This is a genomic window from Massilia sp. YIM B02763 (genome assembly GCF_030412015.1).
GTDB lineage: Bacteria > Pseudomonadota > Gammaproteobacteria > Burkholderiales > Burkholderiaceae_D > Telluria.
In genome coordinates, this window is the sequence record NZ_JASNRD010000004.1 from 229000 (window position 1) to 286670 (window position 57671).

Consider the following 57671-nt stretch of genomic DNA (forward strand, 5'->3'; position numbering starts at 1 on the left):
GTAATGTTGCAATTTAACCTACGGAAACAGGGAATGTCAACAGAACTGCTGCCTCTTCGTATCAGGCCGATCCGCTGGCGCAACGGCGAGCGTTTCGCCATGCTGATCAACGCCAACACCGGCATGCCGTTGCTCGTCCCTACTGTCTTTGCGGTAGCTACCTTACGTCAAAAAGACCTTTCGTTTTCAGCAATTAGTCAAGCCATGTACGCGGTGCGTATCCTAATTCATTATACCTACGTAATGGGTATCGATTTGTGGATGAGAATCCACGTCGAAGGAAAACTATTGGATTTGAACGAAGTCGAAAAAATTGGTTCTTTGTGCAGACTCCATAACGGCGCATTAGAAAACGAACTTCGTTTGATGCTCACCACAGTGACTTCGGCTCCGAAGAAATCGAACGTTATTGACATGTACCAAGCTCGACCAAAAAAGAAAAAAGTCGCTCATGTCGATCGAGGAACAACAAACATCCGCTTGACCCACATCCACAATTATTTAAAGTGGATTTCCGATCGAGAAATCATAAAGATGGCTGATGGGAGAAGTAATTACCAAGATGTGCGAGACAATATTGGATTGTGTTTATCCGCTCTTAAGGCGAAGAAAACAAAAGATAGAGATCGCAATACAGTCAATGTTCGGAAAAAGGGATTAAGTGAGGACGTAATTTCGAGAATACATGAAGTCGTCGATCCCGAATCGGACGAAAATCCTTGGCGACCTGGTTTTAATAGGTATCGTAATCGCCTGTATATATATTGGCTGCTTGAGCTCTCTCTGAGAAGAGGGGAGGCGCTCGGCGTGCTTTTGGAGGACCTGGATGTAGCGGACGAAAAAGTTCAAGTGATGAGACGTCCGGATAATCCAAAAGACCCACGCGGAAAATATGCGCCGTTAACGAAAACGAGAGATCGGATATTGAAAGTTTCGGGGCCACTTCTTGAGTATACGGAAGAGTATTTAGCAATGCGGCGTAAATTTTCAAATGCTGACCGTCATGGCTATCTTTTTATTTCAAGTTGGCACGGCGACCCTATTAGTATCAGTGCCGCTCGTGACATTTTCAATGGGCTACGTGAGAAGGTTCCAGGGCTGCCGAATCTTTCGGCACAGATATTGCGGCATACTTGGAATACGTTGTTTACGAAGCATGCCTATAAAACAAAAATGTCGGACAAGAAACGACTGGAAAGCATGCGAAATCAAAACGGGTGGTCCGACGAAAGCATGATGCCAGATTACTATTCGATAGCGGCTATTGAGGAAGAGGCTCAAAATGTTTCTCTGGAAGTGCAAAATAAAATACATGGTTTGAAAAAAGAAGAAAAAAATGGAAAACCTATTTGATACATCGAAAAAGCTCGAGATTCCTGAGCTCCCGGAGTCTTTCACCACTTCCTCTGGCGCCACATTTAACCCAAGATTAAATCGTTGGACTTATCGCGATGGAATTGACAGTATTGACATTGATTTTTCTAAGTACGAGGCACTTCTTTCTCCTGAATTAGTTACGATATTAAAAGCGGTTCTCATGCATTCGACATTGGAACTGGCTCCGCAAACCATAGTTTCGACCGAATATGCGTTCCACAAGTTTTGTTTAAGTATTCGTGAAGATCGTAAGATATTTTTCTTTACAAAAGGCCATGTCGTCGATTTCTGGAAGAAGGAAAAAGTAAATCGCTATAAAGCCGCTGTGCGTCAGCTATTTGTATGGTGGTATAGGCACCAATACCCCGGAGTAAACCCTAACGCAGTGTCATATGTAACTAGTCAAAAGGGCGAAACTGGCTCCGGAATGGCGGTATTGACATGGTGTCCTGTTAAAGGACCGCTCACCAATCTGGAGTTCGGAGCCATGTACAAAGCTTTACTCGAGGCTTATGGCAGTGACGAAATGTCTCGCCAACTCTTTTTGATGGTGTGGTTGACAGCCAGTTTAGGACTGCGCCCGCGGCAGATTGCACTTCTGAAAGTTGGAGATTTTACAGAAACGAGCAATGATGGATTTGTCACTTATACGCTAGATGTGACACGCATCAAGCAAAAATCGCAGGCTCTTAGAGATGAGTTGTATACCTGGAAGATCATTCCTGAAATAGGTGAGATCTTTTCTGCTCAAGCTAAATTTTCGCGCGCATTTTTCAAAGATGTGCTTACTGATCCTGCGGATGCACCTTTGTTTTTTCGCGATGGTGATGACTTTGACTTTTCGGATTCAGAAAATCGAGGAACAATTGATATAGAAGAAGAGTTGGACGAGGATGGGGAGCCCGAAGCAGACGAATTTGGTGGAGGTTATGACTATCATCTTTCTGCTGGAATGACGTCCGCCTGGATAAGGATTGGTTTTGAAAAGCTCGATGTGCAATCCGAACGTGTCGGTGGAGATATCCGTCTTAATGCCGCACGAATGCGAAAGACTTATGGCACTCGCCTAGCTGCCGAAGGTCGGCCGCCATCGGTTATTGCATTGCTTATGACCCACCGTAGTGTTAGAAGCTCGCGACACTACATTGCAGCAACGTCGGGCTTACAGCACAGGTTGGATAAAGCGCTAGCTTTCGAGTTGGCTCCGCTTGCGCAGGCATTCAAAGGAGAATTACTGACTAGTTGGGATGACGAGGCTGACTCGCCTGTGGTGCGCGACTTGCGCCTGGTCAAGAGTGCTGACCCGCTTGGAAAGTGCGGAAAGCATGGGTATTGCGGTTTCGCGGCCCCAATTGCTTGCTACACCTGCAAAAAATTTCGTCCTTGGCTTGATGGCCCGCACGCGGCAGTCTTTGAATACCTTTGGGAAAAAAGAGAACAGCGAGCTGACAAGAAAATTAAAAACGATGCAAATATGATCATGTTGCATGATCAATCGATTATTGCAGTTGCGCAAGTGATAATGAAATGCGAACAGTTTCGGCGGGAGAATCAGTGAGCGATATCGTCGACCTCGTTCCTAAGCGGTTTTTGATTGCAGATCAAAAATTGGCGACATTCATTCAAGAATCAAAAGAGTTGGTTGTTTTTGACGATAATTTTGATTTTGATAAAAATATTTGGAATGCTACAAACCTTGTTGGGCAGAAAGGCAAACGGGGTGTTACTACTATTCCCTTTACTGCTTGGGGGAAACCTCGGCCTAGCGCCAATGTCACCTCAGAATTCATGCTCGAACCGTTTTTGACGTTTGCTAAGGCTTATATTTTAGATGAGTATGAAAGAACGAAGAAGGTTAGTCTAAACCGTGATTTGCAGGCGTTACGTGCAATATCTAAAGCGCTTGAAGTTAACGCGGAAAGATGTTGCGTAACACTATTGACAGCAAACATTCTTGATGCAGCTGTCGCGATTGTAAAGCGCAAATATAGCTTGGAAGCTGCACACGGTATTTCCGCTTGCATCGCTCATATTGCCCAAATCGTTGACAATAAATTTATCGGTCGCATTCCTTTACAATGGAAGAACCCCGTTAAATATATCAGTCCGAGAGCGCGCATCGGCGAAGAGTTCGAAGAGATAAGGAATAAACGTCTTCCGGATAGTAATATTTTGGTGGCACTTGGCCGCGCTTATCAAAAGGCCAGTCATCCTGAAGACGTGATTTACACGTCAATGTGTGCTGTGATGCTTGGGTCTCCCGATAGAGTCAATGAGGTAGCATCTCTTCCAGAAGATTGCGAATCCCCCACGCTCGGAGATGGAACTCCAGGATACGCCTTGAGATGGTGGCCTTCAAAAGGTGCGCTGCCGCAACTTAAGGCTATACCTGAAGTGATGCAGGATATCGTAAAGGAAGCGATTGGTCGTATTCGTAAATGTACGGAATACGGAAGGGCCTTGGCAAGATTTTACGAGGATCAAATTAAATCAGAAGGTAGCTTTCCTACCATAGTCTACCTTCCGGATCACTTGGAGTATTTACGTACCCAAGAATTCGTTAGTAAGGATGAGATTTCTAAAATTCTGTGGGGGGAAGGTGGTCATATCGTCGACGACTGGTGCAGAAAAAACAAAATCGAAGGGATTCCTGTTTCAGGCTCTAAGCGTCAAATCCATCGTTTCTCGGACGTTGAAAAAGCCATATTGAAAGAACTACCATCACACTTCCCTTACTCCGATAATACCAAAAGGTATAAGTGCAGCGAGTTGTTGTTCACAATGCAAAAATTTAGCAACACTAAAAGGAGGCCTTATGCTTGCATTTATGTTGCCATGGATAGGGTTGATCTCAACTATAGGCTAGACGGTAATAATAAGACTTCTATATTTTCGAATCTCGGTTTGAACGTAATCGTTGATGGGATCGAGCAGCCGTTTAAAATTACTTCACATCAATTTCGTCACTATTTGAATCACTTAGCTCATACAACTGGAGAATTAACCGAGATCGACATTGATCTATGGTCAGGGCGAACCTCGCGCGGTCAAACATACAATCATCTTAGTAGTGAGGAAATAAGCTCGCGAACAGCTGAGCTGATTGGCGGTTCTTTGTCTCAACTTCCAGCTTTAAAAGCTGACAAGCAAGTCAAACTTTATGTTAGAGCTGAGTTCAAGCGTTTAGGTATAGAAGCTGGACATACCACAGATTTTGGTTATTGTGCTCACGACTTTGCAGCCTCTCCTTGCCAAAAGCATCAGGAGTGTCTCGACTGCACGGAGCAGTTTTGCATTAAGGGGGATGTCGAAAGAGAAAGAAATTTGCGTTTCGAAAAAGAAGAGCTCGAGCATCTTGTAGAAATGGCTGAAAATGCGAACTCCCAAAAGAAATATGGCGCCGATCGCTGGTTGGACCGGCAAAAGGTAAACCTTGCGAGAGCTAAAGAGTTGCTGGGTATTATCGATAACCCAGATGTGCCTTATGGGGCGCCAATTAGATTAATCCGAAATAATAATTATTCGAAAATTTCACACGCGCGTAGTATTAAAGAGCAGGATAGTGGGATTGCCTTGAGTAAGAACATTAGCGACGAGGAAAAACAGCTTGGGGTTCTGGGCTTTTCCTTACTTGGAATTGGTAAAAATAATTAAATAAAGGTTTCAAGATGGAGAAGAAGATTGAAAAGAAAGAGCGCTCGCCGAACTTGACCGCAGAGCGCGTTAAAAAGATTGTGGATGTTATAGAATCTTGGGAAGAAGGTAAGCTAACCTGGGATGCGATTATCAACGCGATCGCAAAGAAGCTTAATGCGACGTACACCCGTCAAGCACTATCAAAGAAACCAAGCATTCAAATTGCTTATGAGGCAAAAAATAAATTTTTGTCTTTGGCATCAGCTGGGTCAACAAGCACTGGGATTCCAGAACTAGATGAAGCGCTTCGCACAATTGACAGGTTGAAGTTGGAAATCGAGCGACGCAAGCAGATTGAGAACGATTTGATGGAACAATTTGCTCGATGGGCTGCAAATGCGAATGAGAATGGAGTCGATTATCGGATTTTGGATCGCCCGCTCAGCGCAGTCGATCGAGATGCAAGTTTGCCTAAGCCTAAGTCTAAGTCTAAGGCTAAGAACAAGCCTAAGCTAAGAAAAGTAACACACATCGAGTAGCGACTATCGCTAGCCTCTCTACTTCGACTTAGCGACGAGCAGTGCGACGATCACACATCGCCATCCGTTGCTGCTGGTAAAACAAGTGGCGTTGGTAGATGAGCTCTCTGAAGGCCGCATGGGCCTCAGATATATTTAGGTCATCGTCTAAATGAGTCTCCTGCCGTTGACATGGAGTATGATTTCGTAAAACGTGGAAAGTACTTTAGGGTCGCTTTTGGCATACTTCGGGCCGGCGTGCAAAAGTCTTTCGCAGTCCACGGTTCCGACTACGTCAGAACATTCAAGGTAAGTTACTCCTGCGCTTAAATCGTGCATGGACGCGTTCGGCTAGTCCACTGGATGTCGACGTCAGGATTTGAAGTGGTTGCTGGGCATGCTGAATGTTGGCGGTACTAATTCATCCTTCTAAGAACCATGAGCCGATCGTGTCGGCGCAGCAAGAAGTTACGTAACTCCACACGCAGTCGGCATCTTCAAGCCTTTTGCTCAGAGCCTATTCTTCGACTCAGGGGGCGACTCCGAGTATCCCTAAACGCGCTTCCCTACGGCTCTGCAGTTCGGTTGTTACCGGGTGGTTCACTAGCTCGGCGCTTTAGAGCAGAGCGGTGTCGGCCAGTTTGCCTTCATTTAAAGCCGTCTCGCCGGCTGAGCATTGTAGTTCTACATGAACTGGATGAGTTTGCTAAGCCCTGTTGAATAACTGAGCTTGCCAGGCTTCAACGTAGATAGTAAGTCATGCCACATACGTCCCTTTTTGATTACGTGCGGCTTTGATAACGTCATAGGGCAGGTCCAATGCATCCTTCGGAGCCAAGGACAGCACCTTACTATCTACTACCTTGGCGATCCAGCCGTTAGGAAAGTGGAACCAAGTTGCAAGTGCCCAGGTATCCGCACATTCGCCATACGCCTTCAAAATTTGGCGGATCACTGGTAACGGTTGAAATATTGTGTCGAATTGGTAACGAGGATAATATTTTTTCCCAGCATAGGAGACACTGAAGATCCGTCCGCGGCGCTGCCAATCGCTCGCTGGAAGTGACTTTTTTGCAGGGGGTCTGATCTGTAGCTTATTGATATCTTCTGCTGTCAGCCAGTCGCCTTCCGCGAACACTCTTTTAAATGTGGCCATCTGAGCGATACGCTCTTCCAACAAGATGCCGCCTGGACGAATTTGAGAGCCGGCTAACCGCGCCAAGGTATCGGCAGATTCGCAGAGATCTTGGAAAGCAGTATTTCCAGTAAGTATCTGGACTGCTTTTGTCAAACTCTCTTCAAGTGATTCTGCGATGCCGATTGGAAGGTTTCGCGAAATTTTGACTGTTAAGGTCAGCACCTTCATATCCTTGTGTGCCTCCAACGGTGCGCTCATCGATTCTTCCTTAGGTATCAAGTTGTTAGGCTGCCGCACTCGAATAACTAGTTAAACTGTTAAATTTATATTTGGAGAAAATCCGGAGTCCAAAACTATCATTTGAATTGTCTCCTACATATAAACACAGTATTCTAACTTTATAAGATGGTCCCGTAGGGCTGCAATGTTGTCGGTGTTAAGTAAATCTATCGGCCGCGCCCCATTCAGTGCAGTTGCCGGCGTATTAAGCCAATCCCGTGCTATTGAGAGATCGTTCCCAAACACACGCGTTACGTTTAACTTGATTGCTTTCCAAAATTTGGTGGTATTAAACACCTTCTTGCCTCTGATTAATTTGCGTGGGAAGCATCGGTGTGACGCACCCCAGTAAATATCCTTTTTACGTGATCTCATTCTCATGATTAGATCCAGAACGCGTGGCAACTTTGCGTGAAAATCGGGAGACTATAATCCTTTTGCAGATAACGACGGAGCCGGCCATTCTAGGACCCTTGCTATACGTTCGATCACCCATCTCGCCTCGGCCACGCTCGTTAAATTTGCTCGAATTAACCGAGCAAAATATTGCTCTAGTATCGCGGACTCACTCATATGCGCACGCTTACCATCTTTGGACTCAAGCGACTTAACCGCTAATTGCTGCGAAATTTCTTCACATATTTGCCACCGCTCATATAGTTCCGGAGGTGTACACCCTGGTAAGTAAAACCTGCCGTGGTAGTTCGTTACTATAAACTTCGGCTGATTTCCGGGAACTATGCCTGTAGAAACGGGGCGAGGAAAATCTGAAGGCACGTTCAGATAGTCGAGCTCATCATCTTCATTCATATGCGCACTCACATAACGTCTGTGTGCCTTTTCGGCTGTTATGAACAGCCCATTGCGTCCTTGGTGTCGGTCGTGAAGGTCCAGGTCTTGTCGATCGCCAGACCATTTGCGGTGCCGGTCGCCTTGCCGGTGGCGGTGCCGACGAAGTGAACAGTGTACTTCGTGCCCGGCGTGAACGGTGCCTTGCCGACAATGAAGGCGACGTTGGCGTTCAGGTACAGCTTATTCTGATCGTTGCTGTCGTGGGTCATCAGGCGAACGTCCAGCGGGGTGCTCTGTCCTTCTGCTGTCACGGTGAACGAGGTCACTTTCAGGATCGTGCTGGCTTCGGTGGCGATGTTGATCGGGTAGCTGGTCTTGGCGCAGACGTTCGCCTGCGTCATGTCGAATTCCTGGTAGAACGGATTCGGCGACTCGGTGTGGTGCGTCATCGGCACGCCGGTCTGCTTGTCGTACGGGTACACGGCCACGTAGTCACCAGCGTTCTTCTGCTGCTTGATGTAGCCCGCATCGATGTAGGTCGGACCGCTGTCGTTGCCCGGTGCGATGCCGGCGTCCGTCAGGCCTTGGACCATCATGGCGTTGCGGTGGTACACGGTGCTCAGCAGGGTTTGCACGGACGTCATCTGGATACCCTCGAAGGCGATGACTTCGGTGGTGTAGATGCTGGCGTAACCGGCCGCGTTCACGCGATCGCCCGGCTCGGCGCCGGTGAAGCCCGGATTGCCCGCGATTTCGTGGTGCGCGTCGCCGCCGCTCTGGTTGGTCTGGACGTAGGCAGCGTGGTTCTTGGCCGCGATGTCGATGTTGGCGTTCTGGCGGACCGGGCCGAGGCCTTCGATGGCGCGGAAGGCGTTGAATTCGTTGAAGGCGACCGCTTGCACGCTGCCAGCCGGGTACGCTGCTGGCGAAGCGGTTTGCAGCTCAGCTGCCTGCACGGTGCTGACCGGGGGCACGGGGGTTGTCGGGGTCAAATCGTTCGGAGCGGTTGCGACTGGGGTGCTCGTGGTCGGTGCCGAGCTGCCACCGCCGCCGCACCCGGTCAATGCAGCCGCAACAGCACTTACGGCCAATAATCCGAACCTGCGACGTAACTCATAATTTTTATTCATTTGTCAATCAATCTAAGCCGGGAAATGTTCAGTTGTATTAAACGCACGCTCTAGTAGCCGTATAGAAGGGAGCTATCGTCGATCAGTAGATACTTTTTATTTAAGATCGTGGCGCGAAAACGTTTTCACAACGGTGGCAATAAAAACTGCGATTCCATTGCTCCTTCGCTTGCGGATACTCCAGCCTATTGTATTTTTCGTTGTTTTTTGCGCTGTTACGATAATGCTTGAGACAGTGAAAAAATATACAGGTGGCGGCAATTAACGCTGAAATGACACCTATAGTCGAATTAAAAATTAAGCCACCTAAAAATCCGATGATTGTCCCTCCGATCCATGCAAATACGCCCCCAAAAAACAAACCATAAAATATCCAACTCTCGGTACGCTTGGTCGGCATCGCTAATTTTTTAGCCAGTTCCGTTTCCATGGTCGTGTATGTCGAACCTTTCGTACCAGCGACCGCTAAGTTCCCGTCCACCATGCCCACAGTCGTCGCGCTGGACGTTGAGTGACCGTGGCTGGTGCCACCACTAACGATCGCTGATATTTTCTGCGTGTTAGAACTTCCGCACTTGTTACAGTTGTATTCCACTGCTCCTCCCCTCATTTTATATTTTCAACCACAAGTTTTGATGGTTTTTGTGACGTCATATGTCGGCCCGAGTCTCCGTCCACAAACTCGAAACTCTTACAATGTCACTCTGCCTTAAATCATTAAATCCCCCAACTTCGATCGAGCCATTTGCACAGGAAAATATATACGCCGACTCGCCGTTGATCGCGTATCCTTCGGATATTTCAACAATGCGCTTCAGTTGGTAATCTGAGTCAACCTGCCGCCTTGTTTGAACATAAATTCTGAATTTTCGTATCTTTTCTGCAGCAAGAAATTCGATAACATTGTCGAGCGTATCGAAAATGAAACGTTGCCACATGCTTTCGTCATCGATTGGAGCGACATCAAGATGAAAGAGATGAGTATTTAGAGGTATCTCGACGAAGGGATAGCTGCGCAGGCCAGGCTGACCGGATAGCGCGCTAAGTACTTCCATCCCTTCGATATCTTCTGATTTTTTATAAGCGTAAAACACGTCGGTCCTTGAGCGAATTTGAGAGGCGAGTCTATCGGCTGAGCCGGCGTCGAGTGTACGGAATCCGTGCGGCACGACGTCTCCTTCGTGTCCGGCGCGCCGCATATTGCAAACTATACACGACAAGTATTTGTCATGTATAGTAGGTCGTCAGAAGTCGGGCTGACGTGCATTATCGTGCGCATGACGACAACGCCTGCAAAAGCGACAGAGGCAAGAAATCTAGTGAGCTTAGCCGTCGGCGACAGGCTGAAGGAGTCTCGAATTCGTGCAAATGTAAGTCAGCTCACGCTGGCTGCAGAGGCACACATAGCCCGACAGTTCATATCAGAAATTGAACGTGGAGTTGCCAATCCATCAATTGGTGTTTTGGCAAACATATGTCACGTCCTAGGTATGACGCTGGCTGAGTTTTTCAGTGAACTCGACATATCTCTGCCGCCAAACGAGGATGAGCCGCGCAGGGCGAACGTAGCGCAGCCGAAAGTGAAGCCACCAGGAAGTCGTCTGCGCTAGCAGTTCGAGCGCAATCTTTTGGATGTAGCTCTGAAAGACTCTCGACAATGCCTTGCATAGGTTGGTGTGGCGGACGAGATGTTATCGACAAGCTAGCGGCTGGAAGCAGGCTACCCATGGTAGGCAGGAAATCCCTTTAACGTTCAGTGGTAACTTAGGACAGCCTGTCCAAGCTCATATGAGCGTCAGATCACTGCACTTTGGCAACCTGCTAGAAGGACCCCGACACGGCTGTTGCGTGACCAAGGACGTTGACAATATGCTGAATTAGATCGGCGCGCTTGTTTTCACTCTTCTTCCGTTGTGGCATAACATTGGCTCATGCACATATCTCCCTTCACTCTCGAGCGTGTTGCCAAAATGGTCAGTGGTGATACGAAACCTTGGCCGTATCGCTCAGGTCCGGTCTTGATTCGGTTCTTCAACAACTTCGGGTTCTCAGAAGAATACGGGCATGGCTTCCCGACACGCTTCATATATACGGAGAACAAGCTAAAGGAGCTCAACGGCACGCCCGCCATCGCCAACGTATTTACTAGTCTGCTCGATCAGCGCAACTGGCTCAAACGAGCGCACTGGTATGGTGGAGCATCAGGACCACGACGCATGTCTTGAAATGCTCAATGGACTGCTGAGCTTCGACAACTTGAAAGCTTTAAAGCAGGGTAGTAGCTATCGGCTCGTCCAGAAAAGTAACTTGGTTACAGTCGACGCGCCTGTACAGGTGGATGCTGAAAACGGGATTGAAGAGCAGATCGAGAAGTGCAGACAGAAAATTCAGGGGGAAGACTACGAAGGCGCGATCACCAACGCACGTTCCCTTGTAGAGACGCTTCTGACAAGCATTGAAAAGGAACTGGACCCGAAAGCATCAGATCCAGACGGCGACCTTGTGAAGACCTACAACCGGGTTCGCACGCTATTGAACCTTGACCCCAGCCGCAAGGACATCTCCGACGCACTAAAACAGGTTCTCACTGGCTTGAGTTCTATCATCCACGGCTTAGCCACCATGAGAAACAAGATGTCGGACGCACACGCCACTTCTTACAAGCCAGCACGGCACCATGCCAAACTAGCCGTCAACGCAGCTAAGACGGTGTGCGACTTCCTGTTTGAGACGATGGCCTATCAGCGGAAGAAGGGGACTTTAAAAGTACCGCGGCCGCAGGAATGATTCCCAACCTGGTCAGACTCATCAGCGCAAGCAATCTATCCAAAAATCACTTTGATCAAAGTAGATACGTGGATCTAATGTGTCGGATTTCCCCCAACTTTCATGACTTCTGCCTATCCGCGTTCATGAATAAATCGTAAGATACCGGGTTGCCCTACGGCACTAATCTTACTGGTTAAGGACACGAATTGAAACGCAGTTGGGCTTCTACGCCACTTGGGGAACTCTTCACGAAGAGCCGACCATGGACACTCACCCTTGATGGTGAATCGGTAACGTTTGAACTTGATGGAAAGTCTCACGTTTCAAGCATCGGTAGCGCCGTCAGCCTGGTCATCGAGAAGGGGCGGTTCTGGTCTTCCGTCTCATACAAACCTGATGGCATCGCTCCCATTTTTGTTGATGGCATTCCTAACGGTCAAGCAGCCGACATGTCGGTACATATCCGTAATGCTCGGATTGAGTTCTATGCGGACGAAGTGCGGCGCAAGGAAATTTTCAAGCAGGTTGATGAGTTCCTAGCGACGGTGGTTCGCTGGTCCAAATTCGTTGGCTCGTCAGTTGCACGGCACAAGCAGCAGCACAGATGGCTCTCGCGTGACACCTTAGGCGACTGGAGCACTGCACGTCCTAGTCTGCCACTCAATTTCAGCCTCGCACACGTTCTTCAAGAACCACGCGTTAAGCAGTACTACGATGGCAAGGGAACTGAGGAGCACGCTGCTGTAAAGCTATGGAACACCGACCTGAACCAGCTTGTAGTGCAGCTCAACGAACACCACCTTCAAACCGAACTGAGCGAGTGCGCTGAATTCCTAGATCAAGTCGAAAAATCTAAACTGACGCCTGACCAAGCCTTGGCTGTCCTATGCTTTGAAAATCGTGTTCTGACGATTGCTTCCGCAGGTTCTGGCAAGACTTCCACGATGGTAGCGAAAGCCGGTTACGCTGTTCACCGCGGCCATGTGCAGCCAGAGCGCATTCTTTTGCTTGCGTTCAACACCGAAGCAGCGAAGGAACTGCAGGAGCGCATCGTTGAAAGACTCGGCAAGTTCAATATTCCCGCTGACAAAATTCGTGCACAGACCTTCCATGCGTTCGGGTTGTCGGTCATTGGAACTGCGGCAGGTAAAAAGCCACGGCTTGCTCCCTGGTTAGATCAGGGCAAGGACCTTGAGCATATGTCTGAACTCATCGATTCGCTCAAAGATAATGACCCCCATTTTCGCACGTCATGGGACTTGTTCAGGGTCGTGTTCAGCCGAGATTTACCGAAGTTCGGCAGCGAAGAAGAAGCCCCCGAGGATTACGACCGCGATACCAAGAAGTCTGGTTTCCGCACGCTCGATGGCAGGGTAGTAAAGAGCCACGGTGAGCGCTTAATCGCAGACTGGCTGTACTACAATGGCGTCAATTTTTCATATGAACCACGCTACGTCGTTGACACGGCTGATGCAACGCACGGAGCCTATCAACCGGACTTTTTCTACTGCGACGTAAATCTCTACCACGAGCATTTCGCACTGAACGAGAAGGGGGAGGCGCCACCTGAATTCAAGGGCTACGCTGAAGGTGTGAAGTGGAAGCGCGAACTACACGCGAAGCACAAAACCCAGCTCGTTGAGACGACATCGGCAGACCTTCGTTCAGGTAAAGCTTTCCGCATTCTTGAAGATGCATTGACTCGGCGCGGCATCATTCTAGACCCGAACCCTGACCGCCCTGTTGTAGGTCGGAAGGTGATCGAGCATCACGAGCTGGTGAAGGTGTTCCGCACCTTCCTGACGCACGTGAAAGGCAATCTGTTGAGTGATGCAGACCTGCGCGTACGATTAAGAGCTACTCATGTTGGCGCGTTCATCTACCGCCATGAGATGTTCCTAGATCTGTTTAAAAAAATCAGAGCAGCATGGGAGGCGTCGCTAACGCAGGGGGACTGCATTGACTTTGACGACATGCTCAACATCGCGGCTGACCACATTGAAGGTGGGCGATACGATTCACCTTATGACCTGGTGATGGTTGATGAGTTCCAAGATGCTTCAAAAGCAAGGGCGCGTCTTGCCAGTGCGCTGGTGAAAAAGCCGCACAAATTCTTGTTCGCCGTAGGTGACGACTGGCAGGGCATCAATCGATTTGCTGGAGCTGACATCTCAGTCATGACCGACTTTGACCGCTGGTTCGGCAAAGGCAAGACTGTTCGACTTGAACGCACGTTCCGATGTCCGCAATCGCTCTGCGACATCTCCAGCAGGTTCGTGCAGAAGAACCCTGTTCAGATCCCGAAAAAGGTCACTTCCACCAACGCCGAGTTTCCTCCTGCCGTCAGAGGTTTGCAGGTTAAAGACGACAAAAAAATTCTCCCCGCAATTGACAAGTTTCTTGGTGAACTCTGCATATCCATAGCTACAGGTGACGTGCCAATTAATTCAAAGGGCAAGGTGTCTGTCTTCCTGCTCGGACGCTATCGCAAGGAAGCTGAATTTCTGCCCTACGAACTGGTCCAGAAGTATAAGCACTACCTTGATCTCACGTTCAAGACGGTGCATTCGTCTAAAGGGCTTGAAGCCGATTACATCATCCTTCCGCGCATGGTCCGTGGTGCATATTCCTTCCCCAGCACGATACAGGATGACCCGGTTTTACAGCTCGCTATGCCATCTGGCGATACGTTCCCATTCGCCGAGGAACGCCGCTTGTTTTACGTGGCACTGACACGAGCGCGTAGGCAGGTTGTCATGGTCACAGTAGAAGGACGGCTCTCGCCCTTCGTAACTGAGCTGGTCCTGGACAGTAACGTTAAACTCGCAGACGTCGATGGTAACCCCGCCGAGGACAACATATGTCCGAAGTGCCAAGTCGGTTCACTGATCAAAAAGCCCGGACAGTACGGCCCTTACTTCGACTGTAACAACTTCCCGGCTTGTAAGTATCGGATAAGCCAGAAGAAGAGGCTGATCGAACAAAGCCAGAAAAGGTAGTGGCAGGCAGCGGCTAATCGAGATCCAATGAGGCTTCTTAGCCGCGCGCCTCGCCGGCCAGCTTAATCACCGTTTTTTCCACCCATGGCAAAACCGGCACAAATCCTCACCATCCACGTCAGTATGAACGATGTTGCGCCTTCCCTGTGGCGCCGCATCCGCGTCGATGCCGACATCACGCTGCGCAACCTGCACCACATCCTCTAGGCGTCATTCGGCTGGACCTCGTCGCACCTGCATTAATTTGACATCAAGACGATAAGCGTTCTTGCCGTGCGCCGAGCGCTAAAATCCAGAACTAGGCTAATGCTAAGGGAGCGCAGCCGCGCAACGGGCGTGCGTACAAGTCGCCTTAATGAGCACGGAGAGAATGCCGACCGTGCGTTGATACCCGTAAAGATTTGGCAGATCTGGGCACCTTCAATTTGGACGACGCGCCAACAACCTTGCGCGCGCCAACGCTTTGCTCTCGTCGACTTAGGGTCTCTTCGTCTATCACAGCTACATATGTAGAACGATAATATAAATATATTAGTTGTTCTATGCTACATTGAGTAAGGCGACGGCCTGTGCTGGATTGTTCGGTCTTGGCATGACGACTTTTCTCACACTTCCCTCATCGCTCATACCTACGGCAACGTAGGATGCACGGTGCCGCCGGTGAACTTGAAGAACGAGAACGGCTGGCTCGCCGCCTCGACCGCCGCCAGCGCGCGAACAACCATTGACCGCCTCGTAACGCTCCCGTGCATCGCTCGGCAGCAGCACTGCGATCTTGTCCCATAGATGCAGTAGTATTGCGCCGCTTTCGAAGATCGACAGGTCGCCATTGGTCAGGCACGATACATGGCAAAAGGCTGGTTCGCAAAGTGCGCGGCATTGCGCTCGCCGAACGGGCGTCGATGCCAGGTTGACTCACACCAAACCACTGCCTCGAAAGTTAGATCTGCGCTATACTGGCCACACTATGGCCCGCCGTTTCGTTCTCATCTTGCTAGCAGTGATGACCTTCCAGTTTACTTGGAACGTCGTCAGCGCGTATTGCATGCACGAGGCGGGCCGAGCATCAAACCACTTTGGGCACCATCAGCACAACAGCAGTGCCGACGAGTTGTCGCTGGCTGCCAAGGACAAGTCTCCGTCGAGCAAGAAGCTCACTGCACACGACGCTCACTGCGCGTACGTGCACATTGCGCTCGCCGCTCCCGATCTTGCCGATTCTTGCCCTCTGATGGACAACACTAGCGACGCCGTCGTCACGGCGCTCGTTTCTCCCGACTCCGTCGTTCCCTCTCGTCCTTATCGTCCCAAGTGGACCGGCCGCGCCTGATCCTGCGGCTGACCTTTTTTGCGACCTTTCATCTGAAACGCATTGCCGCGCACCGTTGACGGTGTGTGGGGGCTGCCGCCGGCTATTTCCCCTTAATAGTCTTCGGAGTCATCATGCAATCCAAGCACATTGTGCTGGGAGCGACGGTCCTGCTGCTGCAGGCCGCGTTTCCGGCTGCCCATGCTATCGGGCAGCAAAGTAGTTCTACGCCTGTTGTAGCGGCGCCCCAGGCGGGCGTCCCGGCTTCACCGCTCACGCTGGAGCAAGCGATTCAACTGGCACTGTCCGCCAACCCGGCATTGCGGTCCGCTACACGTTCGATCGGCATTGCCGAGGGTGCGGTACAACAAGCGGGCGCCCGTCCGAACCCGGAGCTGTCTTTTCTCTCGGAGGGGACGGATCGCAACACGCGTACCGAAACGACCCAGATCAACCAGGTGATCGAACTGGGCGGCAAGCGCGGTGCACGCATTGCTGTGGCCGAACAGGAGCGCAACGTCGCCATCGACGACGTGAATGCCAGACGCGCGGAGTTGCGCGCCGATGTAATTACCGCCTATATGGAAGCGCTGACAGCGCAGGAGCGGCTCGCACTGGCCCAGGCCTCTCTTGAACTGGCCCATAAATCGACCGATGTCACCAGCCGGCGCGTCACCGCGGGCAAGATCTCGCCGGTCGAGCAGACACGTTCGAGCGTCGCAGAGGCTGCCGTGCGGCTGGAGCTGGCCCAGGCCGAGGCCGACCTGGCCTTGGCCAAGCGCCGGCTGACCGCGCTGTGGGCCAGCCCACGTCCACTCGATCAGTCCCTGCAGGTTCCCGACACCTTCGGCCGCTTGCCTGCTTGGCCCGAGCTGGCGGAACGGCTGGCAAGCTCGCCGCAATTGCGCCGCGCGCAGTCGGCGGTAGCCGGACGGGACGCTCAGGTCAAGCTCGAGCGGGCGCAGCGCATTCCGGACGTGACGGTCACGCTCGGCTCCCAGCGCGAGCGCGAGCTTGGCCGTACCCAGGGTGTGGTTGGCCTGTCGTTGCCGCTGCCGCTGTTCAATCGTAACCAAGGCAACATCCTCTCCGCGCTGCGCCGCGCCGACCAGGCACGGGACGACCTCGAGGCCGAGCAGCTTCGTCTCACGCAGGTGCTTGCCGATGCCTACCAGCGCGCCGAGGTGGCGTCGACGCAAACGGTCACCCTCCGCGACCAGGTGCTGCCAGCTGCCCAAAGCGCCTACGACGCCGCGGTCACCGGTTTCGAGATGGGGAAATTCGCGTTCACCGACGTGCTCGACGCCCAGCGTACGCTGTTTCAAACCAAGACCCAGTACCTCCGCGCGCTCTCCGACCGCTACCGCTCGATCGCAGATATCGAACGTTACGTCCCGATTACAGGCACCGGCGTGAATTCCACTGAAAGAACATCCAAATGAAGTACATCAATCAAAACAAATCGACCAAGTCCGTGCTGGCGATCGTTGCCGTCGGCGTGATCCTCGGCGCTGCCATCCTGTTCTGGAAGAAGGATCCCGGTGAAGCTGCTGACACCGAAAGCAAGAAGGAAGTGCCTCAGGCGGCAGCTGGTAAAGCCGCACCTAAAGAAGGCGGCGAGCACCATGCGGGCGAGGAGGGACTCGTTCGACTGACGGCTCAGCAAATCCAGCAGGCGGGGATCAAGCTGGCGACCGCCGCTCCGGAAACGATCGAAGCGTCCGTCCAATTGCCTGGGGAAGTCCGCTTCGACCAGGACCGAACTGCGCACATCGTCCCGCGCGTCCCAGGGATCGCGGATTCGGTGCAAGCGGAGCTGGGCCAGACGGTGAAGAAGGGGCAGGTACTGGCCGTGATCTCCAGTCCTGAGCTGGCCGAATTGCGCAGCACGCTGAACGCGGCAACGACGCGTCTGGACCTGGCGCGCACCACCTACCAGCGTGAAAAGAAGCTGTGGGAAGACAAGATCTCGGCCCAGCAGGATTACCTGCAGGCGCAGCAGGCCTATGAGGAAGCACGTATCGCCGCGAACAATGCGCAATCCAAGCTGAGCGCACTCGGCGTTGGATCCGGCAAGGGGGCATTGAACCGCTATGAATTGCGTGCGCCGTTCGATGGCGTCATCGTCGAAAAGCACATCAGCCTGGGCGAGGCGCTCAAGGAAGACGCCAATGTGTTCCTGCTGTCGGATCTTTCGCATGTATGGGTCGACGTCGTCGTCACGCCGAAGGACTTGAATGTGGTGCGGGTCGGCGAAACCGCGACGGTCAAGGCGGCCGCAGCCGACCTTAGTGCAACTGGCAAGGTGACCTACGTCGGTGCGCTGGTCGGAGAGCAGACCCGTTCTGCAACCGCCCGTATCGAACTGGTCAACCCATCACTGGCCTGGCGCCCGGGCCTGTTCGTCAACGTGTCGCTGGTGCAGAGCACCAAGCGCGCGGCCGTCACCGTGCAAAGCGATGCGTTGCAGACCGTCGAGGACAAGCCGGTCGTGTTTGTCCAGACATTGGAAGGCTTCAAGGCCCAGCCGGTCGTGGTTGGCGCGACTGACAAGGAGCACGCCGAAATCCTGCAAGGCCTGTCTGCCGGCACTGCCTATGCCGCAACTGGCAGCTTCGTCCTAAAGGCGGAGCAGGGCAAAGGCAGCGCCGAGCACGAGGATTGAGGAGCACAACCATGTTTGAACGTATCATCCGCTCCGCCATCGAGCATCGATGGATCGTCATGTTGGCCGTGTTTGCCATGGCTGCCATCGGCGTCTACAACTACCAGCGCCTCCCGATCGACGCGGTCCCGGACATTACCAACGTCCAGGTCCAGATCAACACGTCGGCCCAGGGCTACTCGCCGCTTGAGGTCGAGCAGCGCGTCACCTATCCGATCGAAACCGTCATGGCCGGCCTGCCTGGCCTCGAACAGACCCGTTCGCTGTCGCGTTATGGCCTGTCGCAGGTGACCGTCATCTTCAAGGACGGCACCGATGTCTTTTTCGCCCGCCAGCTGGTCAACCAGCGCATCCAGGAAGCGAAAGAGGGCTTGCCGGAAGGCGTGACGCCGAACATGGGGCCGATTTCGACCGGCCTGGGCGAGATCTACTTGTGGACGGTCGAGAGTACGCCGGGTGCGAAGAAGCCTGACGGCACGCCCTATACGCCGACGGACCTGCGCGAAATCCAGGACTGGATCATCAAGCCCCAGTTGCGCCAGGTTCCCGGCGTCACCGAAATCAACTCGATCGGCGGCTTCTCGAAGGAGTATCACGTCACGCCGGATCCGGCCAAACTGAGTTCGTATGGACTGACGATGACCAAGGTGGTCGACGCGATCGAGCAAAACAACGGCAATGTCGGCGCCGGCTACGTCGAGCGCCGCGGCGAACAGTTCCTGGTCCGGGCGCCGGGCCAAGTCCGGACCCTGGACGACATCCGCAACACCATCGTCAGCAATGTGCGGGGCGTACCGATCCGTGTGCGCGATGTCGCCACCGTCGGCCTGGGGCGCGAGCTGCGCACCGGCGCGGCAACGGCCAACGGCAAGGAAGTGGTGCTGGGCACGGTCTTCATGCTGATCGGCGAGAACAGCCGCGTGGTCGCACAGGCCGCCGCGGACAAAATGGCGGAGATCAACAAGACGCTGCCGCCGGGCGTCAAGGCGGTCCCTGTCTACGACCGCACCGTCCTGGTCGACAAAGCCATCGCCACCGTGAAGAAGAACCTGATGGAAGGTGCGATTCTCGTCATCGTGATTCTGTTCCTGTTCCTTGGGAACATCCGCGCGGCGATCATCACGGCGCTGGTCATTCCGCTGTCGATGCTGTTCACATTCTCGGGCATGGTGACCTACAAGATCAGTGCCAACCTGATGAGTCTCGGCGCGCTCGACTTCGGCATCATCATCGACGGCGCGGTCGTCATCGTCGAGAACTGCGTGCGGCGTCTGGCGCACGCACAAGAGCATCACAAGCGTGAGCTGACCTTGAACGAACGCTTTCACGAAGTGTTCGCGGCTGCCCGCGAGGCACGCCGTCCGCTGCTGTTCGGCCAGCTGATCATCATGGTCGTCTACCTGCCGATCTTCGCGCTGGCCGGCGTCGAGGGCAAGATGTTCCACCCGATGGCCTTCGCCGTGGTCCTGGCACTGGTCGGCGCGATGATCCTGTCTATGACCTTCGTGCCGGCCGCGGTCGCGCTGTTCATAGGCAAGCGCGTCGCGGAGAAGGAAAACCGCCTGATGAGCAAGGCCAAGGACTGGTATGCACCGGTGCTGGACAAGGTGCTGCGTAATGGCCCTGTCGTGCTGGCATCCAGTGTCGTGCTGGTGGTCCTGTCCGGCCTCCTCGCTGCACGCCTCGGCAGCGAATTCATCCCGAACCTGAACGAAGGCGACCTGGCGATCCAGGCCTTGCGTATTCCGGCCACCAGCCTGTCGGAGTCGCTGGCCATGCAGGAGAAGCTCGAGACTGGCCTGAAGGCGAAATTCCCGGAGATCGACCGCGTGTTCGCGCGCACAGGCACGGCCGAGATCGCGTCCGATCCGATGCCGCAGAATATCTCCGACGGCTACATCATGCTCAAGCCCGAATCGCAATGGCCGGAGCCGAAGAAGACCCATGCTGGGCTGGTCGAAGCAATCCAGAAGGAGTCCGAGAAATATGTGGGCAATGCCTTCGAGTTCTCGCAGCCCATCCAGCTGCGTTTCAACGAGCTGATCTCGGGTGTGCGTAGCGACGTTGCCGTCAAGGTCTTCGGCGATGACATGGACGTGCTGGCGAAGACTGGACAGCAAATCGCCGAAGTGCTGCAAAAGATCCCTGGCGCGGCCGAGGTCAAGGTCGAGCAGACCGGAGGTTTGCCGATGCTGTCGGTGAACATCGACCGCGAGAAGACTGCCCGATATGGCTTGAACATCGCCGATGTGCAGGCAGCCCTCGCTACCGCAACCGGTGGGCGCCAGGCCGGCATCATGTTCGAGGGAGACCGCCGTTTCGACATCCTCGTGCGGCTGCCCGAAGAGCTGCGCAGCGACATCGATGCATTGCGCCGTTTGCCGATCGCGCTGCCGGCCGGGGAGAGCGGCACAGCTTCCTACGTTCCACTGGGCGAAGTCGCTGAACTGGTGTTCGCACCTGGCCCCAACCAGGTCAGCCGCGAGAACGGAAAGCGCCGCATCGTCGTCAGCGCCAATGTGCGCGGCCGCGACGTCGGCAGCTTCGTGCCCGAGGCGCAGGCGGCGATCGCCAAATCGGTCAAGATCCCAGCCGGCTACTGGACCAGCTGGGGCGGCACCTTCGAGCAGCTGCAGTCGGCGACCCAGCGTCTGAAAGTGGTCGTGCCGCTCGCACTGTTCCTCGTGCTCACCCTCCTGTTCGTCATGTTCGGCAACCTGAAGGATGGGCTGTTGGTGTTCACCGGCATTCCGTTCGCGCTAACCGGTGGCATCGTCGCGCTGACGCTGCGCGGCATCCCAATGTCGATCACGGCGGCGGTCGGCTTCATCGCCCTGTCTGGTGTGGCAGTACTGAACGGTCTGGTGATGATTTCCTTCATCCGTTCTCTGCGTGAGGAAGGTATGCCACTCGACGACGCGATCGTTCAGGGGGCGCTGACCCGCCTGCGCCCGGTTTTGATGACGGCCCTGGTCGCCTCGCTCGGCTTCGTGCCGATGGCACTGGCCACCGGTACCGGTGCAGAGGTACAGCGGCCACTCGCGACCGTCGTCATCGGCGGCATCCTTTCCTCAACCGCGCTGACTTTGCTGGTGCTGCCCCTGCTGTACCGGATCATGCATCGGAAAGACGACGAAGAGGTCGAGGTGCAAGCCGGTAAGGACGCCGTGGCGGCGCATTAGTGCGTGCAGCGCTTGGGCGGAGCTGGGTGGCGTTCAGCCGGCCGGGCTCCGCCGGGTTCGCTAGCGGTACAGGGAAATTCCGGACGGCTGCCATGACGACACCTGTTGAGGTTGAGGAGTTCGTGCACGATGACTAGTCAATGTAGCGAGACCACTCATGCTGAAGAAGCGTGTCCAAGGGCCGCGATCAGCGGACACGACGAAACGGACATGACCGAAATGCTCAATGAGCTGCGCATTCTGCTTCCTGGCGCCCAGCTTTTGAATGGCTTTCTTATCGCACTCCCTTTTACGTCGGGATTTCGTCAGATCGTCCAGTTGGAAAAGTGGATATTCATGGCGACTTTCTTGTGCTCGCTGTCGAGTTTGATCCTGTTCACCGCGCCAGCCGTACAGCATCGTTTGCTGCGCCCGCTTGAGGATCGCGTGCATTTCAAGGATGTCGCAAGCAAGCAGATGCTGGCCGGCGCGTTTTTCCTTTCCCTGTCCCTGACTCTGTGTACGAGTTTGGTGATTGCGGAAGTTATTGGTCACCCGGCCGGCCTGGGAGTGGGCGCGTTGTTTGCCTCAATGATCCTGGTGCTGTGGTGGCTGTATCCGTGGCTCTTGAAAAGGCAGCGACCGATTCAAGAAACTTCGTCGTCGAAACAGTAAGTGCTGTTTGACGATACTTGAAAGGAGGAGAGATGGACGGCATCAAGAACGGTGTGTGCGCCCCTTCCACGGGTGCCAAATCGGATAAGGATGATTTCTGGAAGCGGGCGCTCCAGGTGTCGGAGCGACGTTTAAGCGTCCTCGCTTCGAATATCGCCAACGCCGATACCCCCAACTATAAAGCGCGTGACATCGACTTTCGAGCGGCGATGCAGCAAGCGCTGCTCGAAGCCGCACCTGTCACCGATGCGGCCGACAAAGCGCGCTGCGGTGTCGGCGTCAGCAACAGTGAAAGCCAGCCCAATATTTTTCCGAGGTATCGCATTCCTGTCCAGAGTTCGGTAGACGGAAACACGGTCGACATGGACACGGAACGAGGTGCATTCGCCGAGCAGGCTGTCAAGCATCAGTTCCTGCTGCAGAAGGTCGCTGACGAATACAAGGAAATGGATTCGATGCTCAAAAACTTAGTAGGCTGAGATCAGTGAAATGAGAACCAGCTTGATTATTTCAGGGATGATCATTTTGCATGGTCTGGCAGGCTGCGCGACCTATCGCCCTGACGATTTGGGAGCGCAAGTCGGCTATGTTCAGAAAATATATCTACCAAATGAGACTCCCATCGATCACCCGGAATGCTTGGTGTCGCTCACGGATGAGCAGCGCTCATCGGGACGGTATGTCGAAGTTCAGTTCAAGCACCTCCGCAGTAAAAGGTACGTCAACGTTTTTGTTGGCGATGGAATTGAGCTGAAGATGCGCGACCGAGTTCTGGTGGGTTCTCCGTATTGCGCTGGCACTCACAAGCCCGAATTTATCGCGAAGCAGAACTGAATAGCTCATTAGTGCGATCCAGCACCGACCATGTGCGATCGCATTTTCATACTGGCCGTTTCGAGAGAAAGGTAAGCAAATGGAAGAGTTGAACCGAGTACGGCTGGAATTGCCGTTAGTGCTGCCGGAAGTCGACGATCCAAGGGATCCATGTATCGGCCGGCTCATTGGCCTACTGCAGGGGCGCCCTGGCGTCGAGCGGGTCCATGTGAAGACATCCAAAGGGGAAGCTCCCTTGCTCTGCCTGCACTATGATCCCGCGGTCATCACGGTGGGAAGAGTGCGTGAACTGGTGAGCGCCGTTGGTGCGCAACTCACTGAGAAGGTTGCGCACTATCTTGGCTGTACGCCGAGTCCGCTGCACGCCCGCGAAGCGCGATTGTTCGCCGAGCGCTTGCGCCAGGTTCCTGGCGTGATGGAAGCAGAAGTGTCGCCATCGGGCAGAATCCGGGTGGAGTATGAACGCGGAAGTGTGTCACAGACGCAGCTGGAAGATCTTGTCGGGCGTGTCGGGAAAGAGGCGGTTCCTGTCGAGGCTGCGAAAGCTGCGTCCGGACCGGATCGGGGACACCCGGAACACGATCATGCCGATCACGACGAACACGAACATAAGCATGGGAAGGAAGACGCCCATGCGGGTCATGAACACGGGCACGGCGGTATCTTCGGCGAACATACCGAACTAATCTTCGCTTTGGCGGCTGGTGCCTTTGTACTCGCCGGTTGGCTGGTCGAACGCAGCAGCGCTACTTCCGGCTGGGTGCCGACGGCGTTGTTCGTCGGCGCCTATCTGTGCGGAGGGTTTTTTACGGCCAAGGAAGCCATCGAAAATATCCTTGCACGCCGTTTCGAAATCGACACGTTGATGCTGGTAGCGGCCGTCGGCGCGGCGGCGCTGGGCAAATGGGCGGAAGGCGGTCTGCTGCTTTTCCTGTTCAGTCTCGGCCACTCGCTGGAGCACTTTGCAATGGGGCGGGCGCGACGCGCGATCGAAGCACTGGCCAAGCTTGCTCCGGAAACTGCACTGCTAAAGAAGGGAGATACGACGGAAGAGGTTCCAGTCCAAAACTTGCAGCCTGGCGATATCGTATTGGTGAAACCGAATGAGCGTCTGCCAGCCGATGGCGTCGTGGTCAAGGGCACCTCGAGTGTGAATCAAGCCCCCGTCACTGGAGAGAGTGTGCCGGTCGACAAGTCACCTGTGGAAGACGGGAAGGCCGCGATCGCGGCTTTCGATCGCGTGAAGGCCAATAACCGGGTCTTCGCCGGCACCATCAACGGCGCCGGCGCAATGGACGTCATGGTGGCGCGCCTCGCGTCCCAGTCGACCATGGCGCGTGTCGTGCAGATGGTGGCCGAAGCAGAAGCCCAACGTTCACCCACACAGCAATTCACCGACAAATTCGAACGCATTTTCGTCCCCGTGATCCTGGGACTGGTCGCCCTCCTGATGCTCGCCTTTCTCGTCATCGACGAGAGCTTTTCAGACAGCTTCTATCGGGCCATGGCAGTGCTGGTCGCGGCGAGTCCGTGTGCCCTGGCGATTTCGGTGCCGAGTGCCGTGCTATCGGGCGTGGCGCGCGCCGGCCGCAGCGGGGTTCTGGTGAAAGGCGGCGGTCCACTGGAGAATCTGGGAAGCCTCAATTCGATTGCTTTTGACAAGACGGGAACCCTGACCGAAGGCCGACCGAAACTGACCGATGTGCTGCCCGCTCCCGGTGTGGGCGAGTCGGAGTTGCTGGCAGTGGTGGTCGCAGTCGAATCGCACAGTGACCATCCGCTGGCATCGGCCCTCGTCGAAGGAGGGCGTGCACGTCTTTCCGCGGATGCGGGCTCAGTGCGCGCAGAGGATGTTCGCGGTTTGACCGGCCGTGGCGTGCAGGCTTCAGTCGATGGCGAAACGACCTATATCGCCAAACCTGTCCTCTTCGATGAACTGGACGGCATGCGGCTGCCAGTTGAACTTTCCCAGGCAAACGACAAGTTGGTCCAATCGGGACGTACCACAATGGTCGTGCGCAAAGGGTCACGCTTCCTGGGCGTGATCGGTGTGATGGACACGCCCCGTCCGGCGGCGCCGGCTGTCATGAAGCAGTTGCGGGAGCTCGGCATCGAGCGTCTGGTCATGCTGTCGGGCGACAATCAACAGGTCGCGGATGCCGTTGCGCGCACCGTCGGCCTGACCGAAGCGAAAGGCGATCTGATGCCCGAGCAAAAGGTCGAGACGGTGAAGTCTTTGCGTGAGCGTCACGGCAAGGTCGCGATGGTGGGCGATGGTGTCAATGACGCGCCGGCCATGGCGAATGCCACCGTTGGCATCGCGATGGGGGCAGCCGGCTCGGACGTCGCGCTTGAAGCGGCGGATGTCGCGCTGATGAGCGACGACCTCAGCCAGCTCCCGTTTGCTGTAGGGCTTTCGCGAAGCACGCGCCGCGTCATCAAGCAAAACCTTTGGGTCAGCCTGGGCGTCGTCGCTGTACTGATCCCGGCTACCATTTTCGGCCTGAACATCGGGACTGCGGTCCTGTTCCACGAAGGTTCGACCCTGCTTGTCGTCATCAATGCCCTGCGCTTGCTCGCCTATTCGGGAACGGCAGGTTCAGATCAGAGCCTTGCGTCATCCAAGAATCAGGGAGCGGACGCGGCGGAGGTATCGTCATGAGCGCGGCCCTAACGAAAGTCTTGGGCTACGCTGCCATGCCTGCGATTGCGGTGGTGGCAGGTGCTTTGATTACGCTCGTTCGTCAACCTGGGGCTGGACTGCGCAGCGCGGTCCAGCATTTTGCAGCCGGCACGGTGTTCAGCGTACTTGCGGTCGAGTTGCTGCCTGATCTTGTGCACCGGCGCCTGCCATGGCCGACGTTCATCGGCTTCACATTCGGTGTCGCCTTCATGCTCGCCCTGAAATGGTTTGGCGATCGACAGGAGAATGCTTCGGGAGGCCGCGATACACGTGGCTTGCTTACGGCAATGGGGGTCGACGTCGTCCTTGACGGTGCATTGATCGGCCTGTCGTTCGCTGCAGGAGAAAAGCAGGGCCTTCTGCTGACCGTCGGTCTTGTCCTCGAACTGTTTTTCCTTGGTGTGTCATGCGCAACCTCGTTGCGCAGTGTTGGGCAGACTGCGCTGAGAATCGGCGGCACCGCGGCAATGCTTGGTATCGCATTGCTCGCCGGCGCCGGGGCGGGAGTAGGGGTATTGAACGCCGTAACCCCCGTCTTCATCGACGCTCTCCTGGCATTTGGCGTCGCTGCGCTACTTTACCTGGTGACCGAAGAGCTACTGGTAGAGGCGCATGAAGACGTCGAAACGCCTGTCCAAACCGCCATGTTTTTTGCTGGTTTTATCCTGCTGTTCATGATCGACATGCTTGTGTAGCGCACCGGCTTATATGTCTTCTTAAGCTTTGGGGAAATCGCCATGCGTAAAGAACCCGTCGCTCCCACTGAGGATTTGCTAATTTCCTATTTGGGCTCTGTCATCTGCATATTTTTGCTATTGGCAGTTTTTAAAATAATAGAAATCTGGAAGCGACGGAAAAATCCTAATTCGAATAGATTGAAACAACCCAACGTGCAAAAAGAGAAAAAATCAATCAAGCGTCGACAAAAAGTAAAGCGTTAGTGGACGCGAGAAGTTTAGACACTACCTGTACCAACCATATTCAGCCTTTCGTTAAGTAGTAGAAATTATGAAAAAAGTCCTCATCCTCGGCGTCAACGGTTTTATCGGGCACCACCTTTCCAAGCGTATCCTCGATAAGACCGACTGGGAAGTCTATGGCATGGACATGAGCACCGAGCGCATCAGCGATCTGCTGGGCCATCCCCGGATGCATTTCTTCGAAGGCGACATCACGATCAACAAGGAATGGGTCGAGTACCACGTCAAGAAATGCGACGTGATTCTGCCGCTGGTCGCTATTGCGACGCCCTCGACCTACGTGCAGCAGCCTTTGAAGGTCTTCGAACTGGACTTCGAAGCCAACCTGCCGATCGTCCGCTCGGCCGCCAAATATAAAAAGCACCTGGTGTTCCCGTCGACCTCGGAAGTGTATGGCATGTGCCACGACGGCGAATTCGATCCGGAGAACTCGGAACTGGTCTACGGCCCGATCAACAAGCCGCGCTGGATCTACGCCTGCTCCAAGCAGCTGATGGATCGCGTGATCTGGGGCTACGGCATGGAAGGCCTGAACTTCACCCTGTTCCGCCCCTTCAACTGGGTCGGCGCCGGCCTGGATTCGATCCACACGCCGAAGGAAGGCAGCTCGCGCGTGCTGACCCAGTTCTTCGGCCACATCGTGCGCGGCGAAACCATCTCGCTGGTCGACGGCGGCATGCAAAAGCGCGCCTTCACCTACATCGACGACGGCATCGATGCCCTCATGAAGATCATCGAGAACAAGGACGGCAAGGCGTCGGGCCAGATCTACAACATCGGCAACCCGGCCAACAACTACTCGATCCGCGACCTCGCCGACATGATGCTAAAGCTCGCCGCCGAGTACCCGGAATACGCAGCCGGCGCGCAGAAGGTGAACATCGTCGAGACCACCTCCGGCGCCTACTACGGTGCCGGCTACCAGGATGTACAAAACCGCGTTCCAAAGATCGAAAACACGATGCGGGATCTCGGCTGGGCACCCGCGACCACGATGGCGGACGCCCTGCGCGGCATCTTCGACGCCTACCGCGGTCAGGTGGCCGTCGCCCAAGCCCTGATGGAATAAGGGTTTTGTACTGCGCGAAGGTGTTTCACCGTCAGCGCTATCATGAACAGTCAAGCCACCAAGCGTTTCGCACACGCTCCCATACGATGACCAGGATTACTGAACAAATCAATGTCGAGAATGAATCTCCGCTGGTGATTTTTGGCGGCATCAATGTACTTGAATCGCTTGATCTGGCGCTTCGGACTTGCGACGAATTCCTTCGCGTCACACAGAAGCTCGGCATGCCTTATGTGTTCAAAGCCAGTTTCGACAAAGCAAACCGTTCGTCGATTCATTCGTTTCGCGGCCCCGGTCTCGACGAAGGCATGCGTATGCTCGAGAGAGTCAAATCAACGTTTGGAGTTCCAGTTTTAACAGACGTCCACGAGCCCTGGCAGGCTGATATCGTCGCGAAAACGGTAGACGTATTGCAACTGCCGGCGTTTTTGGCGAGGCAGACCGACATGGTGGTCGCGTTGGCTAAGACTGGGCGCGTCGTCAATATCAAGAAGCCGCAATTCTTGAGTCCAACGCAGGTTGCCTTCGTCGTTGAAAAGTTCAGGGAGGCAGGCAACGACCAGCTCATCCTGTGCGATCGTGGTACGTGCTTTGGATACGATAATCTGGTCGTCGATATGCTCGGGTTTGGCGTGATGAAGAAGGCCTGTCCCGGTACACCTGTCATATTTGACGTCACCCATTCGCTGCAACAGCGAGATCCGACAAGTGCGACGTCCGGCGGGCGTCGAGCACAGATACTTGAGCTGGCTCGTGCGGGTGTCGCCGTTGGTCTTGGCGGAGTCTTTCTTGAAGTTCACCCCGATCCCAGCTCGGCAAAGTGCGATGGCCCGAGTGCGCTTCCAACCAGCGTGCTTCCGGCGTTTCTTTCGCAGCTGAAAATACTAGATGACCTCGTAAAAACGCTACAACCGATCGAGATTAGTTAGGCCTGCAGAGTTTACCAATTGGGTAATCACGATTGATTTCATGAGTGCAAAAATATGATCGAACATGTCAAGAATAGCTTGGCGGACGCGCAGTCAGCGCTTAACCGGTTCCTACAGGATGAGCGCAGTCTTCAAGACATCGTAGCTGCTGCCGATCTGCTTACATACGCATTCCGCACCTCGGGCAAAGCTTTTTCGTGCGGTAATGGCGGGTCGATGTGCGACGCGATGCATTTTGCTGAGGAGTTCACGGGGAGGTTCCGCAACAACCGCCAAGGAGTCGCGGCGATTGCCATCAGCGACCCAACGCACATCACCTGTGTCGCCAATGACTATGGCTATGACCAGGTTTTCTCGCGATACATCCAAGCGCATGGCCGTCCCGGTGACGTTTTACTTGCAATTAGTACAAGTGGGAAAAGTCGGTCTATTCTCGTTGCCGCCGAAGCGGCGCGCGAGCTGGGTCTGCGAGTGATCGGTTTGACCGGCTCCCCCGAGTCACCGTTGCAGGCCCTGTGCGATGTTTGCATCTGCAGCCCTGGCGGCGCGTATGCCGACCGCGTGCAGGAAATGCATATCAAGATCATCCACATTCTGCTTGAGTTGGTAGAACGTGATCTCTTTCCAGAAAATTACATGTCTGAGAAGGGCGGCCTTTAGTTCAAGTAAGCGGATTCGCAACGTCGAAACCGATCCGATCTATCGTTTATTGCATATACGAATTGCGAGTTTGGAGGCAAGACATGGCAACAAAAAAACGCGTGAAAATTCCTGCGCGCTCGCCTGACGATTCCCAGCGTCCTGAAAGCGAAACGAATGTTGAGACAACACGCACCATGAACGTCGATACTGAAGCGGAGCGTATCGACAGTGATGCATCTCCTGAAATTGGTAGTGTCGAAGGGCGGGGACAATCGTCTTACCGTGTTGATATCGAACATGGTGGTGAGACCGATGCAGGCGATGTCGAGCGTGGAGGAGGGGTCTAATAGCACGTACCAATGCTGTAATGCTGCGTTGATCGATTGATTGGCAGGCATTGGCTGATTTAAGCGCTGGGAAACTACCGTCTGGTGCTGGCTACTGCTCGAAGCTTCGCAGGTCGCTTTCGTGCAGTCTGGGATAGTCTCTAAGTGATCACGGTCGTCTGCACACCTGCTGCCTTCAGTAACGCATACAGCGGCGCGATCGTACTCCGTGCACCTCGTTGCGGCGTATAGGTGAAGATGACCCGTTGCTTCGCGCGCGTAAAAGCCACGAAAAATCCGGCGGTGGCCTCCGCAGTGTCTTGCGGGTAGCTCCACCAGGCAGAATCGTCCAGGCCGATGAATATGACCGTGTGATATTCCAGCCCTTTGCTCTTGTGTAGCGTCATCAGTGAAAGCGCATTGACGCCTTCATAGGTATCAAGCGCCGCAGCCCAGTTGTGCGCCTGGCTGGCACTCGCATACAGATGAAGCGAGATGCTGTGATGGACGTCCAGAAGCCACTCTCCCTGCTGGTATGTCGCATATGCCGCCTTAAGCATGTCGCGTCCCAGGAACGTGATCACCATTTGCACTGCCACGCGCATTTCGGCTTCGGTGGCGGGTGGCTGCGGATACTGGTTGCGGAACTGGTGCGCAAACGTGTCGATGTCCCGCGCCAGAGCACGACGAGCCCGGTCGTCCGTCGGCGCGACACCGCGCAGCTCGGCCAGCGCGTGCTGCAGCAGGGTCCACGAAGTCCCTCCCTGGACGCCGCATGCAATACGTAAAACAAGTAGAACCAATTCCGACAGTGGCTCTGTGAGCAACTCTTGCAGCATCTGGGCGCCGACATACGCCGCTTCGTTGCGTAGCTGGATACCCTCCGCTGCGAAGGCAGGCGCGAGTATTCGCACATAATCCTCGGCCTTCTGCCGGACCAGCAGCACAAAATCACCAGGCCCCAGGCCTTGATGACGCATCTGCGTCGCGACATACTGTGCGAGCCGTGCGGCCTCGACGTTGACGCTGGCGAAGTCCCAGATGGCGCAGCAGGTATCCGCAATACTGCTCGGCGCTTTTGACTCCGGTTGCGCGACAGCCGAGTCAAGCGCCTGTGCCAGCACATGCTGGATGTGGACGAGTTGCGGCGACGAGCGATAATTGCTGAGTAATGGTATCCGTCGTGCGCCGAAGGTTGCCTCGAAAGTGTCGAACGGATCGTCCATGGCGTGCGCGAAGCGCATGATCTGCTGCTTGTTGTCACCCACTGCCGTTATTACGGTCCGGGTTCCAAAAAAGATGGTTCGGACAAGATCGAACTGGGCCTGTGTCGTATCCTGGAACTCATCCAGAAACACGTGGGAATAGGTGAGCGCGAGAGCGTTGCGCACCGATGTGTTGACACGGACCAGCATTTCCGCCAGCCGGCTGAGCATTGCAAAGCTAAGGTAGCTACGCTCATCGCTTCGTAACTGATTGCTCCAAAACCGTGCGCCAGCCCATTGTCCAGCGGACTCGGGCTTCCAACCTGCAGTAGGTAGTGGCTCTCCAAGAACATGTTGGCGTTCGAAGTCGTCTACCGAAAGCGTTTGCACCTCAAACCTTCCAAATGGATTGTCTGTCGCAATCGCCGCACGCCGGAGGAAGTCAGCCCAAAACGCCTTTTTTGGGAATAGGATGCCGTAGTCGGGCGTGGGCCGCCACTGTGCTGGCAAAGCCTGTCCGAATCGGTCGACAAGCCCTTTCGCGAACGCATCAAAGGTCATCGAATCGAACCTGCTGGCATGGTCGCGATGGCAGCGCTGGCGAACGCGGCGCGCTAAGTTGCGCGCAGCATCCCGCTTGAAGCTGATCGCCAGGATACGTTGCGGCGCTATGCACGCTCCGGTTTGCAGCAGGAATGCAGCGCGCTGCGCGAGCAACTCAGTCTTGCCCGCTCCCGGGCCCGCAAGTACCGAACGATGTTCGGTGGAAGTCACGACCGTAGTGGCATTCGGCTCTAGCTCGGTCACGCCGATAGGCTGCCAGTGCGTAGACCTAACGCGTCGTGGTGGCAACGTCATGCTTAAATTCCTGGTAGCCGGGCCGCGATATGACGCAGGATCCGTTCAAGCGGCGCTGGCATCCGCGCCTTCAGGTCCGGCAGTTCAACATGCGACAGCGCGCGCAGGTGCGTGGCGGGTTTGCTGTGTGTGAGGAAGTGGTAGCGATAAGCTGGCATGTGCTGCTTGAAATTTTCCGCCGTACCGATATAGCTAGCGGACCCCGGGCCTGCGGTACCTAGCACGATCTTCCCCGCGTCCTCGACGCTCATACGTGGACCGGTTCCCTCGATTGTCGACTCATAGGCGGCCGGGAATGCCTCTAGCATCGCCAAGTCCAGGTCGAGAGGCCAGGAGAAGAATATCGCTGAGGACGATTCCAGATACCCCAGCCAGCTTTCCAGATGTTCGATGGGTCTAGATTCGAGCTGAGCGAGGCCTTCATCACTGAGGACGCTTCCATCGTTTAGTTTTAGGATCGCTTCCCGTGGAACGCCAAGTGCCAGCAACTGCTGAAGGGCATTCTTGACCCTGCCGTACCCGCCGCCAGCGCGGCCAAGGTCGAGGTCCAACAGGGTCGCGTACGGGATATCGAGGCCACGCAGCAGCCGCCAGAAATGGTTCACGTGCCTGCCGCCGAGCGGGACTATTGCTACGAACGATGGGTCTACCAACAGGTCGAGGGCCTCGGCTAGACGTGGCAGGACAATACGTTCAGAGTCTCCCTCGACCAGCAGCACAAACCGCGCGAAGTACAGCTCAGGGAAGGCAAGGAAGGCATTGCGCACAAACTTGACGGCATCGACCTCGCCTATCGGCATGGGAATGGGCTTTACCGTCGACGTACCGAACGCCGCGGTGCGCCGACAGTAGCGTACGTCGTCCGGCGGGATGCGTCCCAGCACAGAAGGCGAATGGCTCGATACGAACGCTTGACCAGCCCCGGTTTCGACGAGCGTGCGGATCTGCTGGAGGATACGCGACAGGTAATACGGCGCGAGGTGGTTTTCGGGTTCTTCGACCGCGAACAAGGTTAGGGCAGGCACGCTGAGTTCGTCAGCACGAAACCCGGTGATATCACCCGCTACTGCAGCGCGCTCCACGTCGAAGACTGCAGCAGCGAGGGCGAAGTAGAACAACGACTGTTGGCCGTCGCTCAAGGCCTCCAGGCCTCGGTCCTCACCAGTAGGGCCCCGCTTGAAGATAACACCAATGCGCGCGATGATCTGCTCGAAACGGCGGCTCATTAGGCTCAGTTCGGGATCGCAGTCGATATCGCCATCATGGAGTTTCCCCCATCGCTCGGCTATCGATCTGCTAATCGCCTGGATCGCGTTTTCGCTGCCGAACGCGGTCATCAGCTGCTCACTGGCGGCATTGACAACGGATTCCGTATCGTCCGACCATTCGATGGCCTTGAGCAGGCGTGCAGCCAATGCGCCAGTTGTGGCGCGGATCTGTGCAGCGGCGTCCCGGCTGGCCGGCGTGTAGAACAGCTGGATCAATCCACGATCGCTGGGCAGTACTGGTACTTCTTGATCAGGGCGTACAACATCGTCGTTGGTATGGATCCAGTTCAAGTCTTGGCTGACGGCCCCCTCGACGGTGCCATCAGCGTCCCATCGTGCGCGCAGGCGCATACGGCACAGAGGCGTTCCACCCGGACGTTCGATTCGCATGTGGCGGAACACTGGGGCGACTGTGGTAGCGGTTGCCGTTCCGTCCGCTAATTCCGGCAGGCTCAAACGCACGTCAATCATGAGTTCGCGCGACTGGGGGCGCTTGGTTTCTGTGGCGGCAACATGGAAATCGGATGCCGTTACGGTTCGTTGCGACCGTGTAACGCCAAACAGCCGCATGAGCGCTTGCAACACAGCTGTCTTGCCTGAGCCATTAGGACCGACGATGCCGGTGATACCCTGGCTAAGGCTGATTATCACCGGAACGTTGCCGAAGCATCGAAAGCCGGTAATAGTGATGCTATCAATATGCATCGATTAACCTCTACGTTAGTGATTCAATACATATCGGCGAACTCGCAGGAAGCAGCGGCGTCTCGTCGCACGAGTATATGTTTTGATGCTTACTCTATAGAAAGTTTGTTTCTATTGCAAGAAACTCGCCGTCTCTTTGCGATCCGAACACTAGCATGTGAGGTGCTGCGGAAGTGAACTGTCGCTAATGATGAGCTTGAGCTTGAACACATGTGTTGACTTGAGGAACATCACCGTTTCTAGCAACAAATGTTTGCTTTAAAAGCGAAAATACTCGGCTGCAGGAGTAAGCCATCGGTGGCTACCATTGTGCAGTGGCCGAACGGCCGAGTTTGACCTATTGCAGACGTAACGTTTAAGTTATGGCTTGGAGTGACAGTTGCAGGGTGATTCAAGTTGTGTTACACTGGTATCGATTCAAGAATGAGTCAGAGTATTTCTGCTCTCGTTCGGAAGGCTTTGGCGATTGGCCGGGCGCGGATTAGTGATGACCATGACATCCTATGACTCTCCCACTGGGTTAGGCCCAAATATGGCTCGTTGCTAGACATGACATCATGGATAGATTCGAAAAAAGGACTCTGCACGCAGGGTCCTTTTTTCATTGTGCAAAACTTTTTAAAGGCCGAATTATGCAAATTGACTGGATTGACATTGTCAAAGAAGCGTTGGATCTTACAATTGCTGATTTGGGTAAGGCCGTACCAGGAGCTAAGCTGCGTGCCGCTGTTGCTAAGATTGCGAAGAGCAGGAACCTCGATTTTCCGCCTCCTGAATTAAAAAAGTTTGCCGACTTTATTCGATTGAATCCGCAGGTCTTTGATGTAAAGTGGCGGCGTGGCCATGATATTCTTATTGTTCCTCAAGGTCGCACTGAGCTTTTCGACTCGGTAACATCTGAACGTGACGATTTTGCGAAACGGATTCGAGAGGACCTTTTTGACGCGCTCACGAAGGTTTTTTCTGGTAAGAAAGCACCGTTTTATCTGCCTACGACTGATTCGGTTTCTTGGTTAGATCCCAAAGATGGCGCACCGCCGGCGCTTTCTGTGCAACTTCCTCAATCTTCTAAAGAGAATGAGTTCGAAGTTCGGCGTAAGTTTTTGATGTCATTTGATGGTAGCGACACTTCTAAAGTCGCAATTGCGAAATCTTTAGAAACAGGCGCAGATCTCAAGGCGTTCACAGAGGCGATTCACTCAAATGGCCTCTCGGAAGAATGGCACACTTTCAGATTTGAATATCTTGCGGAAAAATTAAAGTCTTGGGCTGAAAAACATAACGTAGCCTGGCGGGATGATTGGATAGTTAACGAGCGTCCTAGCGCTCAAACTGCTACTTTTCCTGCTCAAGTAACTGTATCGGCTGAGAAAAAATCTTTAGTAGATATTTTTTCCGTATTGAATGAGGAAGATCTCTCGCGCATCAGCGTTCCTCTTGATATTGTTCTCAAGTTAATATCTTCAAAATAATTTGGGTTGGCATGCCAACATTTATCATTGCTGGATTCCAGAAATCCGTCTCTAATCAAATCAGGGCTGCATTGAATAAGGCAAAGCCGAATTTGCGTAATTGGCGCTGGGAACTCTTTCCTAGTAATGAAAATTCGGAATCAAAAATCTCCGAAAAGCAGGTGCCAAGCCTCTTAGATATGGCTGAAAAGAACGATGGGGCCCATATTTTTGGTGTGACCGCCCAGCGCCAAAATGGGGCAGCTCCAGATATTGGGAGTATGCTCAAAAGCTATTTTAGGTTGCGTTGGCTACCGGCACAAGCCGTTCGTTCACTGGGTGGTGGGGTAGACGCGGATTTCCTTCAGGCGTTGACTGCCGCTATCGATGAGGAAGATTACTGGATAGAGCACGTCAAACCTAAAGACGTGTCCTCACCTTTAATTCTGCCTGAACTATTCGAAACTATGCGGGGTCTTGATGATATGTGGCATTTATCAGAGAGCTACAATGATATCGGCCTTTTAACTTCTGCTGCTAAGAAAATAGAAAGATTTCAGGCTCAGCATCGGAGGCGCCATAGTTCGGGCTCCAAGAGTCCTTGGATTGATGCAAACGAAGACTGGCGATGGGAAGATAACGGCGCACCACATGGTGAGGCAGTGCAACATAAAGCGTGGAAATACTCTTTTTATGCGCCAAACTTTCACTTTGATGTTCAAAAGAATAGGCGACAAAGTACATTTACTGACTGTTATGGTAAGAGATACTCAATTAAGCAATATGTTAATGTAACTATGCATGGTGAGGTTATGAGCGCGAAGTAGATTTTTGTTTCGTAGTTTCATGGAAACTATATGTTGCCGTAAGCGATTGTGGTAATTTCCATAGTAATTTAATAATCAATAAAAGATAATGCTATCTATTTTTCTCATTGTTAGCAGTATTTCAGCTTTAAATTAAGGTTTGCTTATACTCGAACGTCAGCGTAGCAGATTCTAGATGCGTCTCTCTTAAGCTAACTCCAGCAATGAGTTAAAGGTGTAGACAAAATCGAATATTATAGGTGAGTCTTTGGGGTACGACACGCTCCGACCAATCCCATCTAGACGAATGCTTTATCCAACCTTAGCTCAAGTGCATAAGCACGCACGCTTCAATATAGCAAGCTGAGCGGAACCATTGATTTCGACCCTCTTTGGCTTGCGGTGCCGATCCGGGCTGATAGCTTGGATTCGACGTTGCACATTGGTGTGCTCTGCCATGGGCAAGATCACCTGTTGACTGTAAGGGAAGGCTCACACGTACTGCCATGCTGTCGAGCTTTAGTTCTGGAAGTGTTTGTAGGCCGGTTCGCTAGCTCTTGCTACTCTTTCACACAGTCCTTACATGCCAAGAAAAGTGCGGGGTTGCGACTGTACAAACATTTTGTATGTATTGAAGGGCTACGCCAGTTCATTGTCGTCGGGCAGGGGGCGTACACGCAGTACACGTTCGTCCACAGCTATACCGAAGAGGTACGCCATTCCTGCCTTGTAGCCTGCAGACCCAATGAGGTAACCGAAGCGCTTAAGGTACGGGTCGCCGACCGGATTTTCCACATACCTGGTGGTGCCATCAATACCGAGAATCTCGTAATCACCCGGTGTCAGGTACGGTTGCGATGCCGCCGGCGCAAACCAGTCGCCGCGGTCGAGGGCACTGCGGGGAAGGGCCGCTTCCATCTCATACCATCCGTCGACGAGCTGCAGCTGGCGCTTGACTTCACAGGCTTTTTGCAGCGCTTCGTGCGAAAAGCTGTAGCCGGTGATCGTCCATATCCCTTTGTCATGACGCCGAAATACGGGCGAGCTCATCAGCGCCATGTTCAAGGTAATCTTTTCGATTTGCTCCGTCGCGACCAGTTCTTCCGTCAAGGTCCGCCGGCTGGCCACCCCTCCATGGCGTTTGATAGCGGCGCAAATCATTAACTCGCTGGGTGAGAGATACGCGGCCGGGGCGTCGTCTTCGATCTCAGGCGCTAGCCTGAAGTCGTTGAAATGAGAACGCTGCATCTCTTGGAACTTGCTCAGCAGGACTTGCAGGACCGGCATCGGCACGGACACGGCAGCGGGTCCTAAACGCTCTCCCTGTTTGGGGAAGCGAGCGCGCGCCATCGCGCCGTACAGTTCTTCGATGTCTACTTGGCGATTCGCCGCCGACAGAACTTTGAGGGCCGTCCATTTAGCCCGGTTATCGGTACCAGGACCGTACCAGAACCAGCCCTCGTCTTCGAGGACCCATTCGAAGCCCAAGAACATGCGCGCGCACAGGATGACTTGCGTCGGCGTTGCAGCAAACCCCGCCGCCACGAGAGATCCCACGACGAAAAAGACGTGTGCAGCGCCCGCCTGACGAATCATTCCCAAGGACGTTTGTCGCACCGCCCGGACAAGGTCTTCATCCGGGGCATCGTCAGCCACAATAATTTTTTCCGGCGTCGCTGGCAGTGTGCCTCCCAGATTCCGCAGGTTGATGAGGCGATCGCCCAACACTTCTCGAAAAAACCGGTCAGCGCCCTCGATAGAGAGCTCGCCGCCGAGCAGCTGCTGAACACCTTCGGGAATATCGCACAAGCGACAGGGGAGACGTCCGACGAATGCAGCTCGCAGACGATCAATCAGTTCCGCCGGTGCTCTCGCAGGACCGAATAGAGTTCTTGCCTTGTCCTCGATCTGCCGTACCCGTTCGCGCGTCAGTCCAAGATCGTCCCCGATCGCCTGTAGCGTCGAAGCTTCCTCCCCCTTGGAGCCGTAGCGTCGGGTCATGATGCCAACGATGCGCTGCTCTCGGGGTGACAGTTCGGAATAGGAGGGAGTGCAACCCGAATGGCTGGGGCGCACATGCCAGGTGCAATACGCCAAAATGAACTGCGCAAACGTTTGTAATTCGCCATCGGCAAAGTCGAATACCGAAGAGCCTTGTTCGGGAGTGTCCAACTGCACGTTTCGAAGCCATCCCGCCGGGACCTTTAGCGCCGTCTCCCATGTCGCATCATGTTTCGTGGTTTGCGGTAGTAGCTTCTCCCATTGGGTCACGCTGGCAGCGGATACGCCTACCATTTCGCCCAGTTTGCCGCAGCTGATCTTTAGTGCGCGTCGTCGTTCCTTTGCCCGCTGCGCAAGGCTCGTGCGTGTCGCGAAATTAAGCTTCATTTAGCGCGGGCGTCGAGTGCTTCAAGGAGGGAACGAACTGGGGCATATGGATCCTTGCTTCGGCTGCCGGCCGAGGTTGGGCGCGTGGGCGCGGTTGTGATTCGTATATTAATACTACTGCAACACGCTTGGTTTACCGATAGCAATTTTGGTGCGACACTCTTGAATAAAGCACACCTGATGGAGTTGGCCTTGCCGTTGACAGCTATTCACGCCGCAACCAGAGAGATCGTTGAGGCCTTCGATATTGCGCCCGAGGGTTGGGAGCGAATGAAGGCCGAGCCGGCCGGATCGTATCTCATCCGCCGTAGTGGCCTGCCTGCAGTGCTCAAGAAAAATGTGCGCGGAACGTGCTGGTTTGCGGCTCGTCCAGGCGAAAGTGATCCTGAGTGTAAGCCGACGTCACCGGAACACGAATTTGCCCAGGTGCAGATCGTTAAAGCGCTTCGGGTCGTCGGCTTTGCTGCACGTATCGAGGAGCCCGGCTATACACCCGACGGGGAACGCTGGGAGGCAGATGTGTTCATCGAGCACGCCGACCGCAAGATAGCCATCGAAGTGCAGATGTCGCAGCAGTCCCTAGAAGAGTCGAGCGACGATCCGCGAAGTACGTGCAGTCTGGCGTTAAGGTTGTATGGCTAGTGAATAGCCGGCACTTTGAAAATTTCTCGCGCAGCTGCCTCACGCGCAATGGCGTCTCGTTTCCACGAGGGCCGATCGTAAACGGGGAGCGGTACCACCGCGACTTTCCCGCGTTCCCACTCAAATTTTACTGCCCGAAAGGCCAGCCGACTGACGAGGCCACGAAGGTGGCAGTCTTTCTGCCCCCTACCGGATGGCCAACGCGGGACCTGTCGCTCAGCGAATTCGCTGTGGGATTGGTTGGCGGGGCCTTGACCCACTCCCGGCGCAAATTCTGGGTGTGGACCAAATGAGGTCTTTTCTTCTAGCCCGATTTGATTTAAGTACTGGCTAGGATAGAATCGCTCAGGTAATTCCCCTTAACCCCAAAGGAGCTTATTGATGGCGAACATAGACCTGTCTAGCTACAACCTGAGTGAACTAAAATCCCTCCAACGCGAGATCGAAAAAGCGATGAAGGATCGGCAGGGGGAAGAAATGCAAAAAGCCCGCGAGCGGATCTTGGCCATTGCCAAAGATGCCGGGGTCTCTGTAGAGGAACTGCTCGTCACTACTTCGAAGAAGGTAAAGAAGGCAGGTTCTCAAAAGAGTCCGCCGCAATACCAAAATCCTGAGGATACATCTCAGACCTGGACGGGGCGGGGGCGGCAACCAAGGTGGCTTGCGGAAGGACTCGCAAACGGAAAGAAGCTTGATGATTTTCGGATGGGCTAAGCTACAGTAAGGTGCAGAACCTGTCCCTTGAGCTACGTCTTTAGTCGGCCTGGAGCTGCCATTTTCACTTGTTGTTGAGCGCTCCTCCAGTGTCGTTAGCCTGGCCAGCTATGTTCGTGCATGTCTTCGGATAGGAACAGTGGATAATTATAAAAGAGGTACTTGTGAGCTTCAAAGTTTTTGTTAGCTATTCTACTAATGACTTGTCTCAGGTCGAGAAGTTGCAACAGCAGCTAAAAGGAACTCCGATCGACGTATTCGTTGCGGAAAATTCAGTATCGCCGAGCCAAGATCTCGCCCAAGCTATAAATAACGCTATCGAGCAGTGTGATCTGTTCGTGCTAATTTGGAGCAAACATGCAGAGGCGTCGAAATGGGTTTCTCAAGAGATCGGTAAGGCGACTGCTTTGCGAAAGAAAATCTTGCCCTTAGTTCTTGACGATGGGATGTCGCTTCCTGGATTTATACAAAATTTAAAATATTTGCCAATTCATAAAGACCCCGCAGACGCCTTGTTGAGAGCAAGAAGTATCATCGTCGAAGCATACGAGGAAAAGTCACAGCGTGAATCTGCGGCTGCCCAAGCCGAAAAAGACAAACTTGCATTGATGGGGATCGGTGCGCTTCTTCTATGGGCCTTTAGTAAATGATTGACCATCTCAGGTGAAATGACGGAGCATCTGCTTTTCGTAGCGTGCTGCTTCGGTTGTTTTTAGAACCGAAGCTAGACTGGTAACTCTGCGCGAGTGACTGGAGCTTGTAGCCGTGGGGTGGCGCATTGGCTGCTTAACTTGCTATTCTTACCGGTCTGCTCCGCCGAAACGACAAGGTCACAAGGGTTTTGCAAGCAGGGATGTCGCACCGTAAAGATACAGCTTATTTTGCCTTACTTTAAGCCAGCTCCCATTCGGCGTAGAGTTATCACGGCCAACTCAGCTAGTCCGCACAATTCTTATAGCCTTCGGCGGGAGTCTGACGAAGCCGTACATCGGCTATAACTCTTGCCAAAGGTGCCTCATCGGCACAATGTCGGTGACCTTGGCCCAGTGAGTACGCGTAAACTTCTTCAGGGCGCGATGCTAAATTTACATCTTTGCAACTGTGCGCTATGCTAAGCAACAGATGTGCATGTCGATGGGAGAAGAGAGCAAAATCCCGCGCATGGTAAGTGCACCAAACAACTGCAAAACGGGAGTGGTTTTTGAGCATTCAGACGGTTTCGGGATCGCAGTTCGCCAGAGTGTTTTGCCTTCGGCCGACGCAATACGCATGGTTTTTAGGAGCAGGTGCATCAGCTACCGCCGGGATACCCACCGGCTATGCCATGATCACTGACTTTAAAAAGCGGATTTTTTGTGAGCTCTCAGGAGCTAAGCTGAAAGAGGTCGATGCTGATGATCCGCTGTGGATTCAGCGTATTGACGCATTCCTCGCTTCTCATTCGGATCTTCCCCCGCCCAACGATCCGTCTGAATACGCGGCTGCATTCGAGGCTGTTTTTCCGACGCCTGAGGATCGACGGAACTATATTAGCGACGCTGTGCAAAAGGGCACGCCATCCTTCGCACATCGTGTGCTGGCTGCTTTAATCACTACCCGTCGAGTTCCCTGTGTGTTCACGACCAACTTCGATACCTTGGTGGAAACGGCGGCAACCGTAACCGACCAGCTCGTTGCACCTGGTGATCGTGCTAACTTGTCGGTATCAGCCATCGACAACGCGGACCGCGCGATGCATGCCTTGGGAGAGAGCCGTCCACTTCTAGCGAAAATCCATGGCGATTACCATTCAGTCAGTTTAAAAAATACGACCGATGAGTTACGTGTGCAGGACGCGCAAATGCGCACAGTGTTGACGAGCGCATGCGCGCGCTATGGTTTGGTTGTAGTTGGGTACAGCGGGCGTGACGCTTCGGTGATGAAAGCATTAGGCGATGCCTTGACTCAACCTACGTCATATCCTGCAGGAATTCATTGGGTTACCCGATCTGCGGACGGGCTGTTGACAGACGTCCGTGTCTTTCTGGAAGCGGCAAGTGCGAAAGGTATTCGGGTTAACATTGTCGAGTGCCCGACGTTCGATGAGCTGGCGGCAGATATTGCCGATGGGTCGAGCTGGCCTCAACAGATCGATGCCCACATTGGAGCATATGCAGCACCAAGCAAGCTTAAGCCCGTCCGACTGCCGACTGTGGAGCATAGTACGTTTCCAGTGTTGCGGTGTTCAGCCCTTCCTATTTTAGAGATGCCAAGGGTGGCGAGACGGATTCGGCTTGATCGAAGTGTGACTACACCAGAGGCTCGACAGATGCTGCGGGATGCTGACGTCTGGGCGATTGTTGCAAGTAGAGGAAACGAGATTGCCGCATTCGGAAACGACGAGGGTTTGGTTCGAGCCTTTGCCGGGGTCGGCGGCCGACTTGATGGCACGGTGACGTTGGCGCCCGATATCGATAGTTGGGCTCTTGGCCTTTTGTATGAAGCAGTTACACGAGCGGTCTGCCGCCATCGGCCATTACGAGCTCGACGACGACGTGGGGACCATGCGGTGATGGTACACGGCGACTCGGAGAAGGAAACGGATCAGTCTCGTGAGGTCCGGCTATCTAAACAAGCGAAACTTCGAAACGCTTATTCTTCTGCGCTTTATGGCACCACTCCGCAGGGATATCCATTCTATGAGGGTGTTGAGTTGCACTTGGAGCAAGCTGCAGAGCGCTGGTGGCTGACATTTGAACCGACGACTTTCGTTGAGGTTCCGTATCCTGAACATGCTCGAGAGAAGCCGAATGCAGAAGCAACTCTTGAGAAGCCACGATTTGTTGATCCTACAATCGATTGGCGTCGGGAGCGTTGGGCGAATCGCTACAACCATGTTTGGGCAGGGATCATTGACGCTTGGGCTGACTTGCTTGCCGGTGATGGCGGCCGCAGTTTGCTGGCGACGGGCGTTCCTCTGGATGAGGGCATCGACGCGGTATTCAAGTTATCACCCATCACCGCATGGAGCCGGCCGAGCCATGATCACGCCTATTTTCACAGAAACGGGTAGCGATGGACTATAACTTTTCGAAGACCCCATCGTTCTCCCTACTCGACGAGCCTGCGCTGACCTTCAGCAGCGAGGATACAAGTCTGGACGAGAATCCACTGCGCGGGTTACTGCGGTTCGGTGCATACAATGGCAGGACTTTCGCGGACTATACGCCGAAGCTTCGTATTGCAACGATTGCACCAGCATCGGGTTGGCCGAGACTTCGAAGTCTGGTTGACACTATTCGAACAGGGCATGAAGCAAGCGACCGTCGCGCCTACCTACCGGCGTTTCCAGGTTTCGAAGCACTTTTTCGGGTTCCTCTCGTAGCCGGACCCAAAGACGTCCACATTAAATGGCCGGACAATCTTATGGAATTGGCTCCGGCAGGAGCGCCACATGAGCGTTTGTTCTCGGGGATGTCGCAGGCAATGGCGCGCCTCGATGCGTTACATGACCAGTTCGATGTCGTGCTTGTCCACTTGCCCGATGCGTGGCAAAAGGCATTTGCCGTGCATGGATTTGACGCACATGATGCACTCAAGGCACTTGGAGCCCAGTATGCCATTCCAACCCAAGTGATTAATGATCGGGTTTTCAATTTCCGACTTAAAGCGTCATTGGCTTGGCGTCTTTCCATTGCGTTGTTTACGAAAGCTGGGGGCATTCCTTGGAAGCTTGCTCCGATAAAAGGCGTCCCCGAAAACACGGCATACATTGGCTTGGCCTACGCGTTACGTGGAGACCCTAAATCAGCCCAGTTCGTTACATGCTGTTCGCAGGTGTTTGATGCGGATGGAGGCGGCATGCAATTCGTGGCATTTGAAGCCAAGGATCCGGTTGCTGACCCACGTGAAGCGCGGCGTAATCCATTCCTCAGCCGGAGTGACATGCGGGCAGTAATGGCGCGTAGCCTAAGCCTGTACTTGCAACGAAACGGCGGGCATCTACCCCGACGTTTGGTCATCCATAAAACGACAGCGTTCAAGAATGAGGAATTGGAAGGCGTTTTCGACGGCCTGTCAACGATTCCTGAGGTCGAATGTATAGAGATAGGAAGCAGTGCTACTTGGCGTGGAGTGTGGTTAACACCCGGCAGGCGGAATGGTGTCAGAAGTATACCAGACCGTGCCCCTGTTCCGCGGGGGACTGTTTTGGTTCGAACCGGAGACTCGGCATTACTGTGGGCATCGGGTAACGCACCATCGGCCGCACTCAGTGGGGCTCTTTATTTTCAAGGTAGCAAGAGCATTCCCCGGCCCCTCAACATCATACGACATGCGGGGCAAGGCCCCTTGGAGATCGCAGCGCTTGAAACCCTCGCGCTGACTAAGATGGACTGGAACAACGACGCGCTGTACGACCCGGTGCCGGTGACCATACGCTATTCGCAGAAGTTGGCCCGAACAATCGCAAATGTGCCCGGCCTCCCGGGACATGCATATCCTTATCGATTGTTTATGTAATCGCGAGCTTTCCTCGAAACAGTCGGGCAGTATCGATGACAATCGAAGCGATCTCTTCTTCCCATCCCAATTCCATCAAAAGATTCGTGGAAAAAGAGTCTACGGAACTTGCAATTAGAATAAGTGCACAAAGAAACTCAGGGGTGACCCTCCAAGGATTCTTTCTCTTCGAATAAATGTGAGAAAGGTAATTCCTCAGCAGCTCTTTGTTGTCGATTAAAAGCTGATCAATTTTTCTAGTATCAGAGACTTCTGCAGTCTCCATGTGCCGGGATAGTTCTTCATTTTTCTCATCAGGGTAGTCCGGCCAAAAGCCTAGGCGCATTGCGTACTGGTAAAAAGACATTACTTCATGAGAGTTGTATAAATAATTCGTCAAAGGATTTTTGTTTTGCATATGCCTAATAGAGTTTTGTTTAAGCTCGGAAAATGGTTTTCCTGACCAAAAAATTGTAACAAGAGATTTACGGAACTGCTCAGTGTACGATCTTGTTGCATCTATTGCAATCAAGTGGCGGATTGGAAGTCCCTCCCTCGAAGTGGCTATTTCAGCAACTTTGACGCGTCTCTTGCTACATTTTCAATCTAGTAATAGCTTTGCCAGTAGCGTGCTATCCTAAGGTAAAGTTAGGACCTTCGGACAAGAATTTGCCAATTTTTGGCCGACATATAGTAGATGGCGCGCACATTGTACTGACGGAATTCTTGTAGTAGCTTGCTAGCGAAGGGTGCTTCGGCAGCTCTCAAGCGACCCTGAATATTGCGCCATGTCAACTTCTCTCGGGAGAGGGCGCGAACCCTACTACATAGCCAGGTCTTGAGTAGGGGCGTGTGCACGATCAGTCGGCACTGGTAACGTATGGGATGGATCCAGGATCGCGCTCACGACCGGTAAGGGTAGATGTGAGCAGTTGCTTCGCACGGAGGCTGCTGGCACTGTCACGATGTTTAGATCTAGCGTTGACTGTCAAGACTGTGGTAGACTAGATACTCGAGGGCCATGTGCAAGGAGTAGGCTATGGTTTACGTAAGCAAATTGATGACTCAAAATCGATTCACGCCGCTGAAGCCAAGATCTTCAGAGCCATTGACATCGACACACACACAAGATCACTTGGATACTCAGAAAGTTCTTTCGGATCGAGCTTCTCGCCCAGTTGGGGATGATCCGTTGCAAAAGTTTACTAGTTCCATGACGGATGAGGAAATCACCATCCAGTTTATGCAGCTAATCCAAAAAGCTCAGCAAGCTGTCGCTGCATAAATTATTAAAACTTACTACAAAGGTCCGCATGTCGGGCCTTTTTTTATATGACTACAACAAGAAAAATTTTATTTCATCAGGATTTCGTTAGCGGTAGATTAGATACACCTACATTTGTTGACCTCGGGTATATGAAGGCTCTGGATCTAGGAAACCTTAAAACCTGGTTCACTAGGGTGTTAAGGGGAGAGCAGCTCGAGGGATTGAATAAACCTTCGTGGATGACAAATGGCGGCATTGAGATTAATGGTGCTGAGCTTTATAAGCAGAATAATATTTGGCATTATCATTGTGGGGTTTATGTAAATCAGCCAGGAGATCCGATCGCTTGGACCGATGCAAACTTGGATATGAATGTTCAGGGAAAAACGTCTGCTGCGGTCTATCATTATGCAAAGACGTCGGATGCAATTGTGATTTTGGGGTATTCTCCTGAGCACGTCCCGTTTCCAGGAGCGACTGACCCAAACAACCCGTTAGTGAGCAGGACTGGCAGGTTGACTAAGACTCTTGATCTTACCGGCGGCATGTTAATTAAATGATTTTCGTTGCCATGAGTGAAAACGGCCCGCAATGGGCCGTTTTGATTTTAAGGCACATCTCCTGTAACGAAAAACATTAGAGCAAGTGTGGCTCGAATATAATCGATTCGATTCTTGTGTTTTTAGTGTTTTTCCGGAAAACTTTGATAAGTCATATGTAGTGTCGCAGTCGCCTCCCATGGGTCGCTAAATGCCATGAAACTCCCTTTTCTAGATCATCCATGATCAAGCCTGCTGTTGAATTCGAAATATCCGATGACGAGTTCTGCCTCGTCTACCGCCCACGCGACGGCACCAGTTGGGTTTACGAAAGGTTCGCGCGCGGCGATGAGTTGCTGGTTAAAGGCACTTTCCACCTTACGTCTCGGGATCTCATTGGAGGCGCTGTCGAAGAGGTGGGCAATCCTGCCCGCAATGATGATGACATCGTGTGGATAGAAGACGATCGATTGGTGTTTGCCATTGCGAAGGCAGAGGGCGAATACTTCCGTTTCAAACCGGAAATCCTAGGTTTTGAGACGCCGGTCCTGCTGCATCGGGATGCGCGACCTGACTGGAAATGGTTCAGTGCAGAGCGCAAGGTGTCCATACTTGGGGTCATTCAAAGCCTTAGCCTCGAGCGTATCGTCATTGGTGGCCCAGAACCCGATGCTATCCCGATTGGAGAGTACGAACGACTGCTAAATCAATTCCCCACATCTCACGAACTGCGCCGTTACGTCCAAGCACGCGTCGGCACCGTAGTTCGCCAGTACACCGAGCCGGCCGTCGATGCTGAAGCGCTACTAAATGCATATGTCGACAAACGCACCGTGGCTTCCGTGCCAAACTTAGAGGATGCCTTTCGTCAGTTCGACGTTGCCAAGTATGCCTTCGCCCTGGATCGGCTGCGGGCCATGCTGGCCAATGAGGCCGGGACGTCGGAAGCGCAGTGGCAACTAGAAATTGTAGAGATTATCCAGCTTCTGAATCCTAGGTACATAAAAGCCTTTACCGAGGTCAGGCTTTGGGACACCGACGCCTCCACTTGGCGTCGCATCGACATCCTCTTGGTAGATGCATCTGGCAACGTTGATGTTATTGAGATCAAGAAGCCGATGGGTAAGCCCATTATGCTACCAGTGCTGTACCGCGACCACCACCTGCCGATGCGTGACTTGGTCGGCGCAATGGGCCAGGTTACTCATTACCTGAGGCATTTGAACCGGTGGGGGCTGGTTGGAGAAAACTTCTTGACCAAACTGTTTAGTGCTGACCTGCCATCCGGTTTCAGAATCCGGATAATTAACCCCCTAGGCATTTTGATCATGGGGCGTTGTAACACGCTATCCGAGGGGCAAAGGCGCGAGTTTGAAGTGCTACGCCGCGATTCCAAGGGTATCGTCGACGTCATCACCTATGATGACCTATTGGCGCGGCTTCAGGCGGTACTCAATCAATTGCGCAGCGGCCCTGTTCTAAGTGCTGCGCCTGCAGTATTGCCGAGTAATTCGTCATAAATACCAGGGCTTGGCTAAAGTTCCATGCACTGAAATTGAAAGCGTCTGTCGAGCCCTGTTGCGACCTGCCATGAACGACTGATTCGCGGTCAAGGTCAGCTCGCTTCGGCGAAGTACCGCGCTGAACGTTGCCAAGAATAAATTTCGCGCTTACACTGCTATTATTCTCTTCTGGTCCAGAGGTAGTCGCCTAAATTTTATTTACTCGTCCATACGGATCGAGGTCAACAAAAAAATTATTGGCTACGCTGATTTCGCGAACGGCATCTTGTTAATAGCAACAGGCTCCTATCATAACGGTAGCGGCCGTCCTCAAAATAACGTTAAGTATCATATATGGATCGTGCTCCTTACCATCTCCCGTTTGGCAGGAATCAAATACCCGGCTGGAAATGCCCCGCGTGCGGTACGGGTCACCTAGCTCTCGACCCAAAGCATTTAATCGCGCGCGAAACGGCACAAAGCCTAGTTGAAAAAAAACATCCCGAATGGGAGCCGGACTGGATCCGCTACGTTTTCGCTTGTACATTTCACTGCAATAATCCAAATTGCAAAGAACCCATCGCATGCTCAGGAACTGGTTCGGTCGAGTACGTTGAAGTCGAGGATGAACAATACGGATGGGGGCATGTGCCGGAGGATCGGTTCACGCCAAAATTCTTTATGCCAGCGCTAACCTTAATGGACATTCCAGGTGATTGCAGAGCGAGCGTTTCGGTCCATCTTGAAGAATCTTTTGCACTATTTTTCAACGATCCTGGCGCAGCGTTAAATGCGGCGCGCGCCGCTGTTGAAGCACTTCTCACTGACTTGGGAGTAAAACGCTTCGTCGTGTCGAAAGGGAAGCGTAGGCCGATCAATCTGCACCAGCGAATTCTTCACTTGCCTGCAAAATATCAGCATCTCGCAGATCTGATGTTGGCGGCAAAGTGGCTTGGAAATGCAGGCAGCCATGACTCCGGTGCACCCACACAAGCAGATGTAAGAGTTATGTATGATCTCTTGGAGCACGTTCTTTCCGAAATCTATGAAGAGAAAGGGAAGAAGCTAAAGGCCATAGCCAAGAAGGTCAATAAGAAGAAGGGGCCTGCCAGTTGATTGAATACGCTGTTAGCGCCCTGAAGGTTACTTTGTGTATCGTTGATATCCCAGCACTAGGAGATAGGTAATGAGTTTCAATGAAGGCCTAATGCAAATGCGGTTGAGCAGGTCAAAAAGAATCGATGCACAGGCGGTCGCCTTTTCCCACGTAATGACAAGCCAACCTGATCGGCCCACGAGAATGAAAGTCTTATAAAGGTTGAGCGCAAAGGCAACCTTGCGTTTTCGATTCATGCGCACAGACGCGAGGTCATAGCGCGATATAGTCAAGTATTCGTCAAGGACGACACAACTCCCAAGGGGCGGTATGAATTTATCGTGCTGCCCGAAGAGTATTCTGCGCCGTCTGCTGCACCGACAACGCTATTTCACTTCGAATTCGGAGCGATGGGTGAGTTTATGCTTGGTGAAAGAGAATTTGCATGCGACCCGGATGACTTAGATAAGGCATTTCTACGGAATTCCGTGATCAACTTTGTGATCGGCGCACTTCAAGAGTTCCTATCAGCATGATTGCATATGTGTCAGGGCTTGATAGCCGAGTTATGACAATATTTTGGAATACTTGCAGCGTGAACTCGGTCACGGGTATTGGCATATTAGCGTTGTTTTCTCGGACGGGTGCAAGCAGAGGTTTAGCAGCATGTCCATGAAATGGTGTCGCCGGCGCCTCTACTAGTATCGACCAGCGTACTAACGCGCCCTTACGCTACGTCGACATTGTATTGTCAAGTTGAGGCCACTGATCTTCAGCCGCGCCAAAAGTGTAAACAACTCGTGGCGTTCAGAAAAAACACCTATATTGTTTACAAAAATGACAAGTTTTAGGACTCATGGATCGCTTTCGCTTTGATATCCAGTGCCTCTTGTCTGTTTACACTTGACAATAGGTCGATAAATGAAAGAGGAAGGTATGGTTGCTCATGTCGGTGCTGCGCTGCCTGGAAAATTGCAAGCCGCCATTCTAACGCGGCGCCCCGGTACGGCCCAGCAGTCCGTCAATGCCGAATGGCGAACGACTACACGGCGATGCGGTCGCGCCCAGCTTCCTTGGCCCGGTACAGGGCGGCATCGGCGGCCTCGACGAGGGCGCGTTCGTCCTGGCCGGCGGCCAGCGTGGCCACGCCGAACGAGCCCGTGATGTGCGGCAGCGGCTGGCGCATGTCGCCGAACACGACGGCGTCGCGCATGCGCGCGCACAGGCGTTCGGCCACCATGATGGCCAGCTCGCGCGGCGTGTCGGGCAGGATCGCCGCCAGTTCCTCGCCGCCGTAGCGCACGGCGAAATCGGTGGGCCGCAGCGCCGCGCGGATCGCCCCGGCCGCCGCGACCAGCGCGCCGTCGCCGGCGATGTGGCCGTGGGTGTCGTTGAAGCGCTTGAAGTGGTCCAGGTCGATCATCACCAGCGACAGCGGGGCGCCGTCCTGGCTGGCGCGGGCCACCAGCTTGGGCAGCATGTCGTTCAGCCAGGCGCGGTTGTACAGGCCCGTCAAGGCGTCGTTGAACGACATCTGGCGGTAGAACTCGCCCAGCTTCTGGCGCCGCCGCAACAGGGCATTGGCGGCACGGATGCGGAAGGACAAGAGGCGCAGCAGGTTGCGCGCGACGCCGTGGTGGCGCTCGATCAATTGCCACACGAGCTCGGGCTCGATGACGAGCAGTTCGCTGTCCTCCAGCGCGACCATCGCGGCCAGGTTGGCGGCATCGTCCAGCACCGATTGCTCGCCCACGCTCTCGCCGGGCAGTACGTGTTCGACGCCGCCTTCGCCCATCGTCGCCGGCGCTTCCACGCCGAGCTCGCCGGACAGCACGATGTACAGGCGGGCGCGCAAGCCATCCTCGACGGCCTCGCCCCTGGCGACGCGCACGACGGCGCAGCCCGCCAGTTCGGCGGCGACGGCCGGGGTGTCGATGCCGCGGAACAGCTCGAGATCAGCGACATGGTAGCGGGACGCACCGAAGGTGCCGTTGGCGTGCATAGACTGGGCTGACTCTCTAGTTGACTTTCGGAAACTAAGCTATATTGACGACTCCGCATCATACCTCATGGACATACGGCACGGCATCTGGCGCAGGGCGGAGAACGGTGGTTGAATGGCGGGATGAACGCTTCCAACGACACTTCCGACGCCGCCGACGACGCGCTGGTCGATGCCCTCGGCCGGCGCCACGTGCCCGCGCCCGAGGCGCGCATCGTCTGCCTGGTCCCGTCGATCACCGAACTGCTGTGCACGCTGGGCTTGGCGCCGCGCCTCGTCGGCCGCACGGGCTTCTGCATCCATCCGCGCGAGACGGTAGCCGCCATTCCCAAGGTGGGCGGCACCAAGGACGTGAACATCGAGAAGATCCGGCGCCTGGCGCCGACCCACGTCGTCGTCAACATCGACGAGAACGAGAAGCCGACCGTGGACGCCCTGGCGGCCTTCGTCCCGCACGTCGTCGTCACCCACCCGAACGCCCCGCGCGACAACCTGGCGCTGGCCCGGCTGATGGGTGCGCTGTTCGGCGCCCGCGAGGCCGCCGCGCGCTGGTGCGCCGCGTTCGAGGACGAGTACGCGCGCCTGCGCGCCATGCCGCGCGCACCCGCGCGCACGGTGTTGTACTGCATCTGGCAGGATCCGTGGATGGCGGTGTCGCAGGGCACCTACATCGCCGCGATGCTGGCCGAGATCGGCTGGAGCGTGCCGGTGCTGGGGGGCGAGCGCTATCCGCGCTTCGCCTGGTCGCAGGAACTGGCCGACGGCCTCGATGCGGTGCTGCTGTCGACGGAGCCTTACCGCTTCACGCAAGCGCATGCGGACGCACTGGAAAAGCAGCTTGGTCTTCCCGTGCTGCTCGTCGATGGCGAGATGATGTCGTGGTACGGCAGCCGTGCGCTCGATGGCTTGCGCTATCTGCGCGGACTGCGCGCCATGCTGGAGTAAGCCATGCCGCCCCTGCCCGGGCAGGGGTGGCGGAGGGGGCGATTACAGGCCGCTGGTGAGGTTCTTGTCGGACTCGGGCTCCGGCAGCAGGTCCGCCGGGATCGGCTCGCGCATCTTCTTGTCGTTCAGGCGGCCGAGGGCGCTGTCCAGCGCACGCTTGAGCTTGTCGGCGGCCTGGGAGATCGACATGTCCAGGTTCTGCGCATGGGCGTGCACGACCACCGGCGCATAGCCGGAGACGCGCGCTTCCATCATGCAGTAGTTGCTGCCGTCTTCGTGTTTCTGGCTGTTCTCGTTGCTCAGGTGGACGTCGACGCGGCGCACGTGCTCGCCGAAGCGGCCTATCGAAGCTTCGACGTTGCTGCGGACGCGTTCGTCCAGGCCCTGGTGGCGGTCGATGGTGTTGTCGGTGTTGATATTGATTTCCATGAATTCCTCCAAGTAGTGAATCGTTGGAACGATCTTACACGTCCTGCATGAGAATTCATGTGGGCCAGCGCACGCAGTTTTTCAAGTCCTCAACACATACCCGCTTTAATTATTTACCACGCTGGCCGCGATATTGATCGACAAGCCAAGGATGACGAGGTTGAAGAAAAAGGCCAGCACCGAGTGGCCCAGCACCAGCTTGCGCATCGGGCGCGAACGGATGCTCACGTCGGACGTCTGCACGGCCACCGAGATGGTGAAGGAAAAATACAGGAAGTCCCAGTAGTTCGGCTCGAGGGCATCGTCGGGAAAGCGCAGCGGCGGGCCGCCCGCATCCTCGCTGCAGTAGTACAGGTGGCCGTAGTGCAGCGCGAACAGCACGCCCACCAGCAGCCAGGAGCCGATCACGGTCAGCACCGTGAACGCGTAGTGCAGCGCCGCCTCGTCGGGACTTATCTTGCCCATGCGCGCCAGTTCGGTGACGATGGCGTACAGGCTCAATATGGCGCCCAGCACCATCGCCGTCAGCACCGCGCGCGCGCTTTCGTCCTGGCGCTCGGCGACGGCGCGCACCTGGCGGTGGTCGGCGCGCGCCATCATCCACGCCATGCTGGCGAGATAGGTCCAGACCCCGCTGTTCCAGCCGACCAGCGCGCGCCACACCCACGGGTGGCTGCCCGGCAGCAGCAGCGCGACCGCGAGCCCGAACACGACGCCCAGCACCAGGTGCGGACGGGCGCGCACGAAGCGCGCGGGGCGCGAGCCGTGATGGCGATGCCGTCCCATGGCTATTGCGCCTTGGCCCGCGCCGCTTCCTCGGCTTCGTGGTGCGGGAAGCGGTCCATGCGCGACAGCACGGGGAACAGCTTCATCCAGGTCGCGGTGACGACCAGCGTGGCCACGCCGCCGAAGATGATCGCGGGGACGAGGCGGAACCAGCTCGCCGTCACGCCCGATTCGAATTCGCCCAGCTCGTTGGACGCGCCGATGAACACCGCGCTCACGGCGCTCACGCGGCCGCGGATCTCGTCCGGCGTCTCGTACTGGACCAGCAAATGGCGGATATACACGCTGATCATGTCGCCGGCGCCGAGCAGGAACAGCGCCGCCAGCGCGATGGGGAAGCTGTGCACCAGGCCCATCGTGACGGTGGCCAGGCCGTACAGGGCGACACCGCCGAACATCCAGGCGCCGACCCGGCGCGTGATCGGATAGAAGGCCAGCGCGATCGAGCACAGCGCGGCGCCGGCGCCCGGCGCCGTGCGCAACAGGCCCAGCAGTTCGGGACCCGCATGCAGCACGTCGTGCGCGTAGGCGGGCAGCAGGGCGGTGACGCCGCCGAACAGCACGGCGAACAGGTCGAGCGAGATCGCGCCCAGCACGATCGGGCGCGACCACACGAAGCGCAGGCCTTCCAGCAGCGTGTTCCAGCTGACCGGCGCCTTGGCGCGGGCCTGCTGGGCGCTGTGGGTACCGGACATGAGCAGCACCGACAGCGCCAGCAGCACGCTCGACACCGTGTACACGACGTTCGGCCCGAGCACGTACAGCAGGCCGCCGACCACGGGGCCGGCGATCGTCGCCACCTGCATGCTCGAGGAGCTCAGGGCCACCGCCTGCGAGAATTCGTGGTTGGGCACCAGGTTGCGCAGCACGGCCTGGGAGGCGGGCATCATGAAGGCGCGCGCGCTGCCGTACAGCACCAGCACGGCGAACACGGGCCAGACGACCTTGCTGCCGGACAGCGTGAACGCCACCAGCAGCAGGCTGCACAGCAGCTGCGTGGCCAGGCACAGCATGACGATGTTGCGGCGGTTGTGGGTGTCGGCCACGTGGCCGGCCCACAGGATCAGCACGAGGAAGGGCGCGAACTGGGCCAGGCCGATGAGGCCCAGGTCGAACAGGCTGCCGGTGATCTGGTACACCTGCCAGCCGACGGCGACGCTCTGCATCTGGACGGCGAGCGTGCCGAGGAAGCGGGACGACAGGTAGAAGGAGACGTTACGGTTGCGCAGGACGGCAAGGCCGCCTGAAGGCGAGGGCGATGGCATGGACGGGCAGGATTCGGACGAAATACAGGGCGCAATACAGCGCAAAAGGGTGCTGGTAGAAAAGCAACCTTCATTGTGCCCTATATGCCGAATATATGCTGTCTTGACACTCTCCCGCCTACGACGCCAGGTCGGCCTCGGTAGTGAAGGCGTCGGCGTAGAACTCTTCCGCGGGCAGGCCGCAATGCGCCACGTACTCGGTGCGCGCGGCATCGACCATGACGGGCGCGCCGCAGGCATACACCTGGTGCTGCGACAGGTCGGGGATGTCCTGCATCACGGCCGCGTGGACCCAGCCGGTGCGGCCGCTCCAGCCGTCTTCCGGCAGCGCGTCCGAGACCACGGGCACGTAGGTCAGCCAGGGCAGCTCGCGCGCCCATTGCTCGCACAGTTCGTGCATGTACAGGTCCTGCGGGCGCCGGCCGCCCCAGTACAGGGCGACCTTGCGCTCCGACTTCAGGTGGATCATGTGCTCGACCAGCGCCTTGACGGGCGCGAAGCCCGTGCCCGAGGCCAGCAGCACGATGGGCTTGTCCGAATCCTCGCGCAGGAAGAAGGTGCCCAGCGGGCCTTCGAAACGCAGGATGTCGCGTTCCTTCATGGCGCCGAACACGTGGTCGGTGAACAGGCCGCCGGGCAGGTGGCGGATGTGCAGTTCCAGCGGGCCGCTGAAGGAGGGCGCCACGGCGATGCTGTAGGCGCGGCGCTTGCCGTCCTTGAGCATGAATTCGACGTACTGGCCGGCGCGGTAGGCCAGCGCCTCGTTGGCCGGCAGTTGCAGCGTGAGGATGGCGACGTCCGGCGCGGCGCGGCGGATCGACTGCACGCGCGTGGGCATCTTGCGCAGCGGGTACTCGCTGCTGCCGCCCACTTCGCGCGCCTCGATGGTCAAGGGGCCTTCCGGCACGGCGCAGCAGAACAGCGCATAGCCTTGCAGCTTTTCCTGGTCCGTCAGGGCGCGCGCCTGGTGCGGCTTGTGGTGCACCGTGCCCTCGACGACCTTGCCCTTGCAGGAACCGCAGGCGCCGTTCTTGCAGCCGTAGGGCAGGCCGATGCCGGCGCGGATGGCCGCGCCGAGCACGGTGTCGTCCGCCTCGCAGTCGAAGTGGTGGCCGCTGGGCTGGACAGTGATCTGGAACGTCATACAATCCTCGAATGAATACTCAATATGATCTGAAATCGGATAAGCCGCGTTTCGGCAGGCCGCACCTCGGCAAGCCGCGCCTGCTGGTGGTCGGCTGCGGCGACGTCGGCATGCGCCTGCTGCCGCTGCTCACGGCGCGCTACCGCGTGTTCGCGCTCACCAGCCAACCCGGACGCTGCGCCGAGCTGCGCGCCGCCGGGGCGATTCCCGTCGTCGCCGACCTCGACCGGCCGCGCACGCTGGCCCGCCTGGCCGGCCTCGCGCGCCGCGTGGTACACCTGGCGCCGCCGCAGCCGCAGGGCGCGCTCGACGTGCGCACGCGCAATTTGACCGCCATTCTACCCGAGGGGGCCCAGGTGGTTTATGTCAGCACCAGCGGGGTCTACGGCGACCGCGGCGGGCGCCTGACGCCGGAAACGACGCCGGTAGCGCCGCGCAATGCGCGCGCCGCGCGCCGCGTCGATGCCGAACGGGTGCTGCGCGCCTGGACGCTGGCCGCGCGCGGCCGGGTGACGATCCTGCGCGCGCCCGGCATCTACGCGGCCGACCGCCTGCCGCTCGAGCGCCTGCAGCGCGGCACGCCGGCGCTGGCCGCGGACGACGACGTGTACACCAACCACATCCACGCGGACGACCTGGCGCGGCTGGCGCTGGCGGCGCTGCGGCACGGCAAGCCAAGCCGCGCCTACAACGCCAGCGACGACACGCACATGAAGATGGGCGCGTACTTCGACCTGGTGGCCGACGCCTTCGGGCTGGCGCGGCCCCCGCGCCTGGGGCGTGCCGAGCTGGAGCGGGTGGTGACGCCGGTGCAGCTGTCCTTCATGTCGGAATCGCGCCGGCTCGACAATAGCCGCCTGCGCGAGCTGCGCGTACGGCTGCTGCATCCGCGTGTGGAAGCGGTGGTACAGGCGGCCGCACGATTGCATGTAAAGGCTTGACAAAGCGGAAAAGGGGCGGGGGAAATAAGGCCGGCTTAAGCAAATAATAATTGATCCATGTATCATTCGGGAACGCCGTAGAGCGACCATACAAATACAAGGTTATTTCCCAAACTAGCGTATTTTTCATACCCGGACTGGGTGATGAAAAATAGTTCATGGATTGTTATTTTTGAAAGAAGATCATGCCTATCCGCCGTATTCCGACCGGCGCCGAGTATGACCCGAACCGGGTGCTCGACGCCATCATCAAGAAACTGTCGCTCAAGAACGATGCCGCCCTGTCGCGCGTGCTCGAAGTCGCTCCGCCGGTGATCAGCAAGATCCGCCACAACACGCTGCCGATCGGGGCCACCATCCTGCTGCGCATGCACGAAGTGTCCGACTACAGCATCCGCGAACTGCGCGCGCTGATGGTGCGCGACGGCGCCGGGAAAGAAGCGCTGCCCGCCTGATACGAAAACGCCCGTGCCGCGAACGGCACGGGCTCGGACGCAAGCGCGCCGGCGTCCTGCCGGTCAGGCGCTGGCCTGCCAGGTGATGGCGCCGTTCTCGATGCGGATGTCGCGCACGGCCGGGGCGGCGCGCAGTGCGAATCCCGTCGACGCGCCGTTCGGGACGGGACCGCCGCAGAATGCGATTGCCGCTGCGTTGCGATCGTTCGGGACGGGACCGCCGCAGAACGCCAGCGCCGCCGCCTTGCGATCGTTCGGGACGGGACCGCCGCAGAACGCCACCGCCGCTGCCTTGCGATCGTTCGGAACGGGACCGCCGCAGAACGACAGCGCCACCGCCTCCCCGTTCGGAACCGGGCCGCCGCAGAACGCCGTCTTCGCGCGCATGGCCGGATAGGCTTCGCCGAACGTCGCTTCGTACAGGGTACGCATGCGTTCGCCGCTGTCGAGGCGGAACTGCGCGTCGTCGCCGCCGCGCATGCCCACGTACGGGTAATGGTGCAGGAAGTAGCCGAAGACCTGTTCGCAATCCTGGGCGTACTTCATCGTGTCGAGGATGTGGTAGTGCCAGAAGGTATCGACGTCGGCCAGTGGCGCCGTCTCCTCATGCGGATACAGCTTCATCAGGCACAGGAAACGCCGGTATTCCTTTTCGACGGCATCCGCCTTCTCCCGGCTCCAGCCTTCGCCCGATGCGACATGCATCAGCTTGGCCTTGATCGGTTCCAGGTCGAGTTCCATTACCGCGGTCAGCGAAATGTTGGCTTTCATGGTCATCCTCATCGTAGTGGTGATGTCGTTGTGTACTGCTTCCTAGTGATGGTTGCGGTATTGCGGGTTTCCGACGTATTCCGCCATTTCCAAGCAGCAAGA

The 57671-nt window shown here is 55.3% G+C and carries 50 protein-coding genes; 35 read left to right on the forward strand and 15 right to left on the reverse strand.

Features of this window, described 5'->3' with window-relative positions:
- Positions 1-33: 33 nt before the first annotated feature.
- From QPK32_RS08545 to QPK32_RS08560, 4 genes are read left to right on the forward strand one after another with little or no spacing between them, the layout of a single operon-like run.
- Positions 34-1353, forward strand: a complete 1320-nt coding sequence (locus tag QPK32_RS08545) for a tyrosine-type recombinase/integrase (protein ID WP_290412367.1) — start codon at positions 34-36, stop codon at positions 1351-1353.
- The gene (locus QPK32_RS08550; protein ID WP_290412368.1) at positions 1337-2935 is read left to right on the forward strand and encodes a hypothetical protein; all 1599 of its coding nucleotides are present in this window, start codon (positions 1337-1339) and stop codon (positions 2933-2935) included. Before QPK32_RS08545 ends, QPK32_RS08550 begins: the two co-directional genes overlap by 17 nt.
- Positions 2932-5031 carry a hypothetical protein gene (locus QPK32_RS08555; protein WP_290412369.1) on the forward strand — a complete coding sequence of 700 codons (2100 nt, stop codon included), beginning with the start codon at positions 2932-2934 and terminating at the stop codon, positions 5029-5031. The genes QPK32_RS08550 and QPK32_RS08555 overlap by 4 nt, the downstream gene beginning before the upstream one ends.
- Before the next feature lie 14 nt (positions 5032-5045).
- Positions 5046-5552, forward strand: coding sequence for a hypothetical protein (locus QPK32_RS08560; RefSeq protein WP_290412370.1), 507 nt, complete (start codon positions 5046-5048; stop codon positions 5550-5552).
- Positions 5553-6288: 736 nt separating this feature from the next.
- Here the strand turns inward: QPK32_RS08560 and QPK32_RS08565 are convergent.
- The 5 genes from QPK32_RS08565 to QPK32_RS08580 form a co-directional block, all read right to left on the reverse strand.
- Positions 6289-6927, reverse strand: coding sequence for a hypothetical protein (locus QPK32_RS08565; RefSeq protein WP_290412371.1), 639 nt, complete (start codon positions 6925-6927; stop codon positions 6289-6291).
- A 114-nt stretch (positions 6928-7041) separates the two neighbouring features.
- On the reverse strand, positions 7042-7329 hold the full coding sequence (locus tag QPK32_RS26650; RefSeq protein WP_374046713.1) for an antitoxin Xre/MbcA/ParS toxin-binding domain-containing protein: 288 nt from the start codon (positions 7327-7329) through the stop codon (positions 7042-7044).
- A 467-nt stretch (positions 7330-7796) separates the two neighbouring features.
- A complete protein-coding gene (locus QPK32_RS08570; protein ID WP_290412372.1) occupies positions 7797-8642 on the reverse strand; it encodes a CAP domain-containing protein in 846 nt (281 codons plus the stop codon).
- A gap of 328 nt (positions 8643-8970) precedes the next feature.
- Positions 8971-9300, reverse strand: a complete 330-nt coding sequence (locus QPK32_RS08575) for a hypothetical protein (RefSeq protein WP_290412373.1) — start codon at positions 9298-9300, stop codon at positions 8971-8973.
- A gap of 220 nt (positions 9301-9520) precedes the next feature.
- The gene (locus tag QPK32_RS08580) at positions 9521-10039 is read right to left on the reverse strand and encodes a hypothetical protein (protein ID WP_290412374.1); all 519 of its coding nucleotides are present in this window, start codon (positions 10037-10039) and stop codon (positions 9521-9523) included.
- A 108-nt stretch (positions 10040-10147) separates the two neighbouring features.
- Here QPK32_RS08580 and QPK32_RS08585 point away from each other — a divergent pair, with 108 nt between their 5' ends.
- From QPK32_RS08585 to QPK32_RS08665, 17 genes are all read left to right on the forward strand, one after another.
- The gene (locus QPK32_RS08585) at positions 10148-10480 is read left to right on the forward strand and encodes a helix-turn-helix domain-containing protein (RefSeq protein WP_290412375.1); all 333 of its coding nucleotides are present in this window, start codon (positions 10148-10150) and stop codon (positions 10478-10480) included.
- 580 nt (positions 10481-11060) lie between these two features.
- Positions 11061-11657: an abortive infection family protein gene (locus tag QPK32_RS08590; RefSeq protein WP_290412376.1), complete on the forward strand. Its 597-nt coding sequence runs from the start codon at positions 11061-11063 to the stop codon at positions 11655-11657.
- Positions 11658-11845: 188 nt separating this feature from the next.
- A complete protein-coding gene (locus tag QPK32_RS08595) occupies positions 11846-14638 on the forward strand; it encodes a UvrD-helicase domain-containing protein (protein WP_290412377.1) in 2793 nt (930 codons plus the stop codon).
- 84 nt (positions 14639-14722) lie between these two features.
- The gene (locus tag QPK32_RS08600) at positions 14723-14845 is read left to right on the forward strand and encodes a hypothetical protein (RefSeq protein WP_290412378.1); all 123 of its coding nucleotides are present in this window, start codon (positions 14723-14725) and stop codon (positions 14843-14845) included.
- 760 nt (positions 14846-15605) lie between these two features.
- Positions 15606-15968, forward strand: a complete 363-nt coding sequence (locus QPK32_RS08605) for a hypothetical protein (protein ID WP_290412379.1) — start codon at positions 15606-15608, stop codon at positions 15966-15968.
- Between the two features lie 113 nt (positions 15969-16081).
- On the forward strand, positions 16082-17389 hold the full coding sequence (locus QPK32_RS08610) for a TolC family protein (RefSeq protein WP_290412380.1): 1308 nt from the start codon (positions 16082-16084) through the stop codon (positions 17387-17389).
- Complete coding sequence (locus QPK32_RS08615) at positions 17386-18612, forward strand: efflux RND transporter periplasmic adaptor subunit (protein WP_290412381.1); 1227 nt, start codon at positions 17386-17388, stop codon at positions 18610-18612. Before QPK32_RS08610 ends, QPK32_RS08615 begins: the two co-directional genes overlap by 4 nt.
- Before the next feature lie 11 nt (positions 18613-18623).
- On the forward strand, positions 18624-21794 hold the full coding sequence (locus tag QPK32_RS08620) for a CusA/CzcA family heavy metal efflux RND transporter (RefSeq protein WP_290412382.1): 3171 nt from the start codon (positions 18624-18626) through the stop codon (positions 21792-21794).
- A gap of 210 nt (positions 21795-22004) precedes the next feature.
- Positions 22005-22448 carry a DUF6328 family protein gene (locus QPK32_RS08625; RefSeq protein ID WP_290412383.1) on the forward strand — a complete coding sequence of 148 codons (444 nt, stop codon included), beginning with the start codon at positions 22005-22007 and terminating at the stop codon, positions 22446-22448.
- Between the two features lie 32 nt (positions 22449-22480).
- Complete coding sequence (gene flgB, locus QPK32_RS08630; protein ID WP_290412384.1) at positions 22481-22927, forward strand: flagellar basal body rod protein FlgB; 447 nt, start codon at positions 22481-22483, stop codon at positions 22925-22927.
- Positions 22928-22937: 10 nt separating this feature from the next.
- Entirely contained in the window at positions 22938-23282 is a 345-nt protein-coding gene (locus tag QPK32_RS08635; RefSeq protein ID WP_290412385.1) for a hypothetical protein, read from the forward strand.
- A gap of 79 nt (positions 23283-23361) precedes the next feature.
- Positions 23362-25944 carry a heavy metal translocating P-type ATPase gene (locus QPK32_RS08640; protein WP_290412386.1) on the forward strand — a complete coding sequence of 861 codons (2583 nt, stop codon included), beginning with the start codon at positions 23362-23364 and terminating at the stop codon, positions 25942-25944.
- Positions 25941-26660 (forward strand): ZIP family metal transporter, encoded by a 720-nt coding sequence (locus tag QPK32_RS08645; protein ID WP_290412387.1) that lies wholly within the window; start codon positions 25941-25943, stop codon positions 26658-26660. The genes QPK32_RS08640 and QPK32_RS08645 overlap by 4 nt, the downstream gene beginning before the upstream one ends.
- A gap of 313 nt (positions 26661-26973) precedes the next feature.
- A complete protein-coding gene (locus QPK32_RS08650) occupies positions 26974-28014 on the forward strand; it encodes a bifunctional UDP-4-keto-pentose/UDP-xylose synthase (protein WP_290412388.1) in 1041 nt (346 codons plus the stop codon).
- A gap of 86 nt (positions 28015-28100) precedes the next feature.
- On the forward strand, positions 28101-28943 hold the full coding sequence (gene kdsA, locus QPK32_RS08655) for a 3-deoxy-8-phosphooctulonate synthase (RefSeq protein WP_290412389.1): 843 nt from the start codon (positions 28101-28103) through the stop codon (positions 28941-28943).
- 54 nt (positions 28944-28997) lie between these two features.
- A complete protein-coding gene (locus tag QPK32_RS08660) occupies positions 28998-29603 on the forward strand; it encodes an SIS domain-containing protein (protein WP_290412390.1) in 606 nt (201 codons plus the stop codon).
- 83 nt (positions 29604-29686) lie between these two features.
- The gene (locus QPK32_RS08665; RefSeq protein WP_290412391.1) at positions 29687-29932 is read left to right on the forward strand and encodes a hypothetical protein; all 246 of its coding nucleotides are present in this window, start codon (positions 29687-29689) and stop codon (positions 29930-29932) included.
- 140 nt (positions 29933-30072) lie between these two features.
- Here QPK32_RS08665 and QPK32_RS08670 read toward each other — a convergent pair whose 3' ends face one another.
- Entirely contained in the window at positions 30073-31974 is a 1902-nt protein-coding gene (locus QPK32_RS08670; RefSeq protein WP_290412392.1) for a UvrD-helicase domain-containing protein, read from the reverse strand.
- A gap of 2 nt (positions 31975-31976) precedes the next feature.
- Positions 31977-33947, reverse strand: coding sequence for an ATP-dependent endonuclease (locus tag QPK32_RS08675; RefSeq protein ID WP_290412393.1), 1971 nt, complete (start codon positions 33945-33947; stop codon positions 31977-31979).
- Between the two features lie 557 nt (positions 33948-34504).
- Here QPK32_RS08675 and QPK32_RS08680 point away from each other — a divergent pair.
- Positions 34505-35419: a hypothetical protein gene (locus QPK32_RS08680; protein WP_290412394.1), complete on the forward strand. Its 915-nt coding sequence runs from the start codon at positions 34505-34507 to the stop codon at positions 35417-35419.
- 11 nt (positions 35420-35430) lie between these two features.
- Positions 35431-36225, forward strand: coding sequence for a hypothetical protein (locus QPK32_RS08685; RefSeq protein ID WP_290412395.1), 795 nt, complete (start codon positions 35431-35433; stop codon positions 36223-36225).
- A gap of 618 nt (positions 36226-36843) precedes the next feature.
- On the opposite strand, the gene QPK32_RS08690 is transcribed toward QPK32_RS08685, so the two are convergent.
- Complete coding sequence (locus QPK32_RS08690) at positions 36844-38592, reverse strand: sigma factor-like helix-turn-helix DNA-binding protein (RefSeq protein WP_290412396.1); 1749 nt, start codon at positions 38590-38592, stop codon at positions 36844-36846.
- 162 nt (positions 38593-38754) lie between these two features.
- Here QPK32_RS08690 and QPK32_RS08695 point away from each other — a divergent pair, with 162 nt between their 5' ends.
- The 5 genes from QPK32_RS08695 (at position 38755) to QPK32_RS08715 (ending at position 44448) form a co-directional block, all read left to right on the forward strand.
- Positions 38755-39234 carry a hypothetical protein gene (locus QPK32_RS08695; RefSeq protein ID WP_290412397.1) on the forward strand — a complete coding sequence of 160 codons (480 nt, stop codon included), beginning with the start codon at positions 38755-38757 and terminating at the stop codon, positions 39232-39234.
- Between the two features lie 381 nt (positions 39235-39615).
- Positions 39616-39948 (forward strand): H-NS histone family protein, encoded by a 333-nt coding sequence (locus QPK32_RS08700; RefSeq protein WP_290412398.1) that lies wholly within the window; start codon positions 39616-39618, stop codon positions 39946-39948.
- 164 nt (positions 39949-40112) lie between these two features.
- Entirely contained in the window at positions 40113-40598 is a 486-nt protein-coding gene (locus tag QPK32_RS08705; protein WP_290412399.1) for a toll/interleukin-1 receptor domain-containing protein, read from the forward strand.
- A 551-nt stretch (positions 40599-41149) separates the two neighbouring features.
- Complete coding sequence (locus QPK32_RS08710) at positions 41150-43000, forward strand: SIR2 family protein (RefSeq protein ID WP_290412400.1); 1851 nt, start codon at positions 41150-41152, stop codon at positions 42998-43000.
- 2 nt (positions 43001-43002) lie between these two features.
- On the forward strand, positions 43003-44448 hold the full coding sequence (locus tag QPK32_RS08715) for a nuclease PIN (protein ID WP_290412401.1): 1446 nt from the start codon (positions 43003-43005) through the stop codon (positions 44446-44448).
- Here the strand turns inward: QPK32_RS08715 and QPK32_RS08720 are convergent.
- Entirely contained in the window at positions 44441-44959 is a 519-nt protein-coding gene (locus tag QPK32_RS08720; RefSeq protein WP_290412402.1) for a hypothetical protein, read from the reverse strand. The two genes, QPK32_RS08715 and QPK32_RS08720, sit on opposite strands and share 8 nt — an antisense overlap.
- A gap of 800 nt (positions 44960-45759) precedes the next feature.
- On the opposite strand from QPK32_RS08720, the gene QPK32_RS08725 reads away from it, so the two are divergent.
- The 4 genes from QPK32_RS08725 to QPK32_RS08740 all read left to right on the forward strand — a co-directional run bounded on the left by QPK32_RS08725 (position 45760) and on the right by QPK32_RS08740 (position 49367).
- Positions 45760-46254 (forward strand): hypothetical protein, encoded by a 495-nt coding sequence (locus QPK32_RS08725; protein WP_290412403.1) that lies wholly within the window; start codon positions 45760-45762, stop codon positions 46252-46254.
- 221 nt (positions 46255-46475) lie between these two features.
- A complete protein-coding gene (locus QPK32_RS08730; protein WP_290412404.1) occupies positions 46476-47753 on the forward strand; it encodes a Shedu immune nuclease family protein in 1278 nt (425 codons plus the stop codon).
- Positions 47754-48089: 336 nt separating this feature from the next.
- Positions 48090-48851: a DUF4145 domain-containing protein gene (locus QPK32_RS08735; RefSeq protein WP_290412405.1), complete on the forward strand. Its 762-nt coding sequence runs from the start codon at positions 48090-48092 to the stop codon at positions 48849-48851.
- Positions 48852-49172: 321 nt separating this feature from the next.
- Positions 49173-49367: a hypothetical protein gene (locus QPK32_RS08740; protein WP_290412406.1), complete on the forward strand. Its 195-nt coding sequence runs from the start codon at positions 49173-49175 to the stop codon at positions 49365-49367.
- Between the two features lie 506 nt (positions 49368-49873).
- On the opposite strand, the gene QPK32_RS08745 is transcribed toward QPK32_RS08740, so the two are convergent.
- Positions 49874-50833: a GGDEF domain-containing protein gene (locus tag QPK32_RS08745; protein WP_290412407.1), complete on the reverse strand. Its 960-nt coding sequence runs from the start codon at positions 50831-50833 to the stop codon at positions 49874-49876.
- A gap of 123 nt (positions 50834-50956) precedes the next feature.
- On the opposite strand from QPK32_RS08745, the gene QPK32_RS08750 reads away from it, so the two are divergent.
- Entirely contained in the window at positions 50957-51778 is an 822-nt protein-coding gene (locus QPK32_RS08750; RefSeq protein ID WP_290412408.1) for a helical backbone metal receptor, read from the forward strand.
- A 42-nt stretch (positions 51779-51820) separates the two neighbouring features.
- Here QPK32_RS08750 and QPK32_RS08755 read toward each other — a convergent pair whose 3' ends face one another.
- The 4 genes from QPK32_RS08755 to QPK32_RS08770 form a co-directional block, all read right to left on the reverse strand.
- Entirely contained in the window at positions 51821-52207 is a 387-nt protein-coding gene (locus tag QPK32_RS08755) for an HPF/RaiA family ribosome-associated protein (protein WP_290412409.1), read from the reverse strand.
- A 105-nt stretch (positions 52208-52312) separates the two neighbouring features.
- Positions 52313-52993 (reverse strand): DUF1345 domain-containing protein, encoded by a 681-nt coding sequence (locus QPK32_RS08760; protein ID WP_290412410.1) that lies wholly within the window; start codon positions 52991-52993, stop codon positions 52313-52315.
- Positions 52994-52995: 2 nt separating this feature from the next.
- Complete coding sequence (locus tag QPK32_RS08765) at positions 52996-54258, reverse strand: MFS transporter (RefSeq protein ID WP_290412411.1); 1263 nt, start codon at positions 54256-54258, stop codon at positions 52996-52998.
- Between the two features lie 118 nt (positions 54259-54376).
- Entirely contained in the window at positions 54377-55402 is a 1026-nt protein-coding gene (locus tag QPK32_RS08770; RefSeq protein ID WP_290412412.1) for a CDP-6-deoxy-delta-3,4-glucoseen reductase, read from the reverse strand.
- A gap of 11 nt (positions 55403-55413) precedes the next feature.
- On the opposite strand from QPK32_RS08770, the gene QPK32_RS08775 reads away from it, so the two are divergent.
- Both QPK32_RS08775 and QPK32_RS08780 read left to right on the forward strand, forming a co-directional pair.
- Positions 55414-56343 (forward strand): NAD-dependent epimerase/dehydratase family protein, encoded by a 930-nt coding sequence (locus tag QPK32_RS08775; RefSeq protein WP_290412413.1) that lies wholly within the window; start codon positions 55414-55416, stop codon positions 56341-56343.
- 185 nt (positions 56344-56528) lie between these two features.
- Positions 56529-56798: a hypothetical protein gene (locus QPK32_RS08780; protein ID WP_290412414.1), complete on the forward strand. Its 270-nt coding sequence runs from the start codon at positions 56529-56531 to the stop codon at positions 56796-56798.
- A gap of 63 nt (positions 56799-56861) precedes the next feature.
- On the opposite strand, the gene QPK32_RS08785 is transcribed toward QPK32_RS08780, so the two are convergent.
- Positions 56862-57569, reverse strand: coding sequence for a hypothetical protein (locus QPK32_RS08785; RefSeq protein ID WP_290412415.1), 708 nt, complete (start codon positions 57567-57569; stop codon positions 56862-56864).
- Between the last annotated feature and the right edge of the window lie 102 nt (positions 57570-57671).

Bases quoted from the DNA above. Each gene is read 5' to 3' on its own strand.
- QPK32_RS08545 (WP_290412367.1), top strand. From the start codon at position 34: ATGTCAACAGAACTGCTGCCTCTTCGTATCAGGCCGATCCGCTGGCGC.
- QPK32_RS08550 (WP_290412368.1), top strand. From the start codon at position 1,337: ATGGAAAACCTATTTGATACATCGAAAAAGCTCGAGATTCCTGAGCTC.
- QPK32_RS08560 (WP_290412370.1), top strand. From the start codon at position 5,046: ATGGAGAAGAAGATTGAAAAGAAAGAGCGCTCGCCGAACTTGACCGCA.
- QPK32_RS08565 (WP_290412371.1), bottom strand. From the start codon at position 6,927: ATGAGCGCACCGTTGGAGGCACACAAGGATATGAAGGTGCTGACCTTA.
- QPK32_RS26650 (WP_374046713.1), bottom strand. From the start codon at position 7,329: ATGAGAATGAGATCACGTAAAAAGGATATTTACTGGGGTGCGTCACAC.
- QPK32_RS08575 (WP_290412373.1), bottom strand. From the start codon at position 9,300: ATGGAAACGGAACTGGCTAAAAAATTAGCGATGCCGACCAAGCGTACC.
- QPK32_RS08585 (WP_290412375.1), top strand. From the start codon at position 10,148: ATGACGACAACGCCTGCAAAAGCGACAGAGGCAAGAAATCTAGTGAGC.
- QPK32_RS08590 (WP_290412376.1), top strand. From the start codon at position 11,061: ATGGTGGAGCATCAGGACCACGACGCATGTCTTGAAATGCTCAATGGA.
- QPK32_RS08600 (WP_290412378.1), top strand. From the start codon at position 14,723: ATGGCAAAACCGGCACAAATCCTCACCATCCACGTCAGTATGAACGAT.
- QPK32_RS08605 (WP_290412379.1), top strand. From the start codon at position 15,606: ATGGCCCGCCGTTTCGTTCTCATCTTGCTAGCAGTGATGACCTTCCAG.
- QPK32_RS08610 (WP_290412380.1), top strand. From the start codon at position 16,082: ATGCAATCCAAGCACATTGTGCTGGGAGCGACGGTCCTGCTGCTGCAG.
- QPK32_RS08615 (WP_290412381.1), top strand. From the start codon at position 17,386: ATGAAGTACATCAATCAAAACAAATCGACCAAGTCCGTGCTGGCGATC.
- QPK32_RS08620 (WP_290412382.1), top strand. From the start codon at position 18,624: ATGTTTGAACGTATCATCCGCTCCGCCATCGAGCATCGATGGATCGTC.
- QPK32_RS08625 (WP_290412383.1), top strand. From the start codon at position 22,005: ATGACCGAAATGCTCAATGAGCTGCGCATTCTGCTTCCTGGCGCCCAG.
- flgB (WP_290412384.1), top strand. From the start codon at position 22,481: ATGGACGGCATCAAGAACGGTGTGTGCGCCCCTTCCACGGGTGCCAAA.
- QPK32_RS08635 (WP_290412385.1), top strand. From the start codon at position 22,938: ATGAGAACCAGCTTGATTATTTCAGGGATGATCATTTTGCATGGTCTG.
- QPK32_RS08640 (WP_290412386.1), top strand. From the start codon at position 23,362: ATGGAAGAGTTGAACCGAGTACGGCTGGAATTGCCGTTAGTGCTGCCG.
- QPK32_RS08645 (WP_290412387.1), top strand. From the start codon at position 25,941: ATGAGCGCGGCCCTAACGAAAGTCTTGGGCTACGCTGCCATGCCTGCG.
- QPK32_RS08650 (WP_290412388.1), top strand. From the start codon at position 26,974: ATGAAAAAAGTCCTCATCCTCGGCGTCAACGGTTTTATCGGGCACCAC.
- kdsA (WP_290412389.1), top strand. From the start codon at position 28,101: ATGACCAGGATTACTGAACAAATCAATGTCGAGAATGAATCTCCGCTG.
- QPK32_RS08660 (WP_290412390.1), top strand. From the start codon at position 28,998: ATGATCGAACATGTCAAGAATAGCTTGGCGGACGCGCAGTCAGCGCTT.
- QPK32_RS08665 (WP_290412391.1), top strand. From the start codon at position 29,687: ATGGCAACAAAAAAACGCGTGAAAATTCCTGCGCGCTCGCCTGACGAT.
- QPK32_RS08670 (WP_290412392.1), bottom strand. From the start codon at position 31,974: ATGACGTTGCCACCACGACGCGTTAGGTCTACGCACTGGCAGCCTATC.
- QPK32_RS08675 (WP_290412393.1), bottom strand. From the start codon at position 33,947: ATGCATATTGATAGCATCACTATTACCGGCTTTCGATGCTTCGGCAAC.
- QPK32_RS08680 (WP_290412394.1), top strand. From the start codon at position 34,505: ATGGATAGATTCGAAAAAAGGACTCTGCACGCAGGGTCCTTTTTTCAT.
- QPK32_RS08685 (WP_290412395.1), top strand. From the start codon at position 35,431: ATGCCAACATTTATCATTGCTGGATTCCAGAAATCCGTCTCTAATCAA.
- QPK32_RS08690 (WP_290412396.1), bottom strand. From the start codon at position 38,592: ATGAAGCTTAATTTCGCGACACGCACGAGCCTTGCGCAGCGGGCAAAG.
- QPK32_RS08700 (WP_290412398.1), top strand. From the start codon at position 39,616: ATGGCGAACATAGACCTGTCTAGCTACAACCTGAGTGAACTAAAATCC.
- QPK32_RS08715 (WP_290412401.1), top strand. From the start codon at position 43,003: ATGGACTATAACTTTTCGAAGACCCCATCGTTCTCCCTACTCGACGAG.
- QPK32_RS08725 (WP_290412403.1), top strand. From the start codon at position 45,760: ATGACTACAACAAGAAAAATTTTATTTCATCAGGATTTCGTTAGCGGT.
- QPK32_RS08730 (WP_290412404.1), top strand. From the start codon at position 46,476: ATGATCAAGCCTGCTGTTGAATTCGAAATATCCGATGACGAGTTCTGC.
- QPK32_RS08735 (WP_290412405.1), top strand. From the start codon at position 48,090: ATGGATCGTGCTCCTTACCATCTCCCGTTTGGCAGGAATCAAATACCC.
- QPK32_RS08745 (WP_290412407.1), bottom strand. From the start codon at position 50,833: ATGCACGCCAACGGCACCTTCGGTGCGTCCCGCTACCATGTCGCTGAT.
- QPK32_RS08750 (WP_290412408.1), top strand. From the start codon at position 50,957: ATGAACGCTTCCAACGACACTTCCGACGCCGCCGACGACGCGCTGGTC.
- QPK32_RS08755 (WP_290412409.1), bottom strand. From the start codon at position 52,207: ATGGAAATCAATATCAACACCGACAACACCATCGACCGCCACCAGGGC.
- QPK32_RS08760 (WP_290412410.1), bottom strand. From the start codon at position 52,993: ATGGGACGGCATCGCCATCACGGCTCGCGCCCCGCGCGCTTCGTGCGC.
- QPK32_RS08765 (WP_290412411.1), bottom strand. From the start codon at position 54,258: ATGCCATCGCCCTCGCCTTCAGGCGGCCTTGCCGTCCTGCGCAACCGT.
- QPK32_RS08770 (WP_290412412.1), bottom strand. From the start codon at position 55,402: ATGACGTTCCAGATCACTGTCCAGCCCAGCGGCCACCACTTCGACTGC.
- QPK32_RS08775 (WP_290412413.1), top strand. From the start codon at position 55,414: ATGAATACTCAATATGATCTGAAATCGGATAAGCCGCGTTTCGGCAGG.
- QPK32_RS08780 (WP_290412414.1), top strand. From the start codon at position 56,529: ATGCCTATCCGCCGTATTCCGACCGGCGCCGAGTATGACCCGAACCGG.
- QPK32_RS08785 (WP_290412415.1), bottom strand. From the start codon at position 57,569: ATGAAAGCCAACATTTCGCTGACCGCGGTAATGGAACTCGACCTGGAA.